The 55745-nt window shown below is 71.0% G+C and carries 56 protein-coding genes and 1 pseudogene (1 of these 57 running past the window's edge); 27 read left to right on the top strand and 30 right to left on the bottom strand.

The window, feature by feature from the left end; genetic code table 11:
• Window positions 1–938: biotin carboxylase N-terminal domain-containing protein (locus tag AB0903_RS11520; RefSeq protein ID WP_366701452.1), on the bottom strand; the 938-nt coding region annotated here is incomplete at its 3' end.
• A gap of 380 nt (window positions 939–1318) precedes the next feature.
• Here AB0903_RS11520 and AB0903_RS11525 point away from each other — a divergent pair.
• Window positions 1319–1768, top strand: coding sequence for a hypothetical protein (locus AB0903_RS11525; protein ID WP_366701454.1), 450 nt, complete (start codon window positions 1319–1321; stop codon window positions 1766–1768).
• A 6-nt stretch (window positions 1769–1774) separates the two neighbouring features.
• On the opposite strand, the gene AB0903_RS11530 is transcribed toward AB0903_RS11525, so the two are convergent.
• The 4 genes from AB0903_RS11530 to AB0903_RS11545 all read right to left on the bottom strand — a co-directional run bounded on the left by AB0903_RS11530 (window position 1775) and on the right by AB0903_RS11545 (window position 4876).
• Window positions 1775–2380 carry a nucleoside triphosphate pyrophosphatase gene (locus AB0903_RS11530; RefSeq protein ID WP_366701456.1) on the bottom strand — a complete coding sequence of 202 codons (606 nt, stop codon included), beginning with the start codon at window positions 2378–2380 and terminating at the stop codon, window positions 1775–1777.
• A 408-nt stretch (window positions 2381–2788) separates the two neighbouring features.
• Entirely contained in the window at window positions 2789–2917 is a 129-nt protein-coding gene (locus AB0903_RS11535) for a hypothetical protein (protein WP_366701458.1), read from the bottom strand.
• A 130-nt stretch (window positions 2918–3047) separates the two neighbouring features.
• Complete coding sequence (locus AB0903_RS11540) at window positions 3048–3254, bottom strand: acyl-CoA carboxylase subunit epsilon (RefSeq protein WP_366701460.1); 207 nt, start codon at window positions 3252–3254, stop codon at window positions 3048–3050.
• Window positions 3255–3283: 29 nt separating this feature from the next.
• Window positions 3284–4876, bottom strand: coding sequence for an acyl-CoA carboxylase subunit beta (locus AB0903_RS11545; protein WP_366701462.1), 1593 nt, complete (start codon window positions 4874–4876; stop codon window positions 3284–3286).
• Window positions 4877–5023: 147 nt separating this feature from the next.
• Between AB0903_RS11545 and AB0903_RS11550 the strand changes: the two genes are divergently transcribed.
• The 5 genes from AB0903_RS11550 to hutH all read left to right on the top strand — a co-directional run bounded on the left by AB0903_RS11550 (window position 5024) and on the right by hutH (window position 11610).
• Window positions 5024–5881, top strand: a complete 858-nt coding sequence (locus AB0903_RS11550; protein ID WP_366701464.1) for a biotin--[acetyl-CoA-carboxylase] ligase — start codon at window positions 5024–5026, stop codon at window positions 5879–5881.
• 143 nt (window positions 5882–6024) lie between these two features.
• A complete protein-coding gene (locus tag AB0903_RS11555) occupies window positions 6025–7398 on the top strand; it encodes an adenylate/guanylate cyclase domain-containing protein (protein ID WP_366701466.1) in 1374 nt (457 codons plus the stop codon).
• Window positions 7399–7831: 433 nt separating this feature from the next.
• Complete coding sequence (locus AB0903_RS11560) at window positions 7832–8632, top strand: enoyl-CoA hydratase-related protein (RefSeq protein WP_366701468.1); 801 nt, start codon at window positions 7832–7834, stop codon at window positions 8630–8632.
• A 98-nt stretch (window positions 8633–8730) separates the two neighbouring features.
• Window positions 8731–9930, top strand: coding sequence for a sensor domain-containing diguanylate cyclase (locus AB0903_RS11565; protein ID WP_366701470.1), 1200 nt, complete (start codon window positions 8731–8733; stop codon window positions 9928–9930).
• Window positions 9931–10068: 138 nt separating this feature from the next.
• Window positions 10069–11610, top strand: a complete 1542-nt coding sequence (hutH, locus tag AB0903_RS11570) for a histidine ammonia-lyase (protein ID WP_366701739.1) — start codon at window positions 10069–10071, stop codon at window positions 11608–11610.
• Between the two features lie 69 nt (window positions 11611–11679).
• Here hutH and AB0903_RS11575 read toward each other — a convergent pair whose 3' ends face one another.
• A complete protein-coding gene (locus AB0903_RS11575; protein WP_366701472.1) occupies window positions 11680–11970 on the bottom strand; it encodes an LAETG motif-containing sortase-dependent surface protein in 291 nt (96 codons plus the stop codon).
• A 106-nt stretch (window positions 11971–12076) separates the two neighbouring features.
• Here AB0903_RS11575 and AB0903_RS11580 point away from each other — a divergent pair, with 106 nt between their 5' ends.
• The 5 genes from AB0903_RS11580 (at window position 12077) to AB0903_RS11600 (ending at window position 16654) form a co-directional block, all read left to right on the top strand.
• Complete coding sequence (locus AB0903_RS11580; RefSeq protein ID WP_366701474.1) at window positions 12077–12469, top strand: hypothetical protein; 393 nt, start codon at window positions 12077–12079, stop codon at window positions 12467–12469.
• A gap of 321 nt (window positions 12470–12790) precedes the next feature.
• Window positions 12791–14056, top strand: coding sequence for an Ig-like domain-containing protein (locus AB0903_RS11585; protein ID WP_366701476.1), 1266 nt, complete (start codon window positions 12791–12793; stop codon window positions 14054–14056).
• A 178-nt stretch (window positions 14057–14234) separates the two neighbouring features.
• Complete coding sequence (locus AB0903_RS11590; protein ID WP_366701478.1) at window positions 14235–15248, top strand: GNAT family N-acetyltransferase; 1014 nt, start codon at window positions 14235–14237, stop codon at window positions 15246–15248.
• Window positions 15249–15684: 436 nt separating this feature from the next.
• Window positions 15685–16062 carry a DUF1330 domain-containing protein gene (locus AB0903_RS11595; protein ID WP_366701480.1) on the top strand — a complete coding sequence of 126 codons (378 nt, stop codon included), beginning with the start codon at window positions 15685–15687 and terminating at the stop codon, window positions 16060–16062.
• 148 nt (window positions 16063–16210) lie between these two features.
• The gene (locus tag AB0903_RS11600) at window positions 16211–16654 is read left to right on the top strand and encodes a helix-turn-helix transcriptional regulator (RefSeq protein ID WP_366701482.1); all 444 of its coding nucleotides are present in this window, start codon (window positions 16211–16213) and stop codon (window positions 16652–16654) included.
• A gap of 7 nt (window positions 16655–16661) precedes the next feature.
• Here AB0903_RS11600 and AB0903_RS11605 read toward each other — a convergent pair whose 3' ends face one another.
• The 5 genes from AB0903_RS11605 to AB0903_RS11625 form a co-directional block, all read right to left on the bottom strand.
• Window positions 16662–17264: an ATP-dependent Clp protease proteolytic subunit gene (locus tag AB0903_RS11605; protein ID WP_366701484.1), complete on the bottom strand. Its 603-nt coding sequence runs from the start codon at window positions 17262–17264 to the stop codon at window positions 16662–16664.
• A gap of 1 nt (window position 17265) precedes the next feature.
• Window positions 17266–17922 (bottom strand): ATP-dependent Clp protease proteolytic subunit, encoded by a 657-nt coding sequence (locus AB0903_RS11610; RefSeq protein WP_366701486.1) that lies wholly within the window; start codon window positions 17920–17922, stop codon window positions 17266–17268.
• 430 nt (window positions 17923–18352) lie between these two features.
• Complete coding sequence (msrA, locus tag AB0903_RS11615; RefSeq protein WP_366701488.1) at window positions 18353–19006, bottom strand: peptide-methionine (S)-S-oxide reductase MsrA; 654 nt, start codon at window positions 19004–19006, stop codon at window positions 18353–18355.
• 141 nt (window positions 19007–19147) lie between these two features.
• The gene (gene msrA / locus AB0903_RS11620) at window positions 19148–19810 is read right to left on the bottom strand and encodes a peptide-methionine (S)-S-oxide reductase MsrA (RefSeq protein WP_366701490.1); all 663 of its coding nucleotides are present in this window, start codon (window positions 19808–19810) and stop codon (window positions 19148–19150) included.
• Between the two features lie 313 nt (window positions 19811–20123).
• On the bottom strand, window positions 20124–21227 hold the full coding sequence (locus AB0903_RS11625) for a hypothetical protein (protein ID WP_366701492.1): 1104 nt from the start codon (window positions 21225–21227) through the stop codon (window positions 20124–20126).
• Between the two features lie 69 nt (window positions 21228–21296).
• Between AB0903_RS11625 and AB0903_RS11630 the strand changes: the two genes are divergently transcribed.
• The gene (locus AB0903_RS11630) at window positions 21297–22451 is read left to right on the top strand and encodes a cystathionine gamma-synthase (RefSeq protein ID WP_366701494.1); all 1155 of its coding nucleotides are present in this window, start codon (window positions 21297–21299) and stop codon (window positions 22449–22451) included.
• A gap of 204 nt (window positions 22452–22655) precedes the next feature.
• On the opposite strand, the gene AB0903_RS11635 is transcribed toward AB0903_RS11630, so the two are convergent.
• The 4 genes from AB0903_RS11635 to AB0903_RS11650 form a co-directional block, all read right to left on the bottom strand.
• Window positions 22656–22847 carry a DUF1059 domain-containing protein gene (locus AB0903_RS11635; protein WP_366701496.1) on the bottom strand — a complete coding sequence of 64 codons (192 nt, stop codon included), beginning with the start codon at window positions 22845–22847 and terminating at the stop codon, window positions 22656–22658.
• Window positions 22848–22909: 62 nt separating this feature from the next.
• A complete protein-coding gene (locus AB0903_RS11640; RefSeq protein WP_366701498.1) occupies window positions 22910–23161 on the bottom strand; it encodes a hypothetical protein in 252 nt (83 codons plus the stop codon).
• Window positions 23158–23664: a sigma factor-like helix-turn-helix DNA-binding protein gene (locus tag AB0903_RS11645; protein ID WP_366701500.1), complete on the bottom strand. Its 507-nt coding sequence runs from the start codon at window positions 23662–23664 to the stop codon at window positions 23158–23160. The genes AB0903_RS11640 and AB0903_RS11645 overlap by 4 nt, the downstream gene beginning before the upstream one ends.
• Before the next feature lie 32 nt (window positions 23665–23696).
• Window positions 23697–24230, bottom strand: coding sequence for a MarR family transcriptional regulator (locus AB0903_RS11650; RefSeq protein WP_366701502.1), 534 nt, complete (start codon window positions 24228–24230; stop codon window positions 23697–23699).
• 273 nt (window positions 24231–24503) lie between these two features.
• Between AB0903_RS11650 and ilvA the strand changes: the two genes are divergently transcribed.
• From ilvA to AB0903_RS11665, 3 genes are all read left to right on the top strand, one after another.
• Window positions 24504–25733, top strand: coding sequence for a threonine ammonia-lyase (gene ilvA, locus AB0903_RS11655; protein ID WP_366701504.1), 1230 nt, complete (start codon window positions 24504–24506; stop codon window positions 25731–25733).
• Between the two features lie 298 nt (window positions 25734–26031).
• On the top strand, window positions 26032–27060 hold the full coding sequence (locus AB0903_RS11660) for an ATP-binding cassette domain-containing protein (protein ID WP_366701506.1): 1029 nt from the start codon (window positions 26032–26034) through the stop codon (window positions 27058–27060).
• Complete coding sequence (locus AB0903_RS11665; RefSeq protein WP_366701508.1) at window positions 27057–27908, top strand: ABC transporter permease; 852 nt, start codon at window positions 27057–27059, stop codon at window positions 27906–27908. The genes AB0903_RS11660 and AB0903_RS11665 overlap by 4 nt, the downstream gene beginning before the upstream one ends.
• A gap of 351 nt (window positions 27909–28259) precedes the next feature.
• Here AB0903_RS11665 and greA read toward each other — a convergent pair whose 3' ends face one another.
• Window positions 28260–28757: a transcription elongation factor GreA gene (gene greA / locus AB0903_RS11670; RefSeq protein WP_366701510.1), complete on the bottom strand. Its 498-nt coding sequence runs from the start codon at window positions 28755–28757 to the stop codon at window positions 28260–28262.
• 161 nt (window positions 28758–28918) lie between these two features.
• Window positions 28919–29326 (bottom strand): DUF4307 domain-containing protein, encoded by a 408-nt coding sequence (locus AB0903_RS11675; RefSeq protein WP_366701512.1) that lies wholly within the window; start codon window positions 29324–29326, stop codon window positions 28919–28921.
• A 97-nt stretch (window positions 29327–29423) separates the two neighbouring features.
• On the opposite strand from AB0903_RS11675, the gene mca reads away from it, so the two are divergent.
• Both mca and AB0903_RS11685 read left to right on the top strand, forming a co-directional pair.
• Complete coding sequence (gene mca, locus AB0903_RS11680; RefSeq protein ID WP_366701514.1) at window positions 29424–30305, top strand: mycothiol conjugate amidase Mca; 882 nt, start codon at window positions 29424–29426, stop codon at window positions 30303–30305.
• Entirely contained in the window at window positions 30298–30546 is a 249-nt protein-coding gene (locus AB0903_RS11685; protein ID WP_366701516.1) for a hypothetical protein, read from the top strand. The genes mca and AB0903_RS11685 overlap by 8 nt, the downstream gene beginning before the upstream one ends.
• A gap of 72 nt (window positions 30547–30618) precedes the next feature.
• On the opposite strand, the gene AB0903_RS11690 is transcribed toward AB0903_RS11685, so the two are convergent.
• On the bottom strand, window positions 30619–31014 hold the full coding sequence (locus AB0903_RS11690; RefSeq protein WP_366701518.1) for a signal peptidase I: 396 nt from the start codon (window positions 31012–31014) through the stop codon (window positions 30619–30621).
• Window positions 31015–31024: 10 nt separating this feature from the next.
• Window positions 31025–31225, bottom strand: a complete 201-nt coding sequence (locus AB0903_RS11695; RefSeq protein ID WP_366701520.1) for a hypothetical protein — start codon at window positions 31223–31225, stop codon at window positions 31025–31027.
• A 323-nt stretch (window positions 31226–31548) separates the two neighbouring features.
• On the opposite strand from AB0903_RS11695, the pseudogene AB0903_RS11700 reads away from it, so the two are divergent.
• A pseudogene (locus AB0903_RS11700) lies at window positions 31549–31836 on the top strand (cation:proton antiporter); the annotation flags it as partial.
• A gap of 208 nt (window positions 31837–32044) precedes the next feature.
• On the opposite strand, the gene AB0903_RS11705 reads toward AB0903_RS11700, so the two are convergent.
• Together AB0903_RS11705 and AB0903_RS11710 are read right to left on the bottom strand one after the other, a co-directional pair.
• Complete coding sequence (locus AB0903_RS11705; RefSeq protein WP_366701522.1) at window positions 32045–33289, bottom strand: cation:proton antiporter; 1245 nt, start codon at window positions 33287–33289, stop codon at window positions 32045–32047.
• Window positions 33290–33292: 3 nt separating this feature from the next.
• Window positions 33293–33763: a TrkA C-terminal domain-containing protein gene (locus AB0903_RS11710; RefSeq protein WP_366701524.1), complete on the bottom strand. Its 471-nt coding sequence runs from the start codon at window positions 33761–33763 to the stop codon at window positions 33293–33295.
• 218 nt (window positions 33764–33981) lie between these two features.
• Here AB0903_RS11710 and AB0903_RS11715 point away from each other — a divergent pair, with 218 nt between their 5' ends.
• Window positions 33982–34308: a hypothetical protein gene (locus tag AB0903_RS11715; protein WP_366701526.1), complete on the top strand. Its 327-nt coding sequence runs from the start codon at window positions 33982–33984 to the stop codon at window positions 34306–34308.
• 64 nt (window positions 34309–34372) lie between these two features.
• On the opposite strand, the gene AB0903_RS11720 is transcribed toward AB0903_RS11715, so the two are convergent.
• From AB0903_RS11720 to AB0903_RS11730, 3 genes are all read right to left on the bottom strand, one after another.
• Complete coding sequence (locus AB0903_RS11720; protein ID WP_366701528.1) at window positions 34373–36043, bottom strand: cation:proton antiporter family protein; 1671 nt, start codon at window positions 36041–36043, stop codon at window positions 34373–34375.
• Window positions 36044–36056: 13 nt separating this feature from the next.
• Window positions 36057–36758 (bottom strand): universal stress protein, encoded by a 702-nt coding sequence (locus AB0903_RS11725; protein ID WP_366701530.1) that lies wholly within the window; start codon window positions 36756–36758, stop codon window positions 36057–36059.
• Window positions 36759–37298: 540 nt separating this feature from the next.
• Window positions 37299–37865 carry a Uma2 family endonuclease gene (locus AB0903_RS11730; RefSeq protein ID WP_366701532.1) on the bottom strand — a complete coding sequence of 189 codons (567 nt, stop codon included), beginning with the start codon at window positions 37863–37865 and terminating at the stop codon, window positions 37299–37301.
• A 243-nt stretch (window positions 37866–38108) separates the two neighbouring features.
• Here AB0903_RS11730 and AB0903_RS11735 point away from each other — a divergent pair, with 243 nt between their 5' ends.
• The 5 genes from AB0903_RS11735 (at window position 38109) to AB0903_RS11755 (ending at window position 47063) form a co-directional block, all read left to right on the top strand.
• Window positions 38109–40133 (top strand): thioredoxin domain-containing protein, encoded by a 2025-nt coding sequence (locus AB0903_RS11735; RefSeq protein ID WP_366701534.1) that lies wholly within the window; start codon window positions 38109–38111, stop codon window positions 40131–40133.
• Window positions 40134–40301: 168 nt separating this feature from the next.
• Window positions 40302–41573 carry a glycosyltransferase gene (locus tag AB0903_RS11740; protein ID WP_366701536.1) on the top strand — a complete coding sequence of 424 codons (1272 nt, stop codon included), beginning with the start codon at window positions 40302–40304 and terminating at the stop codon, window positions 41571–41573.
• Entirely contained in the window at window positions 41570–43249 is a 1680-nt protein-coding gene (locus AB0903_RS11745) for a phospholipid carrier-dependent glycosyltransferase (RefSeq protein ID WP_366701538.1), read from the top strand. The genes AB0903_RS11740 and AB0903_RS11745 overlap by 4 nt, the downstream gene beginning before the upstream one ends.
• Entirely contained in the window at window positions 43246–44448 is a 1203-nt protein-coding gene (locus tag AB0903_RS11750; RefSeq protein ID WP_366701540.1) for a glycosyltransferase family 2 protein, read from the top strand. The genes AB0903_RS11745 and AB0903_RS11750 overlap by 4 nt, the downstream gene beginning before the upstream one ends.
• Window positions 44449–44684: 236 nt before the next feature.
• Window positions 44685–47063 (top strand): galactose oxidase-like domain-containing protein, encoded by a 2379-nt coding sequence (locus tag AB0903_RS11755; protein WP_366701741.1) that lies wholly within the window; start codon window positions 44685–44687, stop codon window positions 47061–47063.
• A 202-nt stretch (window positions 47064–47265) separates the two neighbouring features.
• Here AB0903_RS11755 and AB0903_RS11760 read toward each other — a convergent pair whose 3' ends face one another.
• The 4 genes from AB0903_RS11760 to AB0903_RS11775 all read right to left on the bottom strand — a co-directional run bounded on the left by AB0903_RS11760 (window position 47266) and on the right by AB0903_RS11775 (window position 50629).
• Window positions 47266–49029, bottom strand: a complete 1764-nt coding sequence (locus tag AB0903_RS11760; RefSeq protein WP_366701542.1) for an NlpC/P60 family protein — start codon at window positions 49027–49029, stop codon at window positions 47266–47268.
• Between the two features lie 74 nt (window positions 49030–49103).
• On the bottom strand, window positions 49104–49736 hold the full coding sequence (locus tag AB0903_RS11765; RefSeq protein WP_366701544.1) for a TetR family transcriptional regulator: 633 nt from the start codon (window positions 49734–49736) through the stop codon (window positions 49104–49106).
• On the bottom strand, window positions 49733–49855 hold the full coding sequence (locus tag AB0903_RS11770; RefSeq protein ID WP_366701546.1) for a hypothetical protein: 123 nt from the start codon (window positions 49853–49855) through the stop codon (window positions 49733–49735). The genes AB0903_RS11765 and AB0903_RS11770 overlap by 4 nt, the downstream gene beginning before the upstream one ends.
• 96 nt (window positions 49856–49951) lie before the next feature.
• Window positions 49952–50629 (bottom strand): hemolysin III family protein, encoded by a 678-nt coding sequence (locus AB0903_RS11775; RefSeq protein WP_366701548.1) that lies wholly within the window; start codon window positions 50627–50629, stop codon window positions 49952–49954.
• Window positions 50630–50836: 207 nt separating this feature from the next.
• Between AB0903_RS11775 and AB0903_RS11780 the strand changes: the two genes are divergently transcribed.
• Together AB0903_RS11780 and AB0903_RS11785 are read left to right on the top strand one after the other, a co-directional pair.
• Window positions 50837–52669: a phosphoenolpyruvate carboxykinase (GTP) gene (locus AB0903_RS11780; RefSeq protein ID WP_366701550.1), complete on the top strand. Its 1833-nt coding sequence runs from the start codon at window positions 50837–50839 to the stop codon at window positions 52667–52669.
• Between the two features lie 235 nt (window positions 52670–52904).
• Window positions 52905–53408: a hypothetical protein gene (locus tag AB0903_RS11785; RefSeq protein ID WP_366701552.1), complete on the top strand. Its 504-nt coding sequence runs from the start codon at window positions 52905–52907 to the stop codon at window positions 53406–53408.
• Window positions 53409–53472: 64 nt separating this feature from the next.
• Here AB0903_RS11785 and AB0903_RS11790 read toward each other — a convergent pair whose 3' ends face one another.
• On the bottom strand, window positions 53473–53859 hold the full coding sequence (locus AB0903_RS11790) for a hypothetical protein (RefSeq protein WP_366701554.1): 387 nt from the start codon (window positions 53857–53859) through the stop codon (window positions 53473–53475).
• 91 nt (window positions 53860–53950) lie between these two features.
• Complete coding sequence (locus tag AB0903_RS11795; protein WP_366701556.1) at window positions 53951–55162, bottom strand: pyridoxal phosphate-dependent aminotransferase; 1212 nt, start codon at window positions 55160–55162, stop codon at window positions 53951–53953.
• A gap of 361 nt (window positions 55163–55523) precedes the next feature.
• Between AB0903_RS11795 and AB0903_RS11800 the strand changes: the two genes are divergently transcribed.
• Window positions 55524–55745: the start of a putative protein N(5)-glutamine methyltransferase gene (locus tag AB0903_RS11800; protein WP_366701558.1), read on the top strand. The gene runs 576 nt beyond the window's last position; 222 of the gene's 798 nt are visible here — the first part of the coding sequence; its start codon is at window positions 55524–55526; its stop codon lies beyond the right edge, outside the window.

Genomic DNA, 55745 nt, shown 5'->3' on the forward strand with positions numbered 1-55745 from the left:
CGGAACATCTCGCGGACCAGGTCGATGCCGGTGACCTCCTCGGTCACCGGGTGTTCGACCTGGAGGCGGGTGTTGACCTCCAGGAAGGAGATCGTGCCGTCCTGGCCGACGAGGAACTCCACCGTGCCGGCGCCGACGTAGCCGGCTTCCTTGAGGATGGCCTTCGACGCGCGGTACAGCTCGGCGTTCTGAGCCTGTGACAGGAAGGGGGCGGGGGCCTCCTCGACCAGCTTCTGGTGGCGTCGCTGGAGTGAGCAGTCACGGGTGGAGACGACGACCACGTTGCCGTGGGAGTCGGCCAGGCACTGGGTCTCGACGTGGCGCGGCTTGTCGAGGTAGCGCTCGACGAAGCACTCGCCGCGGCCGAAGGCGGCGAGGGCCTCACGGACCGCCGAGTCGTACAGCTCGGGCACCTCTTCGAGGGTGCGGGCGACCTTCAGGCCGCGACCGCCGCCGCCGAAGGCGGCCTTGATGGCGATCGGCAGCCCGTGCTCCCGCGCGAAGGCGACCACTTCCTCCGCACCGGAGACCGGGTCCGGGGTACCGGCGACCAGCGGGGCGCCGGCGCGCTGGGCGATGTGCCGGGCGGCGACCTTGTCACCGAGGTCGCGGATGGCCTGCGGCGGCGGGCCGATCCAGGTCAGTTGGGCGTCGATGACGGCCTGGGCGAACTCCGCGTTCTCGGACAGGAAGCCGTATCCGGGGTGGACGGCGTCCGCCCCCGAATCGGCTGCTGCCTGAAGCACCTTGGCCATGTCCAGATAGCTGGCGGCCGGGGTGTCACCGCCCAGGGCGAACGCCTCGTCGGCCGCGCGGACATGCAGAGCATCCCGGTCCGGGTCGGCGTAGACGGCTACGCTCGCGATCCCGGCGTCCCGGCAGGCACGGGCAACGCGGACAGCGATTTCGCCACGGTTGGCGATGAGCACCTTGCGCACGATGGCTCCCTCCTTGAAACAAGCTGAGTTTAGGGACTGCCGACACGGCCTTTCGACCCGTCCCCAATGGTGAGCTTGCCCACACGGAGCGTGATTCGAGGCTCGCTGACACGCGAAATCCCTTGTCGCACCACGGTACGACGGGTTCGTCCTTCGCACAGTAGCCCTCTGGTGTGGTCAAGGTCTCTGTCTGTGAACGCAGCGGGCCGCAGCGTTTCTTTGTGGAGTCCCTACGAATGGCCCAATGATTCTTTGCCGACCGACCGGGCGTGCCCGATCCCTTGCCCCCACGTTTACCGGTCAGTAGCCTCGCGGCTGTCGTACGTACTTCCGGTACACACTGGGTTGGGGGCGCCGTGGTGCGCAGACCGGTGGCCGTGGTGGCTGCGCTTGTCCTGCTGGCGGAGGCCGTCGGCATCGTCGTGCTCAACGGGATCATGGCCACCTTCGTGGACGGCCAGCGGATGTCGCTCGACGGTCTGGACACGGACGTCATGGTGAGCGCGACGTGGGGGATGGGCATAGGCACCGGTCTGCTGCTCGCCCTGGCAGGCGTGCTGCTGCTGGTCGTGGCGGTACGGGACCGGCCGCCCGGCCGCTTCACCCGCGTCCTCCTCATCGGCCTCGCCGTCCTGCACGGCGTGCTCGGCGCGCTGACGGTGGGTCTGGTCGGCTGGACCGCCTTCGCGTTCATGATGGTGGTGCTGGGACTGCTGGTGGCGTCGCTGATCGTGTACGGCAAGGAGCGGCCCGTGGACGAGCCGGAGATGCCGGCCGACCCGTCGGGCCCGGCGGGTCCCGCCGTCGACGGGGCGGCGTCGCCCGCCTGAGGCGCCCTACTCCGTCCAGAGGTCGGTGATCGAGAAGCCCAGTTCTGCCAGGAGCCTGCGCAGCAGCGGCAGCGACAGGCCGATGACGTTGCCGGCGTCGCCGTCGATGCCGTCGATGAACGGCGCGGATCGTCCGTCCAGGGTGAACGCGCCCGCCACGTGCAGCGGTTCGCCGCTCGCGACGTACGCGGCGATCTCGGCGTCCGTCGGCTCGCCGAACCGCACCGTCGTCGACGCGGTCGCCGACGCACGGCGGCCGGTCACCGTGTCGACCACGCAGTGTCCGGTCCGCAGGACGCCCGCCCTGCCGCGCATCGCCTTCCAACGGGCGGTCGCCTCCTCGGCGTCGGCGGGCTTGCCGAGCGCCTCGCCGTCGAGCTCCAGGACGGAGTCGCACCCGATCAGCAGCGCACCGGCGGCCTCGGGGCGGGCGGCCACGGCCGCGGCCTTCGCCTCCGCGAGGACGAGCGCGAGCTCGGAGGGCGTGGGCGCGGTGAGGGCGTCCTCGTCGACGCCGCTGACGATCACCTCGGGGGCGAGACCGGCCTGTCGCAGCAGGTTCAGCCGGGCGGGGGACGCGGAGGCGAGTACGAGACGGGTCATGCCGCCCATCGTAAGCGCGCGCCCATCGCCCCAGGGGCGCTTCGTCCCCGGGCGCCTGCGTCTTGATCGTCGGCCTGGTGGGGGCGCCGGTGGTGTCGGGGCGCTGCCCGTGTCCCGGGTCTCAGCTGCCGACGGGCTGAAGGTGTCCGTCGTGGGGCCTGTGGACCGCGTTCCGGGTGATGTGCCGGGGCTTGGCCCCTGGGCGCCTGCGCCTTGATCGTCGGCGGGGCTGGAGGGGTCCGCCTTCGGGGGCATCCACGGTCGCCAGGCCCGTGGAAGGCTTCGGACCCGGGCCAAGGCCGGTGTGCCGCCCAGTGGGCACGGGGTCCGGGGCTTGCCCCGGTCCGGGAAGGGGCGGGTAGGGAAAAGCTCCGCGCAGCGGCCCCGCCCCGCCTGGCCCCAACCGCCCGCCCTACGTCACCGCAGGCCCGCCGCGAACATCGCCACCACCATCGCCAGCGCCAGCACCAGGCCCGCGCGCCGCAGCATCCTCTGCATGTCGCGGAGTTCCTCGGGCGGCTCGTTCTCCGGGTCGGACCACAGCATGCCTTCGATGGTGCTGGCGCCGCGGCCCCCGCGCCTGAGTACGCGTACTCAAACCACAAAAGGGCCGGGCCCCCTGTGCGCCGGGGCCCGGCCGTTCACGCGTACCGGCACGCGTACCGGGTCTACCGCGTCACACCGGCCAGCAGCTGCGCGCCCACGCCCGCGGCCCCGGCAGGGGCCGGGTGCTGCGCGCGATACGTGCCGGGTCCGACCAGCCCTCGGGCGGCCCGGGGCCGTCGGCCGCGCCGCCCTCGATGGCCGCCGCGCGCGCCTGGACCACCGCCAGGGCGGCGGCCAGCTCCTCGGGGGTCGGGTTCCCTCGTACGACCTTGATCATCGTCTCGTCCCTCCTCGTGCCGCGGAGCCTTACAGGGGAATGTTCCCGTGCTTCTTCGGCGGCAGGCTCTCCCGCTTGGTGCGCAGCTGGCGCAGGCCCTTCACCAGCTGGGCCCGGGTCTCCGACGGCATGATCACCGCGTCGATGTAGCCGCGTTCGGCGGCCGTGTACGGGTTGAGGAGGGCATCCTCGTACTCCTGGATGAGACGGGCCCGCGTCGCCTCCTGCTCCTCGGCGCCTTCGACGGCGGCGATGGTGCGGCGGTGCAGGATGTTCACCGCGCCCTGCGCGCCCATGACGGCGATCTGCGCGGTCGGCCAGGCCAGGTTGAGGTCGGCGCCGAGATGCTTGGAGCCCATGACGTCGTACGCGCCGCCGAACGCCTTGCGGGTGATGACGGTGATCAGCGGGACCGTGGCCTCGGCGTAGGCGTAGATCAGCTTGGCGCCGCGGCGGATGATGCCGCCGTACTCCTGGTCGACGCCCGGCAGGAAGCCGGGGACGTCGACGAAGGTCAGCACGGGGACGTTGAACGCGTCGCAGGTGCGGACGAAGCGCGCGGCCTTCTCGGAGGCGTTGATGTCCAGGCAGCCGGCGAACTGCATCGGCTGGTTGGCGACGATGCCGACCGGGTAGCCCTCGATCCGGCCGAAGCCGGTGACGATGTTCGGGGCGAACATCGCCTGTGTCTCGAGGAACTCGCCCTCGTCGAGGACGTGCTCGATGACGGTGCGGATGTCGTACGGCTGGTTCGCCGAGTCCGGGATGAGCGTGTCCAGCTCGCGGTCCTCGTCGCTGACCGCGATGTCCGCCTCCTCGGGGAAGGACGGCGGCTCGGAGAGGTTGTTGGACGGCAGGTACGACAGCAGCGACTTGACGTACTCGATCGCGTCCTTCTCGTCGCCCGACATGTGGTGCGCGACACCGGAGGTGGTGTTGTGCGTGCGGGCGCCGCCCAGCTCCTCGAAGCCGACGTCCTCGCCGGTGACGGTCTTGATCACGTCCGGGCCGGTGATGAACATGTGAGAGGTCTGGTCGACCATCACCGTGAAGTCGGTGATCGCGGGGGAGTACACCGCGCCGCCCGCGCACGGGCCGACGACCAGCGAGATCTGCGGGATGACGCCGGAGGCGTGGGTGTTGCGGCGGAAGATCTCGCCGTACATGCCCAGCGCGCTGACGCCCTCCTGGATGCGGGCGCCGCCGGAGTCGTTGATGCCGATGACCGGGCAGCCGGTCTTCAGCGCGAAGTCCATCACCTTGATGATCTTCTGTCCGAACACCTCGCCGAGAGCGCCGCCGAAGACGGTGAAGTCCTGCGAGAAGACGGCGACCGGGCGGCCGTCGACCGTGCCGTAGCCGGTGACGACACCGTCCCCGTACGGCCGGGTCTTCTCGAGCCCGAAGTTGGTCGAACGGTGCCGGGCGAACTCGTCGAGCTCCACGAACGAGTCCTCGTCCAGGAGCAGCGCGATGCGCTCGCGTGCCGTCAACTTGCCTTTGGCGTGCTGCTTTTCGACAGCCCGCGCGGAGCCGGCGTGCGTCGCCTCGTCGATACGGCGCTGAAGATCCGCGATCTTGCCCGCGGTGGTGTGGATGTCGATTGCTTCCGGCTCGGACATCGGGATGCGGCTCCCTGGCTGGTCACGGGGACGGCTTACGGGGACGTACTCAAGGGGACGGTTGACGATCGTTGGCTACTGGCTCGTAGCGTATCGGCGCGGATACGGTTCGGCAGTGCGGCGTTTGCCACACCTACGCTGGCTTGCATGACGCCTCCGAATGCGCCCGAGAGCCGCTGGTCCGACCTCGACCGGCCCCCTCTGAACATCGCCGCCCTGCGCCGCGGCGTCGTCGTGCCCGGTGGTCTGTGGACCTCCCTGGACGTCGTGACGGCCACCGGCTCCACCAACTCCGACCTGGCGGCACGGGCCGCGTCCCTGCCCGAAGGCGCCGTGCTGGTCGCCGAGGAGCAGACCGCGGGGCGGGGCCGGCTGGAACGCACCTGGAGCGCGCCCCCCCGCTCCGGCCTCTTCTTCTCCGTACTCCTGTGGCCCGGCGCCGATGTGCCGGTGACCCGCTGGGGCTGGCTGCCGCTGCTCGCCGGCGTCGCCGCCGCGAGCGGACTCGCACGGGCCGCGGGCGTCGACATGTCCCTCAAATGGCCTAACGACCTGCTGGTCACCGTGGACGGTCACGAACGCAAGACCGGCGGCATCCTCCTGGAGCGCGCCGGTGACGACGCGGTGGTGCTCGGCATCGGCATCAACGTGTCGCTCCGCGCCGACGAGCTGCCCGTCCCGGAGGCGGGCTCGCTGGGCCTCGCGAACGCCGTGTCCACGGACCGCGACCCGCTGCTGCGGGCCGTGCTGCGCTCGCTGGAGAAGTGGTACACCGACTGGCGCACCGTCGTCGGCGACCCCGCGGCCTGCGGGCTCCAGGAGGCGTACGTGGCGGGCTGCGCCACCTTGGGCCGCCAGGTGCGTGCCGAGCTGCCCGGCGGCACGGCCGTCACCGGCGAGGCGGTCGCCCTGGACGGCGACGGCAGGCTGGTGCTGGCCACCGGGAGCGGGGAGCGGCAGCCCGTGAGCGCGGGGGACATCGTGCACCTGCGGCCGGCGGGCTGACGGGGGCCGGGCGCCCGCGGACGGGACCGCCCCGGACGTCCTCGGTCGCCGGGACGTGAGCTGGGGCACACCTGCCGTATCGTTGAGGCGATCGCGCGACAGATCGGCAGGGCATTGCGCAGGGAACGGGCAGGAGGCGGCTGGTGACCGTCGACGACACCACTTCCGGCGCGGGCGCGCAGCCGCCGTCGGACGGCTCTTCCGGCGCGTCCGCCTCTTCGTCGGGGCAGGGGGCCTCGGGCTCCGCCGGGGCCTCGGGTTCCGCTTCGGGTTTCGCGGCGGGGGCGTCGGGCTCCGCTTCGGAGGCCGGCGGGACTTCGGGTTCCGCTTCGGGGACCGGCGGGACTTCGGGTTCCGCTTCGGGGACCGGCGAGACCTCGGGTTCCGCTTCGGGGACCTCGGGCTCGGGCACGTCCGGGCCGGCGCAGCACACGCCCCACCACGAGGTCGACCACACGGCGGAGCCGTCCGACGATCCGCTGGCCATCCGCCTGGAACAGCTGATCCTCGGCGCCGAGCGGCGCTACACCGCCTTCCAGGCAGCGCGTACCGCCGGCGTCTCCATGGAGCTCGCCGCCCGCTTCTGGCGGGCCATGGGCTTCGCCGACATCGGGCAGGCGAAGGCCCTCACAGAGGCGGACGTGCTCGCCCTGCGGCGGCTGGCCGGTCTGGTGGAGGCGGGCCTGCTCAGTGAGCCGATGGCGGTCCAGGTCGCCCGCTCGACCGGGCAGACCACCGCCCGGCTCGCCGACTGGCAGATCGACTCCTTCCTGGAGGGGCTGACCGAGCCGCCGGAGCCCGGCATGACCCGCACCGAGGTCACGTATCCGCTGGTCGAGCTGCTGCTGCCGGAGCTCGAGGAGTTCCTGGTCTACGTCTGGCGGCGGCAGCTGGCGGCCGCGACCGGCCGGGTCGTGCAGGCCGCGGACGACGAGGAGATGGTCGACCGACGCCTGGCCGTCGCCTTCGCCGACCTCGTCGGCTTCACCCGGCTGACGCGCCGGCTGGAGGAGGAGGAGCTCGGCGAGCTCGTCGAGTCGTTCGAGACCACCTGTGCGGACCTGGTCGCCGCGCACAGCGGCCGGCTGATCAAGACCCTCGGCGACGAGGTCCTGTACGCGGCGGACGACGCCGGTACGGCGGCGGAGATCGCCCTCCGTCTCATCGAGACGATGACCGACGACGAATCAATGCCGGCCCTGCGGGTCGGCATCGCCTTCGGCACGGTCACCACGCGCATGGGCGACGTCTTCGGTACGACGGTCAACCTGGCGAGCCGGCTGACGTCGATAGCGCCGAAGGACGCGCTGCTGGTGGACGGGGCGTTCGCCGAGGAACTGATCCGGACCGGCGACGCGCCGGCCTCCGAGGCGGAGGCGGCGGAGGAAGCGGCCAAGGCGGAGAAGGAGGGGCGGGTGGTGCCGACGTACCGGTTCGCACTCCAGCCGATGTGGCAGCGGCCGGTGCGGGGGCTCGGCGTGGTGGAGCCGTGGCTGCTGACGCGGAGGCCGACCTGAGGGTGGGGCGGTGACGCGGGCGTGGCCCGCGCCCGGTGGGCCTGCGCCCTACTCCCGCCTGGCGGTCTGGCGGTTCCTGCGGTCCTGCGGTCCTGGCGGCCACGGGTTACCCCGCCCCGCCTTTCTGGTCCGGGGCGCGCCCCGGACCCCGTACGGCCTTCGGCCGTGCCCTCAAACGCCGGGCAGGCTCCTGTGGAGCGCCGCTGGGGCAGCCCCCACGGCCGCCCAGGCCGTAGCGGGAGATGGGGTGCGGACGCCCGGGGCTGAGCCCCGCCACGCGGCGGAGCCGCACCTCGGTGGTCCGCCGCGACGAGGACGACACCTACGGTGCGGCGGGAAGGGGCGGGGAGGGGAACAGCCCGCCGCAGGCGGGCCGCCCGCGACGCGCCCCGCATATGATCCGGTGAACCATCGTTAACCGGGAGGGTGCCCCATGTCGGAGTCCGAGCAGCGGTTCGGGGAATTCGTCGCCATCCGCAAGCACGCGCACGGCCACGTCGCCGAGCTCGTCCTGGACCGCCCCAAGGCCATGAACGCCGTCTCCACCGAGATGGCACGCTCCATCCGGGCCGCCTGTGACGCGCTCGCGGCGGACCGCGAGGTGCGGGTGGGTGTGGTGAGCTCCACCAGTGACCGCGCGTTCTGCGTCGGCGCCGATCTGAAGGAACGCAACTCCTTCTCTGACGCCGACCTGTCGCGGCAGCGGCCGACCACCCGCGGCGCGTACACCGGGGTGCTGGAGCTGCCGATGCCGACCGTCGCCGCCGTGCACGGCTTCGCGCTCGGCGGGGGGTTCGAGCTGGCGCTGTCGTGCGACGTGATCGTCGCCGACGCGACCGCGGTCGTCGGTCTGCCCGAGGTGTCCGTCGGTGTCATCCCCGGCGGTGGCGGCACGCAGTTGCTGCCCCGCAGGGTCGGGGCCGCCCGTGCCGCGGAGCTCGTCTTCACGGCACGGCGCGTGGAGGCCGTGGAGGCAAGGGAGTTGGGGCTGGTCGACGTCCTCGCGGAGGACGCCCGTACCGAGGCGCTCGCCCTCGCGGCCCGGATGGCCGCGAACTCGCCGGTGGGGTTGCGCAACGCGAAGAAGGCCATGCGGCTCGGGCACGGGCTCGACCTGCGCGCCGGTCTCGAGGTCGAGGACGCGGCGTGGCGGGCGACGGCGTTCTCCGGGGACCGGGCGGAGGGCGTCGCCGCGTTCAACGAGAAGCGGAAGCCGCAGTGGCCCGGCGAGTGAGGACGGGCGCGAGCGTGCGGGGGAGGGCGGCCGCACAGGTTGGCGACCCGGCCCCTTCCAACTGATCAAATCGGCCGAAACCTACCTAAGCTGGGTGGATGGCTGTGGATGGGCGGTTGCGAGCCGTAGTGGCGCTGGCGCAGGCGATGGCCGCGGCTCAGACGCCGCAGGAGTCCTGGCGTGCGGCGGCCGTCGGCGCCTGCGGCGCGCTCGCCGGGTCCTTCGCGGCGCTGTCCGTGTGGGAACGGGAGCGCGGACGGCTGCGGGTGCTGGTGAACGTGGGCGAACGCGCGCCGGAGGAGGAGGAGTTCCCCGAGTCCGAGGCGTATCCGGTGAACCGTTTCCCCGAGATCACCGAGTTCCTCCACGAACGCTGGGCCGGCGGCGGTGAGCCGGAGGCATGGGTGGAGACGGCGGCGGGTCCGGCGACACCCGGACGCGGCTACGGCCGCCAGGGGGCACCTCCCACGGACGCAGTCCTGTGGGGGAGGGTCGCCGCGCTGCGCCGGCGCGGCCGTGGATGCTGCGTCGTCGCGCCGATCGTGCTGCACGGCAGGGCGTGGGGGGAGCTGTACGTGGCCCGGCCGGAGGCGGCGGCGGTGTTCGACAGGGAGGACGCCGATTTCGCGACCGTCCTGGCCTCCGTCGTGGCGGCCGGTATCGCCCAGACCGAGCGGCTCGAGGAGGTCCGCAAGCTCGCGTTCACCGACCCCCTCACCGGGCTCGCCAACCGCCGCGCGGTGGACACGCGGCTCGACGAGGCGCTGGAGCGGCACCGGTCGGACGGTGCGGTCGTCAGCCTGGTGGTGTGCGACGTCAACGGGCTGAAGCGGGTGAACGACACCCAGGGGCACGCGGTCGGTGACCGCCTGCTGGAACGGTTCGGCTCCGTCCTGTCGCTGTGCGGGGCCATGCTGCCGGGCGCGCTGGCCGCCCGGCTCGGCGGTGACGAGTTCTGTCTGGTCACGGTGGGCCCGTCTGCCGACGAGGTGGTCGATGTCGCCGGCCAACTGTGCGTCCGGGCGAAGGATTTGGAGCTGGGGGAGGGGGTCGCCTGCGGCGTCGCGTCGACGGGCGACCCGATCGGCGAGGTGCGCTCCGCCCGGCGGCTCTTCCGGTTGGCGGACGCCGCCCAGTACCGGGCCAAGGCGGCGCGCTCCCCGAAACCGGTGGTGGCCGGCCGGGACGGCACCGTGATGCGACTCGCCGACTCGCCGCCGCGCTCCCCGCAGGACCGCCGCCGCTTCCGTGACGCGCGTCCGGAGGAGTCCCGGGGGGAACCGTGGAGCGAGCCCTGACTGACGCGGTGCCGCGCGTGCGAGAGGAGTCCCGGCCGTGAGGGAGGGCCCGGCGGTCGGGTACCGGCCGGTAAGGGGTCAACATGCCCACCAGTGGTGACAGGTTTGGATTCAATCCGTACGCTGCTGAATATGGATATGCAAACAGTCGTGGTGGGGACGTTCGGTACCACCGCCGATGACGTCATCGCCGTGGCCCGCCACGGCGCCCGCATCGAACTCTCCGGCGAGGCCCTCGCCGCCCTTGCCGACGCCCGCGCGATCGTGGACGCGCTGGCCGCCAGGCCCGAGCCCGTCTACGGCGTCTCCACCGGTTTCGGCGCCCTCGCCACCCGTCACATCAGCCCGGAACTCCGCGCCCGGCTGCAGCGCAACATCGTGCGCTCGCACGCCGCGGGCATGGGACCGCGCGTCGAGCGCGAGGTCGTCCGCGCGCTGATGTTCCTCCGCCTGAAGACCGTCTGCTCCGGCCGCACCGGCGTGCGCCCCGAGGTCGCGCAGACCATGGCCGCCGTGCTGAACGCGGGCATCACGCCCGTCGTTCACGAGTACGGCTCCCTCGGCTGCTCCGGCGACCTCGCCCCGCTGTCCCACTGCGCCCTCGCACTCATGGGCGAGGGCGACGCCGAGGGCCCCGACGGTACCGTGCGCCCCGCGGGCGAGCTGCTCGCCGAGCACGGCATCGCGCCGGTCGAGCTGCGTGAGAAGGAGGGCCTCGCGCTTCTCAACGGCACCGACGGCATGCTCGGCATGCTGGTCATGGCCCTCGCGGACCTCGAGCGCCTCTACAAGTCCGCCGACATCATCGCCGCCCTGACGCTGGAGGCATTGCTCGGCACCGAGAAGGTCCTCGCACCGGAACTGCACGCCATCCGTCCCCACCCCGGGCAGGGCGCCGCCGCGGCGAACATGCTGGCCGTACTGAAGGGCTCCGGGCTCACCGGCCACTTCCAGGAGGAAGAGGCGCCCCGCGTGCAGGACGCCTACTCGGTGCGCTGCGCTCCGCAGGTCGCCGGCGCCGGGCGCGACACCATGGCCCACGCCCGGCTGGTCGCGGATCGCGAGCTGGCCTCCGCCGTCGACAACCCGGTCGTGCTCCCCGACGGCCGTGTCGAGTCCAACGGCAACTTCCACGGCGCTCCCGTCGCCTACGCGCTCGACTTCCTCGCCATCGCCGCCGCCGACCTCGGCTCGATCGCGGAGCGCCGCACCGACCGGCTCCTGGACAAGAACCGCAGCCACGGCCTGCCGCCGTTCCTCGCGGACGACGCGGGCGTCGACTCCGGCCTGATGATCGCCCAGTACACGCAGGCCGCCCTGGTCGGCGAGATGAAGCGGCTCGCCGTCCCCGCCTCCGCCGACTCCATCCCCTCCTCCGCCATGCAGGAGGACCACGTGTCCATGGGCTGGTCCGCCGCCCGGAAGCTGCGTACCGCCGTCGGCAACCTGGGCAGGATCATCGCCGTCGAGCTGTACGCGGCGACCCGCGCCATCGAGCTGCGCCGCCACCTCACCCCGGCCCCCGCCTCGCAGGCCGCCATCGAGGCGCTGCGTGCGGCAGGCGTCCGGGGCCCCGGCCCCGACCGCTTCCTGGCACCCGACCTGGAGGCGGCGGACGCTTTCGTGCGGGACGGGCTCCTCGTCGCCGCCGTCGAGCCGGTGACCGGCCCACTGGCCTGACGCCGCGGCATGCAGCACGTGGGCCGCCCCCGCCGTCACGGCGGGGGCGGCCCGCTGTGCCGGGGACCGTCAGACGGTGCCGGATGCGCCCCTGCGCATCGAGAAGCCGACGAAGCCCGCCCCGACGGCGAGGCATGCCGAACCGCCGATCACGTACGGGGTGGTGTCCGGGGTGCCCGTCTCGGCCAGCAGCAGCCGCTCCTGGCCGGCCTGCTCGGTCACCGTGCCGGAGGAGGCGCCGGCCGGCCGTTCCTCGGCCGGATCCTCGGCAGTGGCGTTCGCCGAGGGAACGAACCACAGCGCGCACAGCAGTGTCCCTGCGGCAGTGGCGGTGAGCAGCGGTCGACGTGCGACTGACACGGAGTCGGTCCCCCTTGGTGCATCCTGGGATTGGCCGGTGGGCAGATGCTAGTGAACGCAGCGGGTCGTGGGAAAGCCGTGGGCCCCGAGCCATACCCTCCGTCGTATGACCGGCTCTGAGACATCACGCTATGTGCGGCTACGAGTGGAATTGGTGATCGAGGTCGACGACTCCGGGGCGCTGACCGGTGCGGCGCTCGAGCGGATCGCCGACGACGAGTTCATGCCCGATGCGGAGCGGACGCATGCGCAGTCCGCGGTGCGCGAGGACGTCGCGGAGGCCCTGGCCTATCTCGTGGACCCGTTCGACCTGGTCAGTCAGGTCCCCGGGATCGAGCTGGCCCAGGCGTCCTGGAGCAGCGAGGAGATCGAGTACGACCCGGACTCCGACGACTGGGAACTGGACGCCGACGACGATGACGACGCGGTGGGCGGTTACGGAGGCGGCCCCGACGGTTACCCGCTGCTCGGCACCGAAGGGGACGACCCGCGGACCTAGCGCACGCGATGTGCCGCAGATCGCACGAGCGGGGACATGCGGCGGGCTTCGGGCCCCGGTCGGCCGGGAAGGCGAACCGGGGCCCGCTCCGTCCCGTGCCGTAGTGGCGGGGCGACGATCGAAGAAGTGAAACCCGGACCGGGCGAGGTGCAACCGATGAGGCGGACACGGCGTCGATCAGTTCGGTGGGGAGTACGTCCGGCGGCCGGGGGTCCTCGGACGTGCTCGACGAGTGTTGTTCCCCACATCTTTTACCGATGTGGAACCGGATGACCTGAAATGGGAGTTGTCCGTAGTGGTTGATCAGGGGACTCGGCAGCGATGGAGAAGCGTGTGATGACGGACAGCAAGCGGCGCAGCGGCCTCAAGGTCGCATCCGCGGTGCTCGGGGGTGTGCTGGTCCTGTCGGCCTGCAACGGCGGGGAAGACAAGGATGCGGCTGCCGGGAACACGAAGACGTCACAGGCGCAGATAGACGAGGCCGCTGCCAAGGAGGTCTCGAAGGCGCAAATAGCGATCAAGCCCGAGAACGGCGCGACGAACGCGAGCATCAACAACGCGGCCGAGGTCACCGTCGCCGACGGCACGCTGACCGAGGTCACCATGACGACCAAGGAGGGCACCCCGGTCGCGGGGACCCTCGCGGCCGACGGCAAGAGCTGGAAGCCGGACGCCCAGCTCGAGCGCTCCACCACGTACAAGATCTCCGCCACGGCCAAGGACGCCGCCGGCCTGGAGGCGCACGAGAACACGTCGTTCACCACCGTCTCGCCCGACAACAGCTTCATCGGCTACTTCACGCCGGAGGACGGCTCCACCGTCGGCGTCGGCATGCCCGTCTCGATCAAGTTCAACAAGGCGATCGCGGACCGCAAGGCCGTGCAGTCCGCGATCACCGTCGACTCCAGCAGCGGCCAGGAGATCGTCGGCCACTGGTTCAACAGCCAGCGCCTGGACTTCCGCCCCGACCAGTACTGGACCGAGAACTCCACCGTCACGCTCAAGCTCGCCCTGGACGGCGTCGAGGGCGCCGAGGGCGTGTACGGCGTCCAGGAGAAGACGGTCACCTTCAAGGTCGGCCGCAACCAGGTCTCCACCGTCGACGCCGCCACCAAGACCATGACGGTCACCCAGGACGGCAAGACGGTCAAGACCATCCCGATCTCCGCCGGCTCGCCGGAGACCCCGACCTACAACGGTCAGATGGTGATCTCCGAGAAGTTCAAGGAGACCCGGATGAACGGTGCGACGGTCGGCTTCACCGACGACGACGGCAAGGGCGAGTACGACATCAAGGACGTGCCGCACGCCATGCGGCTGTCCACGTCGGGCACCTTCATCCACGGCAACTACTGGGGCCCCGACTCGGTCTTCGGCAGCGCCAACACCAGCCACGGCTGCGTCGGTCTGAACGACGTCAAGGGCGCCGGCGACCCGAACCAGCCCGCCGCCTGGTTCTACGACAACTCGCTCATCGGTGACGTCGTCATCGTCAAGAACTCCAAGGACACCACCATCAAGCCGGACAACGGCCTGAACGGCTGGAACATGGACTGGGCGCAGTGGAAGGCCGGCTCCGCCGTCTGACCCACCCCGTGACCCGTACGGTGGCGGCACCCGCGAAGGGCGCCGCCACCGCTGCGTTTCCGGCCCCCGGCGGCGCGTTCCGGCCCCCGGCCCCTGCCGTCCGCTCCGGCCCCCGGCCACGGCGGTGCCGCGGCGATATTCCGAGCGGCCGCGCACACCGGGGGCATAGCGTCCCCGTATGACCGTCACCAGCCTGCCCACGCCGCTCGCGGCGCCCGCCGTCGACGCCTGGCACGCCGTGGTCCACGCAGCGCACACCCACGACCTGCCCGCGCACGTGCCCCCGCCCGGCCGCGTCGAGACCGAGGGGAAACTGCGGACGCCCTCCGTGAACTCCCGGGCCCTCCACCGCGCGGCCGTGGCCGCCGACGGCTCGTACGACGGCGTGGCCACGCTCGTGCTCTTCACCGACGAGAACAACCGGCACGCCGCCTTCCTCGACCAGCTGGCCGTCCACCCCCGGGCCAGACGGAGCGGCGTCGGCACCCGGCTCTGGAACGCCCTGCGCGACGAACTCGCCGCGGACGGCCGCACATCGCTCTCCGCCGTCGTCGAACTGGGCGGCCCGGCCGAGGCGTTCGCCGCCCGCCACGGTTTCGGGAAGGCCCTGCCGCTGGCCTGGTACGTGCAGGACCTCCCCGACGCACTCGCCGCCCGCCCCGTGCAGCCCGCGCTGCCCGACGGGTACGCCTACGCCCACTGGACCGGGGTCGTGCCGGACGCCCTCGCCGACGCGTTCGCCGAGGCCCACAACGCCATGGAGGACGCGCCCATGGGAGACGTCGACCAGAACGCCCCCAAGTGGGACGCGGACCGGGTACGGACGGCGGCCCGGGTGATCGAGGACCGTGGCGGCGTCCTCCTCTCCTCGGCCGTCGTGCACACCGCGGACGGCACCGACACCGTCGCCGCCTACACCGAACTGGTGCTGCGCGACCCCTCGGACGTCCGCGCCCTCCAGTACGACACGGCCGTGGTGCCCGCCCACCGCGGCCGCGGCCTCGGTCTGGCCGTCAAGCGCCACATGATGGGCGTCCTGACCGAGCGGTGCCCCCGAGTGCGGGAGACCGCCACGACCGTCGCGGACGAGAACGGCCCCATGCTCGCCGTCAACGACCGGCTGGGCTATGCGCGTGAGCGCGACATCGGCTGCTTCCAGGCGAGGCTTCCGGGGGTTGGAGCGGGAGCCTGAACTCCTCGTCCCGCGCGGAGTGCTCCCGGGTCGTGTCGAGAACCTTGTGAACCGGGTCCCTCTCACCTGTTCATTTCGGACCCCCACCCGGTTGGCAGCCCTGCTCGCGCAGTTGCTCGTACACCTGCTTGGTGCCGGCGTGTACTCGCGGGCGGGAAGGGTCGGCGTGGAGCGGTGAAGACCATCGTTCGTCTTCAACGACTTCCCGACCGGGACCCCGCTCGCCGCATGGCGAAGGCGCGTACCAGCACCTCCAGCTGCTCGCGGCGCGCTGCCGCATCGCCTCGACGCCGAGCGGGAGACGTTCGACGGACGAGGCGGAAGCGGGCATGCCCTCCGAACTCACGCCGGCGCTACCTCGGAGGTAATCGACGGGTGCCGGCCCGTTCGGCAGCATCGGGGACACAGCCCGAACCGCTGACACCGGGAGAACCCCATGACCGCGTACGCCGTCGCCCACCTCCGGCCCGCCGCGCACCTCCCCGACGAGGTCTTCGAGTACATGGAGCGCGTCCAGTCGACCTTCGGCCCGTACGGCGGCGCCTTCCTCGTCCACGGAACGACTCCCGAGGTCCTCGAAGGCGAGTGGCCCGGCGCGCTCGTCGTCGTCGGCTTCCCCACCCTGCGCGACGCGCGCGACTGGTACGAGTCCGAGGCATACCAGGAGATCGCCCCGCTGCGCACCCGCCACCTCGCGGGCGACGTGATCCTCGTCGACGGCGTCGCCCCCGGCTACGACGCCTCGCGCACGGCGGCCGAACTTCGCACGCTCCAGGCGGGAGCCGGAGCCGCCCAGGACGCGGCGGCGTCCTGACGGCGCGCGGCCGGGGCGGTCGGCCCGGGGCGGGTCGGTCCTGGACGGTCGGCCCGGGGCGGCGGCGAGGGAAGCACGGGCGGGCGTTTCGCCCCCGGCGCAACCGCGTGTGCTCCCCGGGCGGGCCGGGCGCTTCTACCCTGGAGCGATGAGCAGCGACGAGACGAACCGAGCCCGTGTCGTTCCCCTGCGTCCGGCCGCAGCGCCCGCACCGGACCGCGCCGCCAGGGAGCCGCTGTGGCGGCACGTCGTCGGCGATGTCCTGCGGCGCGAACGGCTGGCGCAGGAGCGCACCCTCAAGGACGTGGCCGACGCCGCCCGGATCTCCGTCCCGTACCTCTCCGAGCTCGAACGCGGCCGCAAGGAGGCATCCTCGGAGGTCCTCGCGGCGGCCGCGCGCGCACTCGGCTACGGGCTCGCCGACCTGCTCGCCCTGACCCACCGCGAGCTCGTCCGCCCGGCCCGCCCGCCCCGTCCGGTCCGCTCCACCACGGTCCGCTCCACCACGGTCCCTTCCTCGACGGTCCGCTCCGCCACGGTCCGGCCCGTGTCGCGGACCGCGTTCCCCGGCGACGTGCGTCTCGCGGCGTGACGGTGGGTCAGGCACCCACCGCCCGCCGGCTCAGCACCTCGTCCGCGAGGCCGTACGCCACGGCCTCGTGCGCCGTGAACACCTTGTCCCGGTCCATGTCGGCCCGCAGGGCCGCCACACCGTGGTGCGTGTGCCGGGACAGCACCTCCTCCACCTGGGACCGGATCCGCAGCATCTCCTTCGCCTGCAGGCTCAGATCGGAGACCGTGCCCTGCCGCCCGGCGCTCGCCGGCTGCCCGAGCAGCACCCGCGCGTGTTCGAGGACGAACCGCCGCCCCGGGTCCCCGCCGGCCAGCAGCACCGCCGCCGTCGAGGCCGCCTGGCCGACGCAGAACGTGGAGATCGGCGCACGCACGAACGTCATCGTGTCGTAGATGGCCATCAGCGAAGTGAAGGAACCACCGGGTGAGTTGATGTAGATCGCGATCTCCGTGTCCGGGCTCGACGACTCCAGGTGGAGCAACTGGGCGATGACGACGTTCGCCACACCGTCGTCGATCTCCGTGCCGAGGAAGATGATCCGCTCGGACAGCAGCCGGCTGAAGACGTCGTACGACCGTTCGCCCTGCGGGGTGCGTTCGACGACGTTCGGAATCGTGTACCGGCCCATGTCAGCTCCCCAGCCCGATACGCCTGCCCGGCCCCGCCGGCCGGACGTCCGCCAGTGACTCGACGACGTGGTCGACCATGCCGTACTCCTTCGCCTGCTCGGCCGTGAACCACCGGTCGCGGTCGCCGTCGCGCGAGATCGTCTCCTCGCTCCGGCCGGTGTGCTCCGCGGTGATCCGTTCGACGGCCTTCTTCGTGAACTCCAGGTTCTCCGCCTGGATCGCGATGTCCGCGGCCGTGCCGCCGATACCGGCGGACGGCTGGTGCATCATGATCCGCGCGTTCGGCAGTGCGAACCGCTTGCCCGCCGTCCCGACGGTGAGCAGGAACTGCCCCATACTCGCGGCGAAGCCCATCGCGAGCGTCGACACGTCGTTGGGGATCAGCCGCATCGTGTCGTAGATCGCCAGACCGGCCGTCACCGAGCCGCCGGGGCTGTTGATGTAGAGGCTGATGTCGCTCCTCGGGTCCTCGGCCGACAGCAGCAGCATCTGTGCGCAGACCCGGTTCGCGGACACCTCGTCGACCTGCGTCCCGAGGAACACGATGCGTTGCGCCAGCAGTTGGGCGGCCAGATGGTCGTCGAACCGCGACGGGGGCGTGTCCCCGTCGGCGGCCCTCGGAGACGGCTCGTACGGGTACGGGGCGAGCGGTGGCATCGGGGCCTCCTCGTGGTGGTCCGCGACGACGCCCGCCGCGGTGCTCCCACTGTCGGTCCGCTGCTGCCGCCCTGTCAGGAACCTCTGCCCGCAGCAGATCCGCCACGGGCAGATCCGCCACGGGCAGAGGCCCGCTCGCGGCTGCCCTCGGAAGTCGAGGCCCCGCTCGGTCCGGGCGCGGGCCGCTCAGCCGCCAACCGCACGCACCCGGGGACGACGACCCCTGCTGCCCGGGTGGCCGGGACCGGCACGTCGGCCGGCCCCTCTGCCTCGACACCGACATCGTCCCGGGCGGCGCACCCCTCGACCTGGACGCGGGGCACGGCGCCTGGCCGTCCGCCCTGGCCCGGTGCCTCGACCCGGGCGGACCCCTCACCGGCCGCGCTGCCGACTGACGTGCCGGCGGGGCCGCCTCCCCCGCCGTCGGCCTTCAGAAGCCGACCGGGCACAGGACGCCCGTGCCGCCGGCGCCGCAGTAACCCGCCGGATTCCGGTCCAGATACTGCTGGTGGTACGCCCGGGCCGGGTAGAAGGGGTGCTCTGCGGCCGGCAGGATCTCCGTGGTGATCCGGCCGTACCCGGAGGCGGACAGGGCCTTCTGGTACGCGTCGCGGGACACTTCGGCCGCGGCGGTCTGGCCGGGGGTGTGCGCGAAGAGGACCGACCTGACATGGGTGCCGGTGTCGTTGCCCTGGCGGAAGCCCTGGGTGGGGTCGTGCGACTCCCAGAAGAGCCTCAGCAGGTCGGCGTAGGACACCTTCGCCGGGTCGAACACCACGCGCACGGTCTCCGCGTGCCCCGTCATCCCGGTGCGGATCTCGTCGTCGACGGGGTTCGGAGTGTGCCCGCCCTGGAAGCCGGTCACGGTGGTCCAGACGCCGGACCTCTGCCAGAACCTGCGCTCGGCGCCCCAGAAGCAGCCGAGGGCGAAGTCGGCGACTTCCAGCCCCTCGGGCCAGGGCCCTCGCAGCGGCGTCCCCAGAACGGCATGCCGTTCCGGGACCTCGTACGCGGGGGCGGGGCGCCCCGGAGGGGCCTCCTCGGGTGTGGGCAGACGCAGATCCCGGCCTCTGGCGAACAGCATGGGCCCCTCGTTCCCTGTGACGGCGTGCGTTCCCGGCCCCGCCATTGTCCCGGCGACACACGCCGCAGGACACGCGCAGACCGGCCGCCCTCGGCGCCCTGCGCGAGCGGTCCGGCGCGCTTCAGCCCTTGCCCGCCGCCCTCAGCCCTCGGCCCGCGCCACCCCGACCGGGCAGGAGACGCCCGTGCCGCCGATGCCGCAGTAGCCCGCCGGGTTCTTGTCGAGGTACTGCTGGTGGTACGCCTCCGCCGGGTAGAAGGGGCGGCCCTCCGCCGGGAGGATCTCCGTCGTGATGGTCCCGTAGCCCGAGCCGGTCAGGACCTTCTGGTAGGCGTCGCGGGACGCCTTGGCCGCCGTGGCCTGCGCGGGGGAGTGGGTGTGGATCGCCGAACGGTACTGCGTCCCCACGTCGTTGCCCTGGCGGAAGCCCTGGGTCGGGTTGTGGGACTCCCAGAACAGCTTCAGCAGCGACTCGTAGGAGACGACCGACGGGTCGAAGACGACGCGGACCGCCTCCGTGTGGCCGGTCAGGCCCGAGCAGGTCTCTTCGTACGTCGGGTTCTCGGTGTGTCCGCCCTGGTAGCCGACGAGGGTCGTCCACACGCCCTCGGTCTGCCAGAACTTGCGCTCGGCGCCCCAGAAGCAGCCCATCGCGAAGTCCGCGGTCTCCAGGTGGGCGGGGTACGGGCCGAGCAGCGGGTTGCCGAGGACCGTGTGGCGGTCGGGGACGGTGAAGGACGGTTCCGGGCGGCCCTTGAGGGCCTGCTCCGGGGTGGGCAGCACAGGCGTACGGCCGAAGAGCATGGCTGGTTCTCCTTCACGGTGACGGCACAGGGAAGAACGTCCCGGTGCCGTCCGGAATTCCGCACCGGGCCGCGCGGCACCGGTGGGCCCCGGTCGCGCGGTGCCGAGGCCCCGGTCGAGGCCCCGGTCCGGGGCGCCGGTCCCGGACCCCGCCGCACGGTTCCGTGGTCACGGTCCGGGGTGCCGGTCGTGGCCCCGGCCCCGGTCGTGGTCACGGGCTCGGGCTCGGGCTCGGGCTCGTGGTCACGGGCTCGGGCTCGTGGTCACGTTCTGGGCCGTGGTCGTGGTCACGGGTCGTGGACGGGTCCTGGTCTCAGTGCAGCAGGGTCGCCGGGCTGCCGCCGTTCGCCTCGTACCCGGCGACCGCCAGGGCACGGTAGACCGTGTACGCCGCGGCCGGGTCGGGCTCGGTCGTCCAGGGCAACGCGCCCACGTGCCCGTCGACCCGTACGAGCTGGTGCATCGCCTCCGCCCACCGCTCGGAGTTGACGAGGAAGACGACGAGCAGGTGGCGCACGTGCGGGAGCATCGGGTCGTCGGCGCGGGCGGAGTGCACCGCGTACAGGGCGCCCTCGATCGCCTTGGTGACCACCGCGCTCTGGTAGAAGGACTGCACGAGGTTCACCTCGGGCAGGTGCTCGTAGACCGCGAAGAGCGGGAGGGCGGCCAGCAGCGATCCGTGCGGGGCTCGGGCCGCGGCGGTGGTGGCGAAGTGGTCCGCCTCCTGGCGGGAGCCGTGCCACTTCTCGCACAGGTGGTGCAGCGCGGCCAGGTGGGCGCCCATGTGGTCGGGCGCGCGGTCGATGACCTTGGCCCACAGCTGGTCGAACTGCTCCGGGCTGTAGCCCAGTCCGCGGGCGACGGCCAGCTCGGTGATGTACGGGACCGGGTCGCCGGGCGCGAGGAGCGCGGCCTCGCCGCAGACCTTCCTGGCCTCTTCGAGGATGATCCGGAACTCGTCCGAGCCCGCGGTGGCGGTGCGCCACGCCTGTTGGACGAGGAACTCGGCGTGCACCTGTGCGGCTCCCGCGTCCTTCGGTGCCTCGGAGCGCCAGTTGCGCAGCCACGCGCCGCCGACGCCGGGCTGCTGCGCGAGTTCGAGGGAGGCGGCGCCGGCGAACGCCTGGACGCGCTGCCAGCGCTGCTCGCCCTCCTTGGGCGTGCCGGCGAGCAGCTGCGCGGCGGCCTTCCACTCCTGGGTGCGCTGGACGACCTCCAGCACGTCGAGGAGGTCCTGGTCGGGTCCGGGGGTCCGGACGTCCAGCTCCTCCTGGCGTACGAAGCCGTACGTCTCCGGGTCGGCGGCGTCCGGCGAACCGGGCCGGGCGAGCTGGATGCGGTTGCGGCGGCTCCGGATGAACGGGCCGAGGACCACGACCAGCATGCACAGCGCGATCAGGAACCAGAGAATCTCCATGGGCCCATTGTCCAGGACGCATACGGCGAGCGGCCACGGCCTGTCCCGTACGGGACTACGCTCGGGCCCATGAGCGACCAGCACAGCTTGCACAGCTTCGAGACCCGCGCCATCCATGCGGGCAACACGGCGGATCCGCAGACCGGCGCGGTCGTCCCGCCCATCTACCAGGTGTCCACCTACAAGCAGGACGGCGTGGGCGGCCTGCGCGGTGGCTACGAGTACAGCCGCAGCGCCAATCCCACGCGCACCGCGCTGGAGGAGAACCTCGCCGCGATCGAGGGCGGCCGGCGGGGCCTCGCCTTCGCGTCCGGGCTCGCGGCGGAGGACTGCCTGCTGCGGACGCTGCTGCGTCCCGGCGACCACGTGGTGATCCCGAACGACGCCTACGGCGGCACCTTCCGGCTCTTCGCCAAGGTGGTCGAGCGGTGGGGTGTGGACTTCTCGGTGGCGAACACCTCGGACCCGGCGGCGGTGCGGACCTCGGTCACCGACCGTACGAAGGTGATCTGGGTCGAGACGCCGTCGAATCCGCTGCTCGGCATCACCGACATCGCGGCCGTCGCGGACATCGCGCGTACGGCGGGCGCGAAGCTCGTCGTCGACAACACCTTCGCGAGCCCGTACCTGCAGCAGCCGATCGCGCTCGGCGCGGACGTCGTCGTGCACTCGCTGACCAAGTACATGGGCGGTCACTCGGACGTCGTGGGCGGGGGGCTGATCGCCGCGGACGCCGGGCTGGGCGAGGAGTTGGCGTACCACCAGAACGCGATGGGCGCGGTCGCCGGGCCGTTCGACGCGTGGCTGGTGCTGCGCGGTATCAAGACGCTGCCGGTCCGGATGGACCGGCACAGCGAGAACGCGGCACGGGTGGCGGAGATGCTGACCCGGCACGCGAAGGTCACCGAGGTGCTCTACCCGGGGCTGCCGGAGCACCCCGGACACGAGATCGCGGCGAAGCAGATGCGGGCGTTCGGCGGCATGGTCTCTTTCCGGGTCCAGGGCGGCGAACAGGCGGCCGTGGATGTCTGCAACCGGGCGAAGCTCTTCACGCTGGGTGAGTCGCTGGGCGGTGTGGAGTCGCTGATCGAGCACCCGGGCCGGATGACGCACGCGTCCGTCGTGGGCTCCGCGCTGGAGGTGCCGGCGGACCTGGTGCGGCTGTCCGTGGGCATCGAGGCGGCGGACGACCTGCTGGCGGATCTTCAGCAGGCGCTGGGCTGACACCGCGCGCCCGGCGTCCCGTCACATCCGGTAGGGCCCCGGGCCGCGTGCCTCAGGCCCGGCCACGGCCCCCTCGGGCCCGGGCCCCAAGTCCCCTCGCCACATCTCCCTCAGGTCCCGGGAGCCACTGCTCCTCAGGTCCCCCGGAGCGCTCGCGCGCCGGGGACCTGAGGGCTTTCCGAGGAGCGGGTGCAGACGGTCGGCTCAGACGGTCGCCTTCTCGTCCTGGAGGGATTCACGGACCATCTGCCGGAGCTCGGGGGTGTCGCTGTGCTCGTGGACGGAGACGGCGTGCTCCACGGCGGCGCGTACGACTTCCTCCTCCTCGCCGCTGATGGTGAGGGTGCATCCGGAGACGCTCGGGGTGTTGCGGCAGTCGGCGACTTTCCTGGTCATGAGGGCCTCCTGGGGTTCTTCCATGTGCCGCTGAGACCAGGATAAATCGGTGCGAAGCGGGGTCACCAGCCTTCGAGTGGCGGTGTGGTGTCCGACGGCGGCACCGCCCACGGCTCCGCCACGGCCGCCCACACCGAGCCCGCGATCACCGCCGAGACCAGTAGCAGAAGCCACACCCTGCGGGTGATCCGCGAGCGGCGGAGCAGTCGCGCGCCGCTCGCGGCCGCGCGAGGGCCGAGGTCGGCGGGGACCACCGGGTGGCCGGTGTCCATCAACCGCCGGACCTCGTCCTCCTTGCGCTGCGGGCCGTTCATGACGCCGCCCGCAGTACGGCCCGGCGCCGGGGGCGCGGGGCGCTGCGCATGGTGGCGACGGCCCGGTTGCAGATGGCCCGCACCCGGTCCGCCGGTAGTCCGATGATCGCCGCTGTCTGCTCCTCCGCGACGCCTTCGTGAAGACGCAGTACGAGGACCAGGCGTTCCTGCGGGGAAAGGCGGTCCAGGACGCCGCCGCGCACGCGCTGGTGGCGCCAGGTGCTGTGGGCGAACACGCGGTGGTGGCGCCAGGCGCTGCGGGCGAAGCGGACGGCCAGTTCCTGCCGGGTGAGGTTGTAGGGGTCCTCGCCGCGCAGCCGGTCCCAGTCCGCGTACGTACGGGCGAGGGCGGCGGTCAGCAGTCGCTGGGCCTGCGGATTGGCGGTGGCGGGTTCGGCGGTGAGCAGCGTCGCGGCGTGCAGCAGCCGGCCGGCCGCGCCCGCCACGAAGGCGTCGAACTCATGGGCACGGCGGCGGTCCATGGCCGAATTCCGCTCGCTCACGTCCTCATATAGGGCCAGAGGACGGCCCCGGGTCAAGAGGTCGGAGGCGTATCCGTCTCACCGGGCGCGAGGCCGGCGGCCCGCGCGGAGAGCGAGTCGTTGAAACGGGTGAGAAGGGTGCAGAACGACTCCCGTTCGGTCTCCGTCCAGCCGTCCGTGACCTGGGCCATCAGCTCCCGCCGTGAGTCGCGGACCTCTTCGAGCCGGGCGAGGCCGCGCGGGGACAGCTGGAGGACGACGGCGCGGCCGTCCTCCGGGTGGGAGGTGCGTCTGACGAGGCCGCTGTCGACGAGCGGCGCCACCTGCCGGGTCACGGTCGAGGAGTCGATGCCCATCCCGGCGGCCAGGGCCTTGACGCCCATGGGGCCTTCGAGGTCGAGGCGGTTGAGGAGCAGGTAGGCGGCACGGTCCATCGAGTTGCGGACCTGGCCGACTCCGCCGAGCCGGGTCTGCTCCGCGCGGCGGGCGAACAGGGCCACCTGGTGCTGGAGGGCATCGAGGAGGCCGGGGCCGCCGGGCGGTTCGGAGGAGGGGGTCCCCCGAGAGGCAGACGCAGTGGTCGTCATGTCCTGAGAAGTGGGCATGGCTGCGGGGGCTCTCTTGTGCGGTGGTCGGTTGGTGGGGGACAGAGTACGCGGCCCCGGGCCTGTGCGTACCTGCGCTGCACAATCCGTTCCCGGCCCTTGTTCCGGCGGCGTTACGGGCCGCTCGGCCGGCGTCGGCGCGGGCCTCCGCCCGGCCCTCCCGGCCGGGTGCGAGCCCGTCCCGGTATCGGTGCGCCGGGACCGGGATGCGGACGCCTCGGCCCGCCGTCGCCCCGGACTGTCAGACTTGGCGGCATGAGCTTCCGTACGCCCGAGATCCTTCCCTCCGTGATCCTCGACGACGTCCGGGGGGCGCAGAAGATGCTCGCCGGCGTCGCCAGGGTGACGGCGATGGAGGGCAGCAGGCATCTCTCGCAGCTGGTGGGGGCGCCGGTCCATCTCAAGTGCGAGAACCTCCAGCGCACCGGCTCGTTCAAGCTGCGCGGCGCGTACGTGCGGATCGCCGGCCTGCGGCCCGAGGAGCGGGCCGCGGGGGTCGTCGCCGCGTCCGCGGGCAACCACGCGCAGGGCGTGGCGCTGGCGTCGTCGCTGCTGGGCGTGCGGTCCACGGTCTTCATGCCGGTCGGCGCTCCGCTGCCGAAGGTCGCCGCGACCAGGGAGTACGGGGCCGAGGTCCGGCTGCAGGGGCAGGTGGTGGACGAGACGCTGGCCGCCGCGGAGGACTACGCGCGCCGGACGGGTGCCGTTCTCATCCACCCCTTCGATCACCCCGACATCATCGCCGGGCAGGGCACGGTGGGCCTGGAGATCCTCGAGCAGTGCCCGGAGGTGCGGACGATCGTGGTCGGCGTCGGCGGTGGCGGGCTGGCGGCCGGTGTCGCGGTCGCGGTGAAGGCGCTGCGCCCCGATGTGAAGGTGGTCGGTGTGCAGGCCGAGGGTGCCGCCGCGTACCCGCCCTCGCTGGCGGCCGGCCGGCCGGTGTCGATCCGGCAGCCGTCGACGATGGCGGACGGCATCAAGGTGGGGCGTCCCGGTGATGTGCCCTTCAAAATCATTGGCGATCTTGTGGACGAGGTCCGTACGGTCTCCGAGGACGCGCTCTCCAGCGCCCTGTTGCTCTGCCTGGAGCGGGCGAAGATGGTGGTCGAGCCCGCAGGGGCGAGCACGGTGGCGGCGCTGCTGAGCGATCCGAGGTCCTTCGAGGGCCCGGTCGTCGCCCTGCTCTCGGGCGGCAACGTGGACCCGCTGCTGATGCAGCGCATCCTGCGGCACGGCATGGCCGCGGCGGGCCGGTACCTGTCGCTCAGGCTGCGGCTGACGGACCGGCCGGGCGCGCTGGCGGGTCTGCTCGGGCTGTTGTCAGTGGCGGATGCCAATGTTCTCGATGTGAGTCATGTACGGACCGATCCGCGGCTCGGGCTCACGGAGGTGGAGGTGGAGCTGCATCTGGAGACGAAGGGGCCCGAGCACTGCAAGGAGGTCGCGGCGACGCTGCGCGCCGAGGGTTACACGGTGATGGGCTGAGTCCTGCCGCGGTCCCGTCAGGGGGCGGAAGGCCCGGCGTCCGTCTCGAGGCACCCGTTCGTCCCGCGGCCCGTTCCTCCTGCGAACCCGCGCGCCTTTCGCGACACACGCTCGCAGTTCGCGACACCGGCTCGCGAGCAGCCGACGCGACACATCGTGAATCCGTCCGAACGATTGAGTGACGCGATGTATCGCGTTACAGTGAGGGTCCTGCCATGCTCCCGCCAAGCGCGGGACGACCACGCACCAAGCACGTCGCACGGAACCATCAGTTCATCCGTCACCTTGGGAGAGCTCTATGCCAGGCGCCATCTACGCCGAGGGTCTTGTCAAGACCTTCGGCGATGTACGGGCACTGGACGGCGTCGATCTCGACGTCCCCGAAGGCACGGTCCTCGGACTTCTCGGCCCCAACGGCGCCGGCAAGACCACGACCGTGCGTGTACTGACCACGCTGCTCCAGCCCGACAGCGGCTCCGCCGTAGTCGCCGGCATCGATGTGCTCAAGCACCCCAACGAGGTGCGCAGGTCCATCGGCCTCTCGGGACAGTTCGCCGCCGTCGACGAGTACCTGACCGGCCGCGAAAACCTCCAGATGGTCGGACAGCTTTACCAGTTGAGCGCCCGCGACGCGAAGGCGCGAGCGCTCCAGCTCCTGGAGCGCTTCAACCTGGCCGACGCCGCCGACCGCCCCGCCAAGACGTACTCCGGCGGTATGCGCCGCAGGCTCGACCTGGCCGCGGCGCTGGTCGTCTCGCCGCCCGTGATGTTCATGGACGAGCCGACGACCGGCCTCGACCCGCGCAACCGGCAGCAGCTGTGGGAGGTCATCCAGGAACTCGTCGGCGGCGGTACGACACTGCTGCTGACCACGCAGTACCTGGAGGAGGCCGACCACCTCGCCGACGACATCTGCGTCGTCGACCACGGCAAGGTCATCGCCCGCGGCACCTCCGACCAGCTCAAGGCCCGCACCGGCGGCGAGCGCGTCGAGGTCGTCGTGCACGAGCGCGAGCAGATCGACCCCGCCCGCGAGGTCCTCGCCTCCTACGGCAAGGGCGACGTCGCGATCGCCGAGCACACCCGCAAGCTGACCGTCCCGGTCATCGGCGGCGCCAAACTGCTCGCCGAGGTCATCCGCGATCTCGACGCCCGAGGCGTCGAGATCGACGACATCGGCCTGCGCCGCCCCACCCTCGACGACGTCTTCATCTCGCTGACCGGCCACGCGGCAGAGGCAGCCGAGGAGGCCAACGGCGAGAGCGCGGAAGCCGTGACCGACAAGCCCGGCCACGGCAGGAAGTCCAGGAAGGAGACCGCGCAGTGAGCATCCAGGTGGAAGCCGCCCCGATCGCGGCCCCCAAGCCCCGCGGCGGCATCGGCCAGTCGGTGAACGACTCGCTCGTCGTCGCCAAGCGCAACCTGATCCGGATGACCCGGATCCCGGAGATGATCATCTTCGGGATGATCCAGCCGGTCATGTTCGTGGTGCTGTTCAGCTATGTCTTCGGCGGCTCCATGCAGATCGGGAACTCCACCTCCCCGGAGGTCTACCGCGAGTTCCTGATGGCCGGCATCTTCGCCCAGACCGTCACCTTCGCCACGGCGGGGGCCGGCGCGGGCATCGCCGACGACATGCACAAGGGCCTGATCGACCGGTTCCGTTCGCTGCCCATGGCACGCGGCGCGGTCCTCACCGGCCGTACGCTCGCCGACCTCGTGCAGACCGCGCTCACCGTCGTCGTCCTTGTCGTCGTCGCCCTGCTGGTGGGCTGGCGGGTCCACGAGGGCATCCCCAAGGCGCTGGGCGCCTTCGCCCTGCTGCTTCTGCTCGGCTACGCCTTCTCCTGGATCGGTGCGCTGATCGGCCTGTCCGTGCGCACGCCGGAGGCAGCCACGTCCGGCGGTCTGATCTGGCTCTTCCCGGTCACGTTCATCTCGAACGCGTTCGTGGACTCCAGCAATCTGACCCCGTGGCTGCGGCACATCGCCGAGTGGAACCCGTTCAGCGCGACCGTCCAGGCGTGCCGTGAGCTGTTCGGCAACCCGGGTGTCTCGCAGTCGGACGCCTGGCCGATGCAGCACCCCGTGCTGGCGTCGATCATCTGGTCCGTAGTGATCATCGTCGTCTTCCGTACGCTCGCGGTCCGCAAGTACCGCTCCGCGACGGCCTGACCGGCACACCGATGGGGCCGGACCGGCAGAAACCGCACCATGCGGCCCGGCCCCTCGCGCGTTCCTCGTCCCCGCCCGTTCCCGGGCATCAGGCGGAGCGACGCAGGGGGCCGGGCAGCAGCCGTCGCAGGAGCAGTCCGCCGCTCCGGGGCGGTGCGGACGGGTCCGGAAAGACGCCGCGCGCTGCCCCGCGTACCGCTCTGCCGGATCCCCCCGGGCCGCGGCCGTCCGGCAGCAGCGGGCCGGCGGAAGGCCCGAGTGGCCGCGCCACGGCCGCACGACGGCGAAGGGGCGGGGCCGCCTCGCGCGGTCCCGCCCCTTCGTGCCGTCTGTCGCCGTCCGTCCGGCGGCTCAGCCGGAGTACGGCTTGGCCGCGAGGATCTTCACAGAGGCGACCTTGCCGTTCGGCAGCTCGTACTCCGCGTCTTCGCCGACCTTCTTGCCGTTCACGCCGGCACCCAGCGGCGACTGGGGCGAGTACGTCTCGATGTCCGTGCTCGCGTACTCGCGGGACGCCATCAGGAACGTCAGCGTGTCGTCCTCGTCGCCGTCGAACGCGATGGTGACGACCATGCCGGGCTCGACGACGCCGTCGTCCGCCGGGGCCTCGCCGACCTTCGCGTTGTCCAGGAGCTGGGTCAGCTGGCGCACACGGAGCTCCTGCTTGCCCTGCTCCTCCTTGGCCGCGTGGTACCCGCCGTTCTCCCGCAGGTCGCCCTCCTCACGCGCAGCCTCGATCTTCTTGGCGATCTCGGTGCGCGCGGGACCAGACAGGTACTCCAGCTCGGCCTTGAGCTGGTTGTACGCCTCCTGGGTAAGCCAGGTGACGTTGTCGCTGGTCTGGGTCACAGGTGCTCCTCGTAGGTACTGGGAATACAAAGCATCGCCCTACCAAGAAGGATGTTCCTCCCTGGGCGGGCGAAACCACGAGCCTAACAATTCCGGCGCGAAAGGGGGAGGACGAAACCGTGGGAGACGAAGAATCCCAGATCAGCGCGGCGTGCCGGTGATCACGCGGCGCTGCAGCCCAGCAGCTCGGCCGCTGTCGCCTGCCGGGTCGTACGGATCTTCACGACCTCGTCGACGCGGCTCTCGCCCTGCCGGCCGATCCGCACGTCCAGCCGGCCCACCTCGCCGCCGTCCTCCGCGAGGGCCCGCAGCGTGCAGCTGCCCGTCGCCTGCTCGTCCTTGCGGACCTCGAGGTGCACCTGGACCTCGTCGGCGCCCTCCCTGACATCGAACTTGATCACTTCGGCGCTGATCTTCGTGCCCGCGACGTGGTGGTAGCCGAACCAGCCGACGAGGGCGAGCAGGGCGGCGCCGAGCACGGCGCCGACGATCCGCAGCGTGCGGTCCGCGCGTTCGTCCGCGGATCGCCCGTAGCGCCCCTGGGGGAGCTTGTCACCGGCAACCGCCATGATCGTTCCTTTCGAGCGCCGGCGGCAGGAATTTTCCCGGCGCCGATTCCGTCACTATAGAAGTTGCACGACGCGACTATTCATTGAGGATCGAGTCTTGACTGAGCAGCTGCGACTGATGGCCGTGCACGCCCACCCCGACGACGAGTCGAGCAAGGGCGCGGCGACGATGGCCAAGTATGTGTCCGAGGGGGTGGACGTGCTGGTCGTGACCTGCACGGGAGGCGAGCGCGGCTCCATCCTCAATCCGAAGCTCCAGGGTGACACCTATATCGAGGAGAATATCCACGAGGTCCGCCGGAAGGAGATGGACGAGGCCCGGGAGATTCTCGGCGTCAAGCAGGACTGGCTCGGCTTCGTCGACTCCGGCCTGCCGGAGGGCGACCCGCTGCCACCGCTGCCGCAGGGCTGCTTCGCCCTCGAGGACATCGACAAGGCGGCCGGTGAACTGGTGCGCCGGATCCGCGACTTCCGTCCGCAGGTCATCACGACCTACGACGAGAACGGCGGCTACCCGCACCCCGACCACATCATGACCCACAAGATCACGATGGTGGCCTTCGACGGAGCGGCCGACGCGGAGAAGTTCCCCGAGTCCGAGTACGGCCCGGCGTACCGCCCCCGGAAGCTCTACTACAACCAGGGCTTCAACCGCCCCCGCACCGTCGCCCTCCACGAGGCGCTGCTGGAACGCGGCCTGGAGTCCCCGTACGGGGAGTGGCTGGAGCGCTGGAAGGAGTTCCAGCGCGAGGAGCGGACGCTGACCACGTACGTCCCCTGCGCCGACTTCTTCGAGACCCGTGACCGCGCGCTGATCGCGCACGCCACGCAGATCGACCCCGAGGGCGGCTGGTTCCGCGTCCCGATGGAGATCCAGAAAAAGGTCTGGCCGACCGAGGAGTACGAGCTGGCCAGGTCGCTGGTCGACACCTCCCTCCCCGAGGACGACCTCTTCGCGGGCATCCGGGACAATGCCTGACATGAGCGCAAGCGCACACCTCGCAATGACTCACATGGCCACCCTCGCCAAGGAGCTCGACGAGAACAAGGTCACCCCGGGAGTCCTGGGCTTCCTCGTCTTCGCGGCGCTGGCGGTGGGTGTGTGGGCCCTGATGAAGTCCATGAACCGCCACATGGGCCGCGTGAACTTCCAGGAGAAGCCGGAGCCGGACACGGCCGCCGGTGCCTCACGGAAGCAGACCGGCGGCTCGGCGGCCTGACGGGCCGGACGGTCTTCGCCGTCGTGACTCCACGGCACCGTCCGGGTGCCGTGGAGTCACGACGCGTGCCGTTCACGGCCCCGCCCGTCCGGTCCGCGCCGCGGCGTACCCCGGTACGGACGGCCAGCGGACCGTGAGAACGACCGACTCCTCCTCGGCAACCCACGAGTGGCCCACGCCACGCCCCCACACCACGTAGTCGCCCTGTTTCTCCAGCAGGACGTCCCGGCCGGGGAACCGCACCCGGAAGCGGCCGCTGATCAGGACGAGCAGTGCCGTCCGCCGCTCGCCCGCCACCCACCCGGCACGTTCCTCACCGGGCGGATGGACGCCCCACTTGATCTCCACGGCCTCGCTGTGCCGGGGATCGCCGGCGACCTTGAAGTGCCCGAGCAGCCACCCGTGGTCCAGCGCGGCGTCCTTGCCCGCGTTGCCCACGTACACGCCGCCGTCCGCGTCGTCCCGCATACGCGCGACGCTACCCGGTCCGGCGGTGGGCCCGGCCGCGGGCGGGCAGCGTCTCGCGTTCCAGATCCGTGACGACCTGCTGCCATACGCCCAGCGTTGCGTTGGAGGGCAGGCCAGCCGACAGCGATTCACGCGACGCCGTCCCTGCCTGCACCTGGTGCTCGCAGGAGCCCTGGTCCCTGCCGAGCCCGGGGCTCGTGCACTGCTCCACACGTGCCGCTGGTCCGATTGTGGGGGCTGCTGGGCAAGTTGACCTGGGCGGCGGCCGAGGTGGTGGTTTGCGATGCCAGCGACATGGGTGGGTGGCATGCAGGGGAGGGCATGGCCACGGAGGAGCACCAGGACACCGGGTGCACCGGCCGTAACCCCAGCAGGTGTTGACGTTGGCACCCAGGGCTTGGGCGAGGCGGTGCCGGGGGGAGTCTGTCGCCCGGACCGCACTCGCCGGCACCCTTGAATTGTTGGGGTCCGGGTGCCCGCCATGAGGCCGATCGGTCTTTGAGGCGGCTGGCTGCGGGGTCAGGGCTCGATGAGGCCGGCGTGCACTGGCTGCTCGGGATGGACTGGCACCTGGCGCTGCTGCTCGGCGCGATCGTCTCCGCCGCCGCCGCCGTCTTCGCCGTACTGCGCGCCCTGCCGCTCCCGCAGAAGGTCACCGGCCTGCTGGAGGCCGAGTCCGGATTCAACGACGCACCCACGATCATCCTCGTCCTGGTGTTCAGCACCGCCGCCGCAGACCTTCCCGACCCGGCCCACATCGCCGGCAACGTCCTCTACCAGCTCGTCGTCGGCGCCCTGCTCGGGCTCACGGTGCGCTCAGGGGCCACGTCACGATCAGGAGGGTAAGAACGGCGGCGCTGGAGGCGGGATGGTCTTCGCTCTCCCGCCTCCAGCCCGCAACGCGGTTCAGGGCCCGGGGCCAGGTTTCTGGCGAAGCCGACCACTCCGCCGAGGTAGATCGCCACAGCCGCCAGGACATGCACGGTGCCGCGGTCTGTGAGGGTTGCCCAGGACCTCGGTCATGCCGTGATCACGCCCGGCCGCCGGTGCCGTCTTCCACAGGGTGGAGCATTTCTTCCTTCGGCGGATTGACGCCCCCGTCCATACCGGCGCGGCGCTTGCCGCCGGTGAGCCGTATGGCGATGGGCTCGGTGTAGCGGGCGGTGAGCGGGCCGATGATGACGAGGATCAGAACGTAGGCGGTGGCCAGCGGCCCGAGGGCGGGTTCGATGCCGGCGGTGACGGCGAGGCCCGCGATGACGATGGAGAACTCGCCGCGTGCCACCAGCGTGCCACCGGCGCGCCAGCGGCCCTTCGCCGAGATTCCCGCGCGCTTGGCCGCGAAGTACCCGGTGGCGATCTTCGTGGCGGCCGTGACCACGGCCAGGGCGAGGGCCGGAACGATCACCGGCGGGATGCTGGCGGGGTCGGTGTGCAGGCCGAAGAAGACGAAGAACACGGCCGCGAACAGGTCCCGCAGGGGGCTGAGGAGATTGTGGGCGCCTTCGGCGACTTCACCCGAGAGGGCGATGCCGACGAGGAACGCGCCGACGGCGGCGGAGACCTGGAGCTGTTGGGCGATGCCTGCGACCAGCAGGGTCAGACCGAGGACGACCAGGAGGAGCTTCTCGGGGTCGTCGCTGGAGACGAAGCGGGAGATGACCCGTCCGTACCGCAGGGCGAGGAAGAGCACCAGGCCGGCGACGCCGAGGGCGATGGCGAGGGTGAGGCTTCCGGCGGCCAGGCTCACCCCGGCCAGCAGGGCGGTGATGATGGGGAGGTAGACGGCCATGGCGAGGTCTTCGAGGACCAGGATGCTCAGGATGACAGGGGTCTCGCGGTTGCCGAGGCGGCCGAGGTCGCCCATCACCTTGGCGATGACGCCGGAGGAGGAGATCCAGGTGACGCCGGCCAGGACAACGGCGGCGACCGGCCCCCAGCCGAGCAGCAGCGCCATGGCGGCGCCGGGCAGGGCGTTGAGGGTGAAGTCGACCAGACCGGCCGGGTACTGAGTCTTGAGGTTGGAGACCAGGTCGCTGGCCGTGTACTCCAGGCCCAGCATCAGCAGGAGCAGGATGACGCCGATCTCGGCGCCGATCGCCACGAACTCCTCGCTCGCGCCCATCGGCAACAGTCCGCCCTCACCGAAGGCGAGCCCGGCCAGGAGATACAGGGGAATGGGGGAGAACTTCAGCCGTCCGGCGATACGGCCGAGCAGGCCAAGGCCGAGGATGATCGCACCGAACTCGATCAGGAAGATGGCGGACGAGTGCACGGATCACTCCCTGCCGAGTATCGAGGCGGCGCCGTCCACGCCTTCGCGGGTGCCGATGACGATCAGAGTGTCCCCGCCGGCGAGCCGGAACTCCGGCCCCGGCGACGGAATGGCGTCCGCTCTGCGCAGGACGGCCACGATCGAGACGCCCGTCTCGGTCCGCATCCGCGTGTCACCCAGATGCCGCCCGTTCCAGTACGAGGTCGACGACAGCTCGACCCGCTCCGCGACCAGGCCGAGGTCCGTGGTGGACAGCAGGTTCGGGCTGTGGTGGGACGGCATCAGCGCGTCGATGAGCGCCTCCGTCTCACCGGCTGTCAGCTTTACCGACAGGGCGCACTCGTCGGGATCGTCTCTTCGGTAGGCACTGAGGACGCGCCCGCCCTCGCGGTGCGCGACCACCGACAGCCGGCGGTCCTCACGGGTCGTGAGGTCGTACCGGACCCCGATCCCGGGCAGTGGCGTACTGCTCATACGCGGAGCGGGCACAGCGGAACTCCTTGGCCGTGGATGACGCGGAAACGGAGACGTATCACGCGAGGGTGACGTCTTGGCGATTACTTTACCTGGGCAACAAAACGTCTGATTCCATCCAAAATCGCACAAGTGCTGGCTGCTGCCCACGCACTCGAAGGTGCGGGTGTCTCGATTGCTGGGGAAGCCGTTCCCTGATACCTCTCGCCGTCGGATGCTTGAGTCCGCGCTTCCAGCTGGATGGTTCACGCCGTCACAATCTGCTCGACGGCCAGGGTGACCCGTGGCTGGACCTTGTCTCCCTGAGCGTGCTCTGCGCGGTGCTCGGGGTCACCGCGCGTCTCACCGCCGCCCCGGGCACCGCACTTGTCTGCTGGGCGTTCTTCAGCCTCTTCGCCGTACCACCGCCGGGCCAATTCTCTTGGGCCGTCCATTACGACTGGCGACGGCTCGGCTTCCTCCTCCTCGCCGCAGGCGTCGGAACCGTGTTCGCCCGCCTGCGGCACGCCCGCGCCGCGTACTACCGTCCGGGCCCCACGGCGTAACCGCAGTGGCCACACCCGCTCCACGGCTGCGACCGGGAGATCGTGTGGATCACTGCGTCCGGTGTCAGGCCGAGCCCCGTCCGTCGCCGTCGGATCCGCCCGCGGGCCCCAGAAGGTTGCGCAGCGCCTCGGCGGCGCTCGACGCGGCGTAGGCGAACGGCCGGAGGACGAGGTCGGCTCCGGGCTCCGCCTGGAGTGCTTCGGCGTCGCGGGAGGTGTGCGCCGTGAGTGCCGTCCTACCCCGGTACTCGTGGTGCCGCAGCGCGTGCAACAGCGCTCTGTTGGTGTCGAGCAGGGGGATGGTGCTGACCACACAGCGGGCCCGGGACAGTGACAGGCTCTCCAGGAAGTGGACGTCCTCCGCGCTACCGAAGACGGCGGTGACACCGGGTCGGTCGTTCCGTGCCACGCGGTGCGGGTCGAAGTCGACCGCGAGAACCCGGTGGCCGGCCTGCGCGAGCTCGGTCGCGAGGAGTCCGCCGAAGCGGCCGAGCCCGTAGAGGATGACGTCGTGGTCCGCATGAGCACCGGCGGGATGGGCGGCTTTGCGGCGGTCGGTACGGTCCAGCTTGCTCAGCCAGCGTTCGAGGCGGGCATAGATCTGGTGGGAGTAGTAGATCAGGTAGGTGGAGCCGCCGATCGTGATGAGACCGACCACCGTGATCAGACTGACGGTCGCTCCGGTGATGTGGCCGAGGGAAAGCCCGAGGGTCGCCAGGATGAGGGAGAACTCGGAGATCTGCGCCACGGTCAGGCCGGCGAGGAAGCCGACGCGGACGGGATAGCGCATGAGCGTCATGATCGCGACGACGATGAGGGGATTCCCGACGAGGACGAAGACCGAGAAGATCACCGCCTCGGTGATCTGCTGACCGGCGTTGGTGAACTCCAGGCGGGCCCCGAGTTCGAGGAAGAAGAACAGCAGCAGGAAGTCCCGCAGGCTCACCAGCCGGGCACCGAGGGCGTCGCGGTACGGTGTGGTCGCCAGGGAGACCCCGGCCAGGAAGGCGCCGACCTCGGTGCTGAATCCGAGCCAGTCGCTCACGGCGGCGACGAGCACGGCGTACGCGACGCCGAAGAGGACCAGGAGCTCCTGCGACCGGGCGACGCGGTGCAGCAGCCAGGGCAGCACCCAGCGCATGAGGACCGCGATGCCGGCGAGGAGCCCCAGGCCCTTGGCGAAGACGCCGGCGATGTCGGATGCCACGCTGTCCCCGGACTGCTGGCCGACGGCCGTCAGAGTGATCATCACCAGGACGACGACGATGTCCTGGACGATGAGGAACCCGACCGCGATGCGGCCGTGGAGCTGTTCCAGCTCCCGTTTGTCGGACAGCAGCTTCACGATGATGATCGTGGAGGAGAACGTCAGCGCCACAGCGACGTAGATCGCCGTGACGGTTCCCATGCCGAGGGCGATGGCGATCAGGTAGCCGATCACCGAGGTGAACACCACCTGCCCCAGGCCCGTGGCCAGGGCGATCGGCCCGGTGGTGCGGATCAGATGGAGGTCCAGCCGCAGGCCCACGAGGAACAGCAGCACCGCGATGCCCAGCTGGGCGAGCAGTTCGAGGGTGCCCTCCGTTTCCACCCACCCCACGCCCGTTGGCCCGACGAGGATGCCCACGCCGATGAACGCGACGATCAGCGGCTGCCGCAGCCATGTGGCCACCAGCCCCACGGCAGCGGCCAGGGCGAGGACGGCTGCGAAGAGGGCGAAGCCGTGCATTTCCATGGGCGGGGGCCGTTCACGAAGGGGACGGTCTGCTGTGCGGGTGACCAGGAGCGAGAGCTTGCGCCTTCGGGGCGCGGTCGTGGCGGACGACAGGCACGGCGAGGACATCGCATGGTGCCCGCGCCATCACATCCTGAGCCACGCTGCCGAGCAAGGCGCAGCCGAGCCGTGAGCGGCCGCCCGTACCGACGACGACGAGATCCGCTCCGTAGCGTTGTGCCATGTCGGGCAGAGCCGTCCGCGGGCACCCAGCAGTGACGACGACCCGCGGGGGCCGCGGTCGCAGCGCGGCCGCCATCCGTTCGACGGACGGCCGGACCTGAGCGGCGGCCGCACGACGCAGCTCGGCGGTCCCACCCGCGTCCATGCCGCGCATCACCAGCAGGTGCTCTCCCGGCACCACGTAGGCGTGCACGATGAAGTGTTCCGAGTCCGGTGTGAGCCGGGCCCCTGCCAGGGCCGCCGCCAGAGAGGTCCACGTCCCGTCGACTGCGAAGAGGACGCGGCGGTAAGGCGGCTCCGGAGGTGTGCGAACCATCAGGAAGGGCACACGGCTGACCCGCACCAGGCCCGATGAAACGGCGTCCGGACGACCACTGCCCGGCTGCTGCCCGCCGCACGCCGCGATCACGAACAGACTCGCCGCCCCGCCCGCAAGCGCGTCGCACAGATCGGTGCCGTCCTGGCTCTGGCGGACCATCGGTTGCACCCGCACACCCTCAGTGTGTCGGCGGATCCGCGCGATAAGGCGTGAACGGACCACGGGCATCGCCCCAGGGTCCCCGCCGAGCTGACTCCGTGCAAGAGCTACGGGGCGCGACGGCATCGCAAGCGCACAAGCGAGTTGAGCAGCCCTACCGACGGCGTGCGCTGAGCGATCCGGCAGGTCGGTCGCCACCCACACCGGTCCGGGCACCGCCGCGCTCGCCGCCATCACCGGGCTCCCTGAAGGCTTTGCTTCCAGGCTACGGCGAGGAGCCCGACTCGATCGCCGTCGCGGGCGCTGGGGCGACAGCCGAGGGGTGCGGCTGGGAAGGCAGGTGTGGCCTGCCGCGGGCTCGGTCTGATCGCTCATTGCCCCGACGGCTTCGGCATCGTGCGCCACGACTCGGTGGCGCAGTCGGGCCGCGCCCAGGCGACGATGCGGGTCGCATGCTTACGTCGCTCAGGAGGACAAGGGGAGGGGCGTGTCGCGGAGATCCGTGATGCGGGAGCTTTCGGCGAAGCGTCGCAACCGGATGAGCTTCTTCGTTCCTCACATGGCCCCAAGGTCGACCGTGACGGCGAATGGCGCGGTGGCCTTCACTACGCCGGTGAACACTTCGCCGTCCCGGTAGGTCCTGTTGGCAGGGTCGAGAACGTAGGTGTAGACGATCGGAACGCCGGTGGCAGCCTGTTCGACGCGCCAGTAGAAGGGGATACCGGCTTTGGCGTACTGGTCCACCTTCACGATCCGGTCAGTGGTCTCCGAGCCCGGCGACACGACCTCGACCACGAGGAGCACATGCTCCGGACGAGTGGGCGTGAGGTCGATGGTCTCCGCCCGGTACACGATGACATCCGGGCGTCGGTTGGTGAGAGGTACGTCCTGTAGGCGGACGTCGAAGTCCGTGTCCGCGTTCCAGTCCTGACCTGCGGCGGCGTCCAGGGCGTTGGCCGTGAGCCGGGCCAGCCGGTTGTGGCGCTTGGAAGCGCTCGGGCTCACGACGACCATCCCGTCCACGATCTCAATGCCGGCGCACTGCTCCTCGGACCAGGAGTCGTACTGCTCCGCGCTGATCTGCGTGTGCATCCACGCGGGTGCGACCATCTCGGCGGTCATGGCGTACCTCCTTCGAGGATGCTCGTCAGGTCCGGTGCTCCTCGGCTCAGCGTACTGCCCCTCCCAGTCGAGGCACCGGCTCTGGACCGGAGCAGAAGCCCATCGTCCGCAGGGGCAGCCTGGGAACAAAAGGGGGCGATCCGCATCCACCACGTGATGGCGCATGAGTGCGAATCGGCCAAGCAGGGCAGAGGGCTTGCGGGCTGAGCCGTCAGGGCTGGGCGGCGTGAGAGGCTGGATCGTATGAACCGGTTGGCTGGTGCGACCTCGCCTTATCTGCTTCAGCATGCTGAAAATCCGGTCGACTGGTGGCCCTGGGGGCCGGAGGCTTTCGAGGAAGCGCGACGGCGCGATGTGCCCGTTCTGCTATCAGTCGGTTACTCTGCGTGCCACTGGTGCCACGTCATGGCGCACGAGTCCTTCGAGGACGACGACACCGCTGCATACATGAACGAGCACTTCGTGTCCGTCAAGGTGGACCGTGAAGAGCGGCCCGACGTCGACGCCGTCTACATGGAGGCGGTGCAGGCCGCCACGGGACAGGGCGGCTGGCCCATGTCCGTCTTCATGACGCCGGACGGGGAGCCGTTCTACTTCGGCACGTACTTCCCGCCCGAGCCCCGCCATGGGATGCCGTCCTTCCGGCAGGTACTCGAAGGCGTCCACAGCGCGTGGACGAGTCGACGCGACGAGGTGGGCGAAGTCGCCGCGAAGATCACCAGGGACCTTGCCGGGCGGGAGCTGAGTATCGAGTCCGCAGGGCTGCCCGCCGAGGAGACTCAGGCCCTGGCGCTCCTCCAACTGACCCGGGACATCGACCCCGCGAGCGGCTGGTTCAAGGGAGACACCAAGTTCCCGCCGTCGATGGTGGTCGAATTCCTGTTGCGCCACCACGCGCGTGCCGGTTCCGTGGCGGCGCTGGAGATGGCAGAGGGGCTGTGCGGCGCGATGGCTTGTTCGAGCCTGTACGACCAGGTGGGAGGCGGGTTCCACCGGTACGTACTCACGCCGAGGCCGGATGGGCCTTTGGTACCGCACTTCGAGAAGATGCTCTATGACAACGCGCTCCTGTGCCGCGTCTACGCCCACCTGTGGCGGGCCACCGGCAGCGAACTCGCCAAGCGCGTGGCGCTGGAGACCGCCGACTTCATGGTGCGGGAACTGCGCACGGCCGAGGGCGGGTTCGCCTCCGCGCTGGACGCCGACAGCGACACGCCGGAGGGCGGGCACGCCGAGGGCGCGTTCTACGTGTGGACGCCCGCGCAGTTGCGCGAGGTGCTCGGCGACGAGGACGGGACGCGGGCGGCCCGGCTGTTCGGCGTGACGGAGGAGGGCACCTTCGAGGGAGGCGCTTGCGTGCTGCAACTGCCGCACGGGGAAGCCGATCAGGGCATCAGGAACAGGCTGCTCGCGGCTCGGGAGCAGCGCCCGCACCCCGGCAGGGACGACAAGATCGTGGCCGCCTGGAATGGGCTCGCGATCGCCGCGCTCGCCGAGACCGGGGCGTACTTCGACCGGCCCGATCTGGTCGAGCGGGCCACCGAGGCGGCGGATCTGCTGGTCCGGGTGCACATGGACTTCTCGGCCGGCGGCGTACGCCTCGCCCGTACCTCCAAGGACGGTAGGGCCGGTCCGCACGCCGGTGTGCTGGAGGACTACGCGGATGTCGCCGAGGGCTTCCTGGCGCTGGCGGCGGTCGCGGGCGACGGTTCCTGGCTGGAGTTCGCCGGTTTCCTGCTGGACATGGTCATCGACCGGTTCACCGGCGAGGGCGGAGCGCTGTACGACACGGCGCACGACGCGGAGCGGCTGATCCGCCGTCCGCAGGACCCTACGGACAACGCGGCCCCGTCCGGCTGGTCGGCGGCGGCGGGCGCGCTGCTGCTGTACGCGGCGCACACGGGTTCCGAGGCGCACCGCACCGCCGCCGAAGGGGCGCTCGGTGTGGTGAAGGCGCTCGGGCCGCGGGTTCCGCGGTTCACGGGGTGGGGGCTCGCGGTGGCGGAGGCGCTGCTGGACGGGCCGCGCGGGGTGGCTGTCGTCGGCGGGGCGGGCGATCCGGCGGCGCGCGAGCTGCATCTGACGGCGCTGATGGGCACCGCACCGGGTGCGGCGGTGGCGGCGGGGGAGCCTGACAGTGACGAGTTCCCGCTGCTGCGGGACCGGCCCTTGGTGAACGGTAGTTCGGCGGCGTACGTATGCCGCGGTTTCGTGTGCGATTCACCGACCACAAACGCATCAGAACTTGTCCGAAAACTCACCGTCTAGGACAAGAACACCTGAATTCATTGGACAGGCTCCGGAACGAAACCCTCCGCCTCTATTGTCCTGAACGCACAAGCAAAGGCGTGCGTACTGGGGAGTGACGCGCGAGGGGGAAGTACGTGCCGACGGACAGGGGATCCTGCCGCGGCACCGGGGGCAGGGGGCCTTTCCATGCTGTTGTCGCTGCTCGTCGCGTCCATTTCGCTGGCGCTGTTCTGGATGGCGGCGTTCACGCTGTGGTGGCAGATGCACGCCTGGCGCACGCCGGAGACGCTCGCGGCGACCTGCTTCGACCGCCCGCAAGGCGAGGTCGGGTTGTCCTTTTCGCTCCTGTTGCCGGCCCGCCACGAGCAGGCGGTACTCGAGCACACCATCGAGCGGCTGCTGGAATCCAGCCATTCCAACTTCGAAATCATCGTGATCGTCGGCCACGATGATCCGGAGACGGCCGAGGTCGCCGAACGCGCCGCCGCGCGCGACCCGGTCCGGGTGCGGGTCATCACCGACACGCACGAGACCAAGAACAAACCGAAGGCGCTCAACACCGCGCTGCCGCACTGCCGCGGCGACGTCGTCGGCGTCTTCGACGCGGAGGACCAGGTCCACCCGGAGCTGCTGGCCCACGTCGACCACGCCTTCACCTCCACCGGGGCGGACGTGGTGCAGGGCGGGGTGCAGCTGATCAACTTCCACTCCAGCTGGTACAGCCTCCGCAACTGCCTGGAGTACTTCTTCTGGTTCCGCAGCAGACTCCATCTGCACGCGCAGAAGGGCTTCATCCCGCTCGGCGGCAACACCGTCTTCGTCCGCACGCCGGTGCTGCGCGAGGCCGGCGGCTGGGACCCGGAGTGCCTCGCGGAGGACTGCGACCTGGGCGTGCGTCTGTCGTCCGTGGGCAAGAAGGTCGTCGTCGCGTACGACAGCGACATGGTCACCCGGGAGGAGACCCCGGGCACGCTGCTGAGCCTGCTCAAGCAGCGCACCCGCTGGAACCAGGGCTTCCTACAGGTCTACCGCAAGAAGGACTGGAAGCAGCTCCCGGGGCGCGGGCAGCGGATGCTCGCCCGCTACACCCTGATGACGCCGTTCCTGCAGGCGTACTCCGGGGTCGTGATCCCGGTCAACGTCGCCGTCGCGCTCTTCCTCGACGTCCCCGTCGGGATCGCCATCGTGACCTTCCTGCCGCTGATCACGGCGATGGTCACCTTCGTCTTCGAGATCGTCGGACTGCACGACTTCGGCAAGCAGTACGGGTTGAGGGTCCGCGGCGTCCACTACCTCAAGCTCATCGTCGGCGGCCCCTTCTACCAGGTCCTGCTCGCCGGCGCCGCCGTGCGCGCCGTCTGGCGGGAGCAGCGCGGCCGTAACGAGTGGGAACTGACCAGCCACGTCGGCGCACATCTCACAGAGGCGACCGAGACCAGAGAGGACGCCCGCCGGTGACGACGACCCTTCCTCCGGCTCCGGACACCAGGGAGCCGGCGCCCGCCCCTGCGCGGACCGCGGCGCCCGCGGATCCCGCACCCGCCCGCCCCGTCGTACGGTTCCGCAACTCCCGGCCCGACCTGCTGCTGTGCGGGGCGCTGCTCTGCGTGATCCTGCTCGTCCAGGGCTGGAACATCACCCACTTCCCGACGCTCAGCGACGACGAGGGCACCTACCTCGCCCAGGCGTGGGCGGTCCAGCAGGGCGACGGCCTCGCCCACTACACGTACTGGTACGACCACCCGCCGCTCGGCTGGATACAGATCGCCTTCCTCACCTGGATACCGGCGCTGATCGCGCCGGAGACGATGACCGTCGCCTCCATGCGCTTCGCCATGCTCGTGGTCAGCGCGGCATGCGCGGTGCTGCTGTACGTGTTGGCACGCCGGCTGTTCCTGCCGCGCTGGGCGGCGGCGCTGGCGATGGCCCTGTTCGGTTTTTCGCCGCTCTCCGTCGTGCTCCAGCGCGAGATCTTCCTCGACAACATCGCCGTGATGTGGATGCTGCTGGCCTTCTGCCTGGCGGCCTCGCCCAGCCGGCATCTGTGGCACCACTTCGCCGCGGGCATCACCGGCGCCGTCTCCGTGCTGACCAAGGAGACGATGCTGCTGGTGCTGCCGGCGCTGCTGGTGACGATGTGGCGGCACAGCCACCGCGACACCCGCAAGTTCGCGGTCACCGGCGCGATCACGGCATGCGCGCTGATCGGCCTGTCGTACCCGCTCTTCGCGCTGCTGAACAACGAGCTGTTCCCGGGCGAAGGCCATGTGTCGCTGATCGACGGGATCACGTACCAGATGAGCCGCGAGGGCTCGGGCTTCATCCTCGACGACGGCTCCGGCTCCAACGGGGTGCTCCGCTCCTGGCTGTACTACGACACGGTGCTGCCGCTCGGCGGGCTGGCCGGTACCGCGCTGCTGCTGCTCACGGTGGGCTGGTCGGTCACGGCGCGCGCGCTGGCGGGCCCGGCGCTGGTGGTGGCGATCCTCGCGGTCGTCGCGATGCGTCCCTCGGGCTATCTCCCGGCGATGTACGTCATCCAGGCCCTGCCGTTCCTGGCGCTGGTCCTGGCGGGCGGTGCGGCGAGCGTGGCCCATGCCGTGCTCCGCCGGGCGCCGGCCGGGCAACTCCCGCCCGGCGGGCCGCGCCGGCCGGCGTCGGGCCGCCTCGCCCGAGGCGCGCGACTCGGCCTCGCCGGCCTGCTGGCCGCCGGCGCGGCCGCGTACGTCGGGCCCCACTGGTACGAAGGCAACCGCGCCGCCCTCACCGTTGATGCCAATGCCCCCTACCGCGCCGCCGCCGCGTGGATGCGACACGAGGTCGACGACCCGGCGCGGACCCGTGTCCTCGTGGACGACGCCCTCTGGCTGGATCTCGTCCACGACGGTTTCGAACCCGGCACCGGGGCGATCTGGTTCTACAAGGCGGACCTCGACCCGGCCGTGACGAAGACCATGCCGCGCGGCTGGCGCGACCTGGACTACGTCGTCTCCTCCCCGACCGTACGGCGCGACGCCGTCGACCTGCCCAACGTCAGGTCCGCACTGGAGCATTCGACGCCGGTCGCCGTCTTCGGCACGGGCGAGGACCGCATCGAGATCCGCCGGATCGGCACCGCTGGAGGCGCACAGTGACCACTCCCCGTACGGGCGCCGGTGAACTCGGCGATCCGGAGCTGAGCGGTGCCCAGGTCGCCGAGCCCGGCGCCGTCACCATCGTCGTCCCGACGTTCAACGAGTCGGGCAACATCCGTGAACTGCTGCGCAGGCTGACCGAGTCGGTGCCCGCGCGGCTGCCCTGCGAGGTCCTGTTCGTCGACGACTCCACCGACGACACCCCAAACGTCATCCGCGACGCCGCGCAGGACTGCCCGTTCCCCGTCGACGTGCTGCACCGGGACACCCCGGACGGAGGGCTCGGCGGCGCGGTCGTGGAGGGCATACGGAAGGCGGGGTCCGGCTGGATCGTCGTCATGGACGCCGATCTCCAGCATCCGCCCGCCCTCGTTCCCGAGTTGGTGGCGGCGGGCGAGCACACGGGCGCGGATCTCGTCGTCGCCAGCCGCTACATCCGCGGCGGCAGCCGTGAGGGCCTCGCCGGCGGCTACCGCATCGCCGTCTCGCGCGGCGCGACGTGGCTGACCAGAGTCTTGTTCCCGCGACGGCTGCGCGGGATCAGCGATCCGATGAGCGGCTTCTTCGCGATCCGGCGCAGCGTGGTGACGGCGGACGCGCTGAAACCGCTCGGCTGCAAGATCCTGCTCGAACTGGCGGTGCGCTGCCGCCCCGAGCGGGTCGTCGAGGTGCCGTTCGTCTTTCAGGACCGGTTCGCCGGCGAGTCCAAGTCGACGGCCAGGGAGGGGACGCGCTTCCTCGGCCATCTCGCCGGGCTGCGCACCGCGGCCCCGATGGCCAGGATGTTCGCGTTCGGGCTGATCGGCCTCACGGGTTTCGTACCGAACCTGCTCGCGCTGGATCTGCTGACCGGTGGGGGCATGCACTACCTCCCGGCCGAGGTCGTGGCCAACCAGTTCGGGGTGGTCTGGAACTTCCTGCTGATCGAGGTGTTGCTGTTCCGCGATCGCAGACGCCACCGGCACTGGGCGGACCGGGCCGGCCGCTTCGCGCTGCTCGCCAACGCGGATCTGCTGCTGCGCATCCCGCTGATCGCGCTGTTGGTGTCCTGGCTCGGCATGGCGGTGCTGCCGGCGACGGCCCTGGCGCTGCTGACCACGTTCGTCCTGCGGTTCGCCGCGACGGAGGCGCTGGTCTACCTGCCCCGCAGGAGGAGCCCCGCCGGCGTCGCGCGGACCGACGCGCCCGCCGGGACCTGACCATCCGACGCGCCCGCCGGGACGTGAACCACCCGACGTCACCCCCGGGGGGACCTGACCCATCCGACGCGCCCCGCCGGGACCTGCACCACCCGACCTCACCCCCGGACCTGCACCACCCCCCGTCACCCCCGGGACCTCTGGAAGAGAGCCGTACGAAGGGAACCGCCATGTCTCCACCGACCAGGACCCCCCGCCGCCGCAGGCGCAGAACCGCGCTGCTCGCCGTCACCGCCATGACCACGGCTCTGCTGGTCTCCGCCCCGCATGCCGCCCAGGCCGGGCCGCCGAACCTGATCTCCAACCCGGGCTTCGAGACGGCCGGCACCGCTGACATGCCGGCCTGCTGGTCGAAGTCCGGCTGGGGCGACAACGACTACACCTTCGAGACGGTCGCCGACGCGCACTCGGGCACGAAGGCGATGAAGGTGTCGCTGACCCGCCGTGTCGACGGCGACCGCAAGGCCCTGATCACCGAGACCACGGCCTGCGCGCCGACCGTGGTGCCGGAACGGCAGTACGACCTGGCCCTCTGGTACAAGTCCACCACCCCCGACACCTCCGTCACGCTCTTCCGGTACGACACGGCGGCCGGCTGGCAGTACTGGACCGACCTCAAGACCCTCGAGATGAGCGCCGACTACACGCGCGCCGAGGTCCGCACCCCCGCCGTCCCGCCCGGCACCGAGCGGATCGCCTGGGGTGTCTCGGTGTACGGCACCGGCTCCGTCACCACCGACGACTACGTGATGGAGGAGGTGACGGTCCCCGCCCCGGAACCGGACTGCACGGGCACGGCGGAGGAGTGCCTGAAGGGCCGCTGGGACGTCCTGCCGGTGCAGAACCCGGTGCGCTCCATGCACTCGGTGGTCATGCACAACGGCAAGGTCCTCGTCATCGCGGGATCCGGCAACGACCCGGCGCTCTTCGAGGCCGGCAGCTTCACATCGGCCGTGTACGACCCGGCGGCCGGCACCTTCCGTACGATCCCCACCCCCGTCGACATGTTCTGCGCCGGCCATGTGCAGCTCCAGGACGGCAAGATCCTGATCATGTCCGGCAACAAGGGCTATCCGTCCGCCGACGGCACGATCGGCTACCAGGGGCTCAAGGACTCGTTCGTCTTCGACCCGGAGACCGAGACCTACACCCGCACGAACGACATGAACGGCGGCCACTGGTACCCGTCGGCGACGATCCTCGGCAACGGTGACGTCATCTCCTTCGGCGGTCTGAAGGAGGACTCCACCGGCAATGTGACGGCCGAGAAGTTCTCCGCCGCGCAGAACAAGTGGCTGCCCATGAACGAGGTCAACCAGACCTGGTCGTACTGGGGCCTGTACCCGTCGATGATCCTGATGCAGGACGGCCGGCTCTTCTACTCCGGCAGCCACGTCTTCGGCAACGGGACATCCGGCAGCGGCGCCTCGATCTACGACTACGAGGCCAACACCATCACCGACGTGCCCGGCCTGCAGGCCAAGGACGAGCGCGACGAGTCGGCGAGCGTGCTGCTGCCGCCCGCGCAGGACCAGCGGGTGCTCACCATCGGCGGCGGCAACAACGAGACCAACCCCGTCGCCAACCGCTACACCGACATCATCGACCTGAAGGAGCCGAATCCGGCCTACGTGCACGGCCCGCTGCTGCCGCAGGGCGAGGTCGACCAGGGCCAGGGACGCCGCCCGCAGACCGGCGCCGAGGGCAAGATGTACGTCTCCGCGGTGCTGCTGCCCGACGGCAGGGTCTTCGAGACCGGCGGTGCCCTGCACGACCGGGCCGACCCGGTGTACGAGGCGTCGTTCTTCGACCCGGTGACCAACACGTACGAGGCGGGGCTCGCGACCGACCCCGTCCCGCGCGGCTACCACTCGTCGTCGTTCCTGCTGCCCGACGGGCGGGTGATGTCGGTCGGCGACAACCCGGGCAACGGCACGTACAACCACAACGTGTCGGTCTACACACCGCCGTATCTGCTCAAGGGACCGCGCCCGCAGATCACTTCGGTGATCGACGGCGAGTGGACCTACGGCGACACCCAGCGGATCACGGTCGACCGGCCCATCGTCAAGGCGGAGCTGATCCGCCCGGCGGCGGTGACCCACTCCTCCGACCCCAACCAGCGTTTCGTCGACCTGCCCATGACCGTCGACGGCAACAACGTCGACCTCAACGTCACCAGCAATCCGAACCTGGCACCGCCCGGCTGGTACATGCTGTTCGCCGTCGACGCGAACGGCGTGCCCTCGGTGGCCGAGTGGGTCCACCTCGGCGGACCGCAGGCCATGACCGCGGCCTCTGCGGACGCTCCCTCCGCGCATGTCCACGACTTCGCGGACGATCTGGGCAGTGCGCCGAAGAAGCCGCTGAAGAAGCGGGACTCGGTGTCCGTCGACCCGCAGATCTCGGGTTGCGACCGGCACTACGGCAACGCGGGGGTCTGCGTCCCGACCGTCTTCCCCAAGAAGGTGAAGCGGACCACCGCGGCCCGTTGCGCCTGGCTGGCCGAGCACGACTACGGCCGCCTGAAGGTCAACGGCGGCGACGACCCGCTGCGGCTCGATCCGAACCGGGACGGCGTGGCGTGCGGAAAGGGGGACGTACGCAGGCGGTGAGCGACGGCCGGTGAGCCAGTGTGCCCGGGCCCTGTCCGCCGATCGGCGGACAGGGCCCGCACCCTTCGCGCGGCCGGCTCCGGGTGCCGTGGCGCCCGGAGCCGGGCCTGCCCCGGGGTGCCCCGGAGCCCTGTCTGCCCCGGGGCCCGGCTCGCGGGCCGTCCCCGCACCCCGTCCTGGCGCCGGATGTGCGGACGCGGCGTCAGATGCGGTGCACGGTGTGCAGTGTCCTGGCGTACGTGCCCGTGCCGTCCAGCAGCGACGCGCCGCCCAGGTCGGACATCGTCGGCCCGTTGACGGTCTTGCGGCTGGACAGGAAGCGGCGCCGGCCGGCCGCGTCCTCACCCAGGTGGATGCCGACGTGGTCGACCGTGGCGCTTTCGTCGTCGTCGCCCGAGTCCGCGTTGAACAGCACCAGGTCTCCGGGTTGCAGCTGCGCCGCGGCGGGCGGCCGGGTGCCGTCGGTCCGGTCGATGCGCACCCCGGGCGCGTGGTCGGCCATGTGCCGGGACTTGCGCGGGAGCCGGGTGCCGGACGTGTCCTCGCCCGCGGCCAGCGGCACGCCCATGTGGTAGCCGTAGACCATGCGCGTGTAGCCCGAGCAGTCGAGGTTGCCGCCCTGCTTGCTGGACGGTCCGGTCCGGGTGCCGTCGGGGAAGGTCCAGCCGAGGTTCATGTACTCGTGGAAGTCGGCGCCTTCGTAGCGGTCGCCCTGCGGGTTCAGGTAGCCGTACCCGGCCTCGCCCAGCACCTGCTTGTCCTTCGCCGGTCCCGATCCGCTCGTCACCGCGGGGGCGCCGGCCAGGAACATGGCGGCGTGGGCGAGGACGTCCGGGGCGGTGGAGCCTGCCCAGCCGCGTATCGTCCCCTCCAGTTCGGGCGTCCAGTTCCCGTCGAAGGGCTCCGGCAGCACCCGCACCCAGTGCCGGTGCGTGACGCTGGGCGGCGCCTCCCAGGTGGCGGCGTCGACCTGGAAGCGGCTGACGGTCAGCCTGACGGGCAGATTGGTGCAGCCGTCGTTGGCGAGTGCCCGCAGGCCGACCCGGCCGGCGCCGAACGTGGCGTCGCCGACGTCGACGGCCCAGGCGGTCGGCTCCGCGAGCTCCGACCGCCATGCCTTGGCCCGGATGCGGGTCCCCTCGCGGCGTACCCGGATCGTCCAGTCGGTCCCGGCGGGCACGTCCGTCGCCAGGGTCTGCGCCGGAACCAGTTGGGTGACCGCGTCGTCGACCTCCTTCTCGACCCGCAGCTGCACCGCACCCGAGGTGACGAAGGAGAGCCTGGCCCGGTAGTTGTTGTGGGTGTTCTGGTAGCCGAAGGACAGCGCGTACGAACATGCCTGACCGGTCGGCACCTTGTCGAAGCGGGCCACGGAGCGCACGTCGACGTCGGTGATGTCGTCGTCGCGCACACTGGCGTGACGGCTCGCGTAGTCGGTGCTGAGGGTGATGATGCCGGCGCCGGGCACGACCGAGTAGTCGCTCTCGTCGGGCCCGAGCGTGGACCAGCTGCCGCCGCCCGGTGTGCTGCCCCAGTAGCGGCGCTCCGCCGCGGGCAGCGACAGATCGGGCAGGGTGCGCGCGAAGTCGTCCGCGTAGGGCTTCTTGTTCTCGGTGAACGTTCTTTCCGGGCCGGGCAGTACGACCGTCCGGGCGCCGTGGGTGAGCAGTGCGACGCGTTCGCCGTCCGAGGTGATCTCGGTACGCGCCGGCGTCCCCGGCAGCACGGTGGCGGTGAGCGGGGTGTGCAGCGTCAGCGGGGTGAAGTACGAGGCGTCCAGCGGGGCCTGAATCACGGACGAGCGGGCGGTGTCCAGCCCGGCCGGGGCGGCGAGCGGTGCGGCGGCCAGGACGCCCTGGGCGGCCGGGGCGGCGCGGGCCGGGGTGGTGGCCAGGGCGCCGAGCGGTACGGAGGCTGCGGTGGCGGCGAAGACGGTCAGAAGACCGCGCCGTGAGGTGTTCGACATGTGGTCATGATCGGGTAGCGGGGCGCCGCCGGTGACGGCGGCCCCGGATCGCAACTCCCGCCCCCGCCCGGCGGTCAGAGCCGCAGGCCGCCCTCGAGCACGTCCAGCGTGCGGTTCACCAGCGCGACCAGGTCGTCCTGCTGGCCGCGCTCGCCCCAGTGGATCAGTGCCTCGCGCAGGGCGGCCATGACGGCCGCGGTGAAGACCCGTACCTCCAGGTCGTCCGGTTCCCGGCCGGCCCGGTCGGCGATCGGGCGGGCGAGCAGTTGGGAGGTCTCGGCCATCGTCTCGGTCATCCGGGCGCGCAGGGCGGGGACCTCCAGCATCAGCCGGGTGCGTACCCGCATCTCCTCCGGCTCGTTCTCCAGGATCCCGGCGACGGCACCGGCCAGGATGATCCGCAGGGACTCGAGCGGTGGTTCGTCGGCCGGCCGAGCCCGCAGCACCGCCTCCATGACCGGGTCGTACTCGTCGGTGAGGACGATGTCTTCCTTGGTGGGGAAGTAGCGGAAGACGGTCGAGGGCGAGACCTCGGCCGCCGCCGCGATCTGCTCGACGGTGGTCGCCTCGTAACCCTGTTCGGCGATCAGCCGGTACGTGGCCTTGCGGATCGCGATACGGGTCTTGAGCTTCTTGCGCTCCCGCAGCCCCAGCGGGGGCTGGTGCTGTTCGAAGGGCAGAGGTGCGGTGCCGGCCATGGTCGTCATTGTCGGGCATCGGCCCCCGGCCGGGCCACGGGGGCGAGGGCGCCGGCCGCCTTCGGCAGCAGGGCCGCCGCGAGGAGCGCCGTGATCAGTGCGGCGATCCCGCAGGCCAGCAGCACCACCGCACCTCCTTTGGAGAGTTGGTGTCAAGTGACAGTAACTCTCAAAAGGAAGTGTGGGTCAATATGTGGTTCGGGTCCCCGTGGTCGGGTGCCGCCTCAGGAGTGCTGGTACGCCACCAGGGAGATCCCGACGTAGTGCACGATGAACGCCGCGAGCGTCAGGGAGTGGAACACCTCGTGGAAGCCGAACCAGCGGGGTGACGGATTCGGGCGCTGCAGTCCGTAGATCACGCCGCCCGCGCTGTAGAGCAGGCCGCCGACTATCACCAGGACCAGTACCGCGATGCCGCCCTCGCGCATGAAGTCGGGCAGGAAGAACACGGCGGCCCAGCCCATGGCGATGTAGCAGGGCGTGTAGAGCCAGCGGGGGGCGCCGACCCAGAGGACCCGGAAGGCGATGCCCGCGACCGCCGCCCCCCAGACCGCCCACAGCAGTACGCGCCCGGTGGAGTCGGGGAGCAGGAGCAGCGTGAGCGGGGTGTAGGTGCCGGCGATGATCAGGAAGATGTTGGCGTGGTCCAGCCGGCGGAGCACCGCCGTGGCGCGTGGTCCCCAGTCGCCGCGGTGGTAGAGCGCGCTCACGCCGAAGAGCAGGCACGCGGTCAGGACGTAGATGCCGCACGCGACCTTGGCGCGGGTAGAGTCTGCGCGCGCCGTGAGGACGATTCCGGCGATCACCACGGCGGGGAACATGCCCGCGTGCAACCAGCCGCGCATCCTCGGCTTCACCGGGGGCGGGTCGATCTCGGTCACTTCGGGTGTGGCTGCATCCATGTCCGCATGCTATCTACGCGACCGCAGGGGGCTGGGGGAGTGGCCATGCTCACGTGAGAGGGGCTCTGGACATATGGGCATTCGCCATCGATGATCAGATGAGTGCGGTCGGCACCGGATGAGCGCCAGCCAAAAGTAGGTACGAAGCATCCGGGTCGCAGCCCCCACGGGGCACAAACCAACAGAACCCCTCATTTAGGAGCGATCGTGGCGCGCGACATCGCGGCTCCCAGCGTCCCCACCCAGCACCAGGAGCTGATCTCCTGGGTCGATGAGATCGCTGCCATCACGCAGCCGGACGCCATCGTCTGGTGTGACGGCTCGGAAGCCGAGTACGAGCGGCTGGCCGAGGAGCTGGTGGCCAAGGGCACGTTCAAGAAACTGGACCCGATCAAGCGCCCCAACTCGTACTACGCCGCCTCCGACCCCACCGACGTCGCCCGCGTGGAGGACCGCACCTTCATCTGCTCCGAGAAGGAAGAGGACGCCGGCCCCACGAACCACTGGAAGGCCCCGGCGGAGATGAAGGATGTCTTCGCGGGCGAGAAGGGCATCTTCCGCGGCTCGATGAAGGGCCGCACGATGTACGTCGTGCCCTTCTGCATGGGCCCGCTCGGCTCTTCGCTGTCCGCCATCGGCGTCGAGATCACCGACTCCGCGTACGTCGCCGTCTCCATGCGCACCATGACCCGCATGGGGCAGTCCGTCCTCGACGAGCTCGGCACCGACGGCTTCTTCGTCAAGGCCGTCCACACGCTGGGTGCGCCGCTGGAGGAAGGCCAGGAGGACGTCCCGTGGCCGTGCAACTCCACCAAGTACATCTCGCACTTCCCCGAGACCCGTGAGATCTGGTCCTACGGCTCCGGCTACGGCGGCAACGCCCTGCTCGGCAAGAAGTGCTACGCGCTGCGTATCGCCTCTGTCATGGCCCGTGACGAGGGCTGGCTCGCCGAGCACATGCTGATCCTCAAGCTCACCCCGCCGCAGGGCGAGTCGAAATACGTCGCCGCCGCCTTCCCGTCGGCCTGCGGCAAGACCAACCTGGCCATGCTGGAGCCCACGATCTCCGGCTGGACGGTCGAGACCATCGGCGACGACATCGCCTGGATGCGTTTCGGCGAGGACGGCCGGCTCTACGCGATCAACCCCGAGGCCGGCTTCTTCGGCGTCGCGCCCGGCACCGGCGAGCACACCAACGCCAATGCCATGAAGACCCTCTGGGGCAACGCCGTCTTCACCAACGTCGCGCTCACCGACGACGGCGACATCTGGTGGGAGGGCATGACCGAGGAGTCGCCCAAGCACCTCACGGACTGGAAGGGCAACGACTGGACGCCGGATTCCGAGACCCCGGCCGCCCACCCCAACGCCCGCTTCACCGTGCCCGCCTCGCAGTGCCCGATCATCGCGCCCGAGTGGGAGGACCCGAAGGGCGTGCCCATCTCGGCGATCCTCTTCGGCGGCCGCCGCGCCTCCGCCGTCCCGCTGGTGACCGAGTCCTTCGACTGGAACCACGGTGTCTTCCTCGGCGCGAACGTCGCCTCCGAGAAGACCGCCGCCGCCGAGGGCAAGGTCGGCGAACTGCGCCGCGACCCGTTCGCCATGCTGCCGTTCTGCGGCTACAACATGGGCGACTACATGGGCCACTGGATCAAGGTCGGCGCCGCCGCGGCAGCCAAGGGTGACGCCGCCAAGCTGCCCAAGATCTACTACGTCAACTGGTTCCGCAAGAACGACGCGGGCAAGTTCGTCTGGCCGGGCTTCGGCGAGAACAGCCGCGTCCTGAAGTGGATCGTGGAGCGCCTCGAGGGCAAGGCCGAGGGAGTGGAGACCCCGATCGGCATCGTGCCGACGCGGGACGCGCTCGACACCGAGGACCTGGACCTGCCGGCCGAGGACCTCGACTTCCTGCTCAAGGTCGACGCCGAGGTCTGGCGCGAGGAGGCCGCTCTGGTCCCCGAGCACCTCAACACCTTCGGCGACCACACGCCCAAGGAGCTGTGGGACGAGTACCGCGCGCTGGTGTCGCGTCTCGGCTGACCCGCCCGGCTCGTGGCGGGCCGCCCGACATCCGCCCTGACCTGTGGAATCACGAACGATCCGCCACGTGAACACGGCCCCCGGAGCCCCCTCGGGCTCCGGGGGCCGCACGGTGCCCCGAGTTCCGGCGCGTCGTCTTGAGCCGGCAGACGGCTCGGCACCGGGACCCGTCGTCCGCCCCGGTCGGGACCGACGGGACGTCAACCGTCCGAGACCGGCCCCGGACCCGCGCGATGTGCCGCACACGGTGTCGTACGGCGGCGACGACCTGCACACCATGCCGTACGTGGAGACGACCTGCGCACGGCCCAGCGAGGCGTCGGCGGCCAACGCCGCCCGCCTCGCCGTGGGTCTGGACCGTCCGCCGGGCGAAGAGATGGACCGGTTCCTTCGTGTACACGAAGGCCGCCCCTCGCACGCCGAGGCCCTCGCCAGTCTCGCCCGCCACGGCCGTGTGAACGGTCGACGCCGGGCGCTCGCCCACCTGTTCGCGAAGCAGGCGGCGCGCATCCCGTACCCGGACGACATCCTGTTCGTCGAGCGCGACTGGTACGCGTGGCGAGCGCTCGACGAACTCGCCATCGCGGGCTACTGGGTCGGGGAGTACGAGGAGTCGGAACAGTGCTGCGAACGGCTGCTCGAAGGCGGCAAGTTGCCCGAGGACCAGCGTGATCGCGTGACCCGCAATCTGGAGTTCGCACGGAGCGGGCTCGGCGGCCGGAAGCGGGTGGGCGCCTGATCCGGCGGCTGCGCTCGTAGGTGGCACCCGGTCCGCGGCCTCCCCGGCCGCGGACCGAGGCCGTTCAGGGGGCGCCGACCAGTTGCTGGTTCCCCAGCGCGGCGGTGTGGGCGTCCATCCGCTCCGCGGACAGGATCGCGGCGGCGGTGTCGGCACGCGAGGCGGCGACGACGAGGGCGCGGCCGGCGAGGGCGTGGGCACGCCGGTGCAGGGTGGCCGGGTCGGCGCCGCTGAGGCCCGCGTGTCGGGCGGGCGGGGCGCCGCGCAGCCTGGAGACCTGCTCGGCGATGGCCTGTGCCGCCTGGTCGAGCCCGAGCTCGTCGGTCACGGCCAGCAGCGCGGCGAGGTGGCCCGCGAGCTGGATGTCCAGTTCTTCTTCGCGGGAGCGGTGAGGGTACTGCGCCTCGTCGGCCATCGAGTGGACCGACTTGGTGCGGATCGGCTCGTACATGGGGATGGCCTCCTGCTCACGGTCAGGAGACCATCCTACATTGGATTCAGTCTAAAGTTGAGCCCGGTCGGGAGTGGCTCGTGTGCGGCGCCTACGGCTGCCCGTATCCGTCAAGGAACGTCCCGATCCGCGTCACGGCGTCCGCCAGGTCCTTCGTCGTCGGCAACGTCACGATCCGGAAGTGGTCGGGCTCCGGCCAGTTGAAGCCCGTGCCGTGCACGACCATGATCTTCTCGGCCCGCAGGAGGTCCAGCACCATCTGCCGGTCGTCCTTGATCTTGTAGACCTTGGGGTCGAGCCGCGGGAACAGATACAGCGCCCCCTTCGGCTTCACACAGGTCACGCCGGGGATCTGCGTCAGCAGGTCGTACGCGACATCGCGCTGCTCCAGGATCCGCCCGCCCGGCAGCACCAGGTCCTCGATCGACTGCCGGCCGCCCAGCGCGGTGGCCACCGCGTGCTGCGAGGGCATGTTCGCGCACAGGCGCATGTTGGCCAGGATCGTCAGGCCCTCGATGTAGGAGGACGCGTGCGCCTTGGGGCCGCAGACCGCCATCCAGCCGGAGCGGTATCCGGCCACCCGGTAGTTCTTGGACAGCCCGTTGAAGGTGAGGACCATCAGGTCGGGGGCGATCGCGGCGGTGGGGGTGTGCGTGGCGCCGTCGTACAGGATCTTGTCGTAGATCTCGTCCGAGCAGACCACCAGATTGTGCCGCCGGGCGATCTCGGTGAGGCTGCGCAGCATCTCGTCGTCGTAAACGGCGCCGGTCGGGTTGTTCGGGTTGATGATCACGATCGCCTTGGTGCGGTCGGTGATCTTGCGCTCGATGTCCGCCAGGTCGGGCATCCAGTCGGACTGCTCGTCGCACCGGTAGTGCACGGCCGTGCCGCCCGACAGAGAGACGGACGCCGTCCACAGGGGGTAGTCCGGGGCCGGTACGAGGACCTCGTCGCCGTCGTCGAGCAGTGCCTGCATCGACATCTGGATCAGCTCGGAGACGCCGTTGCCGAGATAGACGTCCTCGACGTCGAGCTCGATGCCCTTCGTCTGGTAGTGCTGCATCACCGCCCGCCGCGCCGACAGCAGCCCCTTCGCGTCCCCGTACCCATGGGCGGTGCTGAGGTTGCGGAGCATGTCCTCGAGGATCTCCGGCGGGGACTCGAAGCCGAAGGCCGCCGGGTTGCCGGTGTTCAGCTTGAGGATGCGATGACCTGCTGCCTCCAGCCGCATCGCCTCCTCGAGGACCGGGCCCCGGATTTCGTAACAGACGTTTGCGAGCTTCGTGGACTGGATCACCTGCATGCCCGTGAGCTTACGGGCGCGTCGGGATGATCGCTCCGCTTTTCGGGCCGCGCGGGGCGCAGGGTGAATGTCCGCTTTGTGCTTTCCGGGGTGGCGGCGCCCCGACCCCTTGGAAACCGCAGCGAGGAGCACCGGCCGCCTGCGAAACCGGCCGTGGCCCGGGCGGGTGTTGCCCTCGTCACGTGCGGTACTGTTGCTCGCCCGAGCAGTGCTCCCGGTGATCCGGGGCAGTGCCTTCGCGACCGAGGAGGTGAGACCCATTCCCGCGACAGCAGGCTGGGTGCCCTCATCCCACAGCCGAGCGGTCCACCTGGCCTAGGTGACCGCGAGGGCGCCCTCGTTGGTGCCCCGAAAGGCTTTCATGTCGGTCTCCGAGCTGTACCCACCCCACTCCGCCGTCGTCTCCGCCCTGCGTTCGGCAGGCTGTGTCTTCGCGGAGGACGAGGCGGTCCTGCTGGTCTCCGCCGCCCGCGACCGCGGCGAACTCGCCGCCATGGTCGAGCGGCGCGTGATCGGCCTTCCCCTGGAGCATGTACTCGGCTGGGCCGAGTTCCACGGCCGGCGGATGGCCGTCGATCCCGGT

Origin of the sequence: Streptomyces sp. NPDC048389, assembly GCF_040706335.1 — a bacterium.
GTDB lineage: Bacteria > Actinomycetota > Actinomycetes > Streptomycetales > Streptomycetaceae > Streptomyces.

Excerpts from the sequence above, each read along its gene's own strand:
- AB0903_RS11530 (WP_366701456.1), bottom strand. The coding sequence starts at position 2,380 with ATGGGCGGCATGACCCGTCTCGTACTCGCCTCCGCGTCCCCCGCCCGG.
- AB0903_RS11535 (WP_366701458.1), bottom strand. The coding sequence starts at position 2,917 with ATGCTGTGGTCCGACCCGGAGAACGAGCCGCCCGAGGAACTCCGCGAC.
- AB0903_RS11540 (WP_366701460.1), bottom strand. The coding sequence starts at position 3,254 with ATGATCAAGGTCGTACGAGGGAACCCGACCCCCGAGGAGCTGGCCGCC.
- AB0903_RS11545 (WP_366701462.1), bottom strand. The coding sequence starts at position 4,876 with ATGTCCGAGCCGGAAGCAATCGACATCCACACCACCGCGGGCAAGATC.
- AB0903_RS11550 (WP_366701464.1), top strand. The coding sequence starts at position 5,024 with ATGACGCCTCCGAATGCGCCCGAGAGCCGCTGGTCCGACCTCGACCGG.
- AB0903_RS11560 (WP_366701468.1), top strand. The coding sequence starts at position 7,832 with ATGTCGGAGTCCGAGCAGCGGTTCGGGGAATTCGTCGCCATCCGCAAG.
- AB0903_RS11565 (WP_366701470.1), top strand. The coding sequence starts at position 8,731 with ATGGCTGTGGATGGGCGGTTGCGAGCCGTAGTGGCGCTGGCGCAGGCG.
- hutH (WP_366701739.1), top strand. The coding sequence starts at position 10,069 with ATGCAAACAGTCGTGGTGGGGACGTTCGGTACCACCGCCGATGACGTC.
- AB0903_RS11580 (WP_366701474.1), top strand. The coding sequence starts at position 12,077 with ATGACCGGCTCTGAGACATCACGCTATGTGCGGCTACGAGTGGAATTG.
- AB0903_RS11585 (WP_366701476.1), top strand. The coding sequence starts at position 12,791 with ATGGAGAAGCGTGTGATGACGGACAGCAAGCGGCGCAGCGGCCTCAAG.
- AB0903_RS11590 (WP_366701478.1), top strand. The coding sequence starts at position 14,235 with ATGACCGTCACCAGCCTGCCCACGCCGCTCGCGGCGCCCGCCGTCGAC.
- AB0903_RS11595 (WP_366701480.1), top strand. The coding sequence starts at position 15,685 with ATGACCGCGTACGCCGTCGCCCACCTCCGGCCCGCCGCGCACCTCCCC.
- AB0903_RS11600 (WP_366701482.1), top strand. The coding sequence starts at position 16,211 with ATGAGCAGCGACGAGACGAACCGAGCCCGTGTCGTTCCCCTGCGTCCG.
- AB0903_RS11605 (WP_366701484.1), bottom strand. The coding sequence starts at position 17,264 with ATGGGCCGGTACACGATTCCGAACGTCGTCGAACGCACCCCGCAGGGC.
- AB0903_RS11610 (WP_366701486.1), bottom strand. The coding sequence starts at position 17,922 with ATGCCACCGCTCGCCCCGTACCCGTACGAGCCGTCTCCGAGGGCCGCC.
- msrA (WP_366701488.1), bottom strand. The coding sequence starts at position 19,006 with ATGCTGTTCGCCAGAGGCCGGGATCTGCGTCTGCCCACACCCGAGGAG.
- msrA (WP_366701490.1), bottom strand. The coding sequence starts at position 19,810 with ATGCTCTTCGGCCGTACGCCTGTGCTGCCCACCCCGGAGCAGGCCCTC.
- AB0903_RS11625 (WP_366701492.1), bottom strand. The coding sequence starts at position 21,227 with ATGGAGATTCTCTGGTTCCTGATCGCGCTGTGCATGCTGGTCGTGGTC.
- AB0903_RS11630 (WP_366701494.1), top strand. The coding sequence starts at position 21,297 with ATGAGCGACCAGCACAGCTTGCACAGCTTCGAGACCCGCGCCATCCAT.
- AB0903_RS11635 (WP_366701496.1), bottom strand. The coding sequence starts at position 22,847 with ATGACCAGGAAAGTCGCCGACTGCCGCAACACCCCGAGCGTCTCCGGA.
- AB0903_RS11640 (WP_366701498.1), bottom strand. The coding sequence starts at position 23,161 with ATGAACGGCCCGCAGCGCAAGGAGGACGAGGTCCGGCGGTTGATGGAC.
- AB0903_RS11650 (WP_366701502.1), bottom strand. The coding sequence starts at position 24,230 with ATGACGACCACTGCGTCTGCCTCTCGGGGGACCCCCTCCTCCGAACCG.
- ilvA (WP_366701504.1), top strand. The coding sequence starts at position 24,504 with ATGAGCTTCCGTACGCCCGAGATCCTTCCCTCCGTGATCCTCGACGAC.
- AB0903_RS11660 (WP_366701506.1), top strand. The coding sequence starts at position 26,032 with ATGCCAGGCGCCATCTACGCCGAGGGTCTTGTCAAGACCTTCGGCGAT.
- AB0903_RS11675 (WP_366701512.1), bottom strand. The coding sequence starts at position 29,326 with ATGGCGGTTGCCGGTGACAAGCTCCCCCAGGGGCGCTACGGGCGATCC.
- AB0903_RS11685 (WP_366701516.1), top strand. The coding sequence starts at position 30,298 with ATGCCTGACATGAGCGCAAGCGCACACCTCGCAATGACTCACATGGCC.
- AB0903_RS11690 (WP_366701518.1), bottom strand. The coding sequence starts at position 31,014 with ATGCGGGACGACGCGGACGGCGGCGTGTACGTGGGCAACGCGGGCAAG.
- AB0903_RS11710 (WP_366701524.1), bottom strand. The coding sequence starts at position 33,763 with ATGAGCAGTACGCCACTGCCCGGGATCGGGGTCCGGTACGACCTCACG.
- AB0903_RS11720 (WP_366701528.1), bottom strand. The coding sequence starts at position 36,043 with ATGGAAATGCACGGCTTCGCCCTCTTCGCAGCCGTCCTCGCCCTGGCC.
- AB0903_RS11730 (WP_366701532.1), bottom strand. The coding sequence starts at position 37,865 with ATGACCGCCGAGATGGTCGCACCCGCGTGGATGCACACGCAGATCAGC.
- AB0903_RS11735 (WP_366701534.1), top strand. The coding sequence starts at position 38,109 with ATGAACCGGTTGGCTGGTGCGACCTCGCCTTATCTGCTTCAGCATGCT.
- AB0903_RS11740 (WP_366701536.1), top strand. The coding sequence starts at position 40,302 with ATGCTGTTGTCGCTGCTCGTCGCGTCCATTTCGCTGGCGCTGTTCTGG.
- AB0903_RS11755 (WP_366701741.1), top strand. The coding sequence starts at position 44,685 with ATGACCACGGCTCTGCTGGTCTCCGCCCCGCATGCCGCCCAGGCCGGG.
- AB0903_RS11760 (WP_366701542.1), bottom strand. The coding sequence starts at position 49,029 with ATGTCGAACACCTCACGGCGCGGTCTTCTGACCGTCTTCGCCGCCACC.
- AB0903_RS11765 (WP_366701544.1), bottom strand. The coding sequence starts at position 49,736 with ATGACGACCATGGCCGGCACCGCACCTCTGCCCTTCGAACAGCACCAG.
- AB0903_RS11775 (WP_366701548.1), bottom strand. The coding sequence starts at position 50,629 with ATGGATGCAGCCACACCCGAAGTGACCGAGATCGACCCGCCCCCGGTG.
- AB0903_RS11790 (WP_366701554.1), bottom strand. The coding sequence starts at position 53,859 with ATGTACGAGCCGATCCGCACCAAGTCGGTCCACTCGATGGCCGACGAG.
- AB0903_RS11795 (WP_366701556.1), bottom strand. The coding sequence starts at position 55,162 with ATGCAGGTGATCCAGTCCACGAAGCTCGCAAACGTCTGTTACGAAATC.